59 protein-coding genes and 1 tRNA gene (1 of these 60 cut by a window edge) are annotated in these 55003 nt (G+C 66.7%); 26 read left to right on the top strand and 34 right to left on the bottom strand.

The window, feature by feature from the left end; all coding sequences use genetic code 11:
• From lnt to tatA, 4 genes are all read right to left on the bottom strand, one after another.
• Nucleotides 1-1614: apolipoprotein N-acyltransferase (gene lnt / locus QM019_RS03960; RefSeq protein WP_282851957.1), on the bottom strand; the 1614-nt coding region annotated here is incomplete at its 3' end.
• Entirely contained in the window at nt 1611-4022 is a 2412-nt protein-coding gene (locus tag QM019_RS03965) for a DEAD/DEAH box helicase (protein WP_282851958.1), read from the bottom strand. The genes lnt and QM019_RS03965, both read right to left, overlap by 4 nt.
• Nucleotides 4019-4774, bottom strand: a complete 756-nt coding sequence (gene tatC, locus QM019_RS03970) for a twin-arginine translocase subunit TatC (protein WP_282851959.1) — start codon at nt 4772-4774, stop codon at nt 4019-4021. Before tatC ends, QM019_RS03965 begins: the two co-directional genes overlap by 4 nt.
• Before the next feature lie 72 nt (nt 4775-4846).
• Nucleotides 4847-5119 carry a Sec-independent protein translocase subunit TatA gene (tatA, locus tag QM019_RS03975; RefSeq protein WP_282851960.1) on the bottom strand — a complete coding sequence of 91 codons (273 nt, stop codon included), beginning with the start codon at nt 5117-5119 and terminating at the stop codon, nt 4847-4849.
• A 20-nt stretch (nt 5120-5139) separates the two neighbouring features.
• On the opposite strand from tatA, the gene QM019_RS03980 reads away from it, so the two are divergent.
• On the top strand, nt 5140-5463 hold the full coding sequence (locus QM019_RS03980) for a hypothetical protein (protein WP_282851961.1): 324 nt from the start codon (nt 5140-5142) through the stop codon (nt 5461-5463).
• A gap of 51 nt (nt 5464-5514) precedes the next feature.
• On the opposite strand, the gene QM019_RS03985 is transcribed toward QM019_RS03980, so the two are convergent.
• From QM019_RS03985 to QM019_RS04010, 6 genes are read right to left on the bottom strand one after another with little or no spacing between them, the layout of a single operon-like run.
• Nucleotides 5515-6489 (bottom strand): helix-turn-helix transcriptional regulator, encoded by a 975-nt coding sequence (locus QM019_RS03985; RefSeq protein WP_282851962.1) that lies wholly within the window; start codon nt 6487-6489, stop codon nt 5515-5517.
• Nucleotides 6486-7484, bottom strand: coding sequence for a helix-turn-helix transcriptional regulator (locus tag QM019_RS03990; protein ID WP_282824366.1), 999 nt, complete (start codon nt 7482-7484; stop codon nt 6486-6488). Before QM019_RS03990 ends, QM019_RS03985 begins: the two co-directional genes overlap by 4 nt.
• A 2-nt stretch (nt 7485-7486) precedes the next feature.
• On the bottom strand, nt 7487-8440 hold the full coding sequence (locus QM019_RS03995) for an FKBP-type peptidyl-prolyl cis-trans isomerase (protein WP_282824368.1): 954 nt from the start codon (nt 8438-8440) through the stop codon (nt 7487-7489).
• Nucleotides 8440-9360: an FKBP-type peptidyl-prolyl cis-trans isomerase gene (locus QM019_RS04000; protein WP_282851963.1), complete on the bottom strand. Its 921-nt coding sequence runs from the start codon at nt 9358-9360 to the stop codon at nt 8440-8442. Before QM019_RS04000 ends, QM019_RS03995 begins: the two co-directional genes overlap by 1 nt.
• A complete protein-coding gene (locus QM019_RS04005) occupies nt 9357-10403 on the bottom strand; it encodes a tRNA (adenine-N1)-methyltransferase (protein ID WP_282851964.1) in 1047 nt (348 codons plus the stop codon). Before QM019_RS04005 ends, QM019_RS04000 begins: the two co-directional genes overlap by 4 nt.
• Nucleotides 10400-11086: an HAD family hydrolase gene (locus tag QM019_RS04010; RefSeq protein ID WP_282851965.1), complete on the bottom strand. Its 687-nt coding sequence runs from the start codon at nt 11084-11086 to the stop codon at nt 10400-10402. The genes QM019_RS04005 and QM019_RS04010 overlap by 4 nt, the downstream gene beginning before the upstream one ends.
• A gap of 76 nt (nt 11087-11162) precedes the next feature.
• Here QM019_RS04010 and QM019_RS04015 point away from each other — a divergent pair, with 76 nt between their 5' ends.
• A complete protein-coding gene (locus QM019_RS04015) occupies nt 11163-12164 on the top strand; it encodes a proteasome assembly chaperone family protein (protein WP_282851966.1) in 1002 nt (333 codons plus the stop codon).
• Between the two features lie 34 nt (nt 12165-12198).
• On the opposite strand, the gene mshC is transcribed toward QM019_RS04015, so the two are convergent.
• The 3 genes from mshC to QM019_RS04030 all read right to left on the bottom strand — a co-directional run bounded on the left by mshC (nt 12199) and on the right by QM019_RS04030 (nt 15729).
• Nucleotides 12199-13443 carry a cysteine--1-D-myo-inosityl 2-amino-2-deoxy-alpha-D-glucopyranoside ligase gene (gene mshC / locus QM019_RS04020; RefSeq protein WP_193127848.1) on the bottom strand — a complete coding sequence of 415 codons (1245 nt, stop codon included), beginning with the start codon at nt 13441-13443 and terminating at the stop codon, nt 12199-12201.
• Nucleotides 13444-13479: 36 nt separating this feature from the next.
• Nucleotides 13480-14328 carry an undecaprenyl-diphosphate phosphatase gene (locus tag QM019_RS04025; RefSeq protein WP_125105946.1) on the bottom strand — a complete coding sequence of 283 codons (849 nt, stop codon included), beginning with the start codon at nt 14326-14328 and terminating at the stop codon, nt 13480-13482.
• An 84-nt stretch (nt 14329-14412) separates the two neighbouring features.
• Nucleotides 14413-15729, bottom strand: coding sequence for a M20/M25/M40 family metallo-hydrolase (locus QM019_RS04030; protein ID WP_282851967.1), 1317 nt, complete (start codon nt 15727-15729; stop codon nt 14413-14415).
• Between the two features lie 126 nt (nt 15730-15855).
• Here QM019_RS04030 and QM019_RS04035 point away from each other — a divergent pair, with 126 nt between their 5' ends.
• The 4 genes from QM019_RS04035 to QM019_RS04050 all read left to right on the top strand — a co-directional run bounded on the left by QM019_RS04035 (nt 15856) and on the right by QM019_RS04050 (nt 19238).
• Entirely contained in the window at nt 15856-16788 is a 933-nt protein-coding gene (locus QM019_RS04035) for an alcohol dehydrogenase catalytic domain-containing protein (RefSeq protein WP_125105944.1), read from the top strand.
• Between the two features lie 243 nt (nt 16789-17031).
• Complete coding sequence (locus QM019_RS04040; RefSeq protein WP_282824377.1) at nt 17032-18504, top strand: HNH endonuclease signature motif containing protein; 1473 nt, start codon at nt 17032-17034, stop codon at nt 18502-18504.
• A gap of 120 nt (nt 18505-18624) precedes the next feature.
• Nucleotides 18625-18710: transfer RNA gene (locus tag QM019_RS04045), tRNA-Leu, on the top strand.
• 117 nt (nt 18711-18827) lie between these two features.
• On the top strand, nt 18828-19238 hold the full coding sequence (locus QM019_RS04050; protein ID WP_125105932.1) for a group III truncated hemoglobin: 411 nt from the start codon (nt 18828-18830) through the stop codon (nt 19236-19238).
• Here the strand turns inward: QM019_RS04050 and QM019_RS04055 are convergent.
• A complete protein-coding gene (locus QM019_RS04055; protein WP_282824378.1) occupies nt 19235-19582 on the bottom strand; it encodes a cupin domain-containing protein in 348 nt (115 codons plus the stop codon). The genes QM019_RS04050 and QM019_RS04055 overlap by 4 nt on opposite strands.
• 12 nt (nt 19583-19594) lie before the next feature.
• Complete coding sequence (locus tag QM019_RS04060) at nt 19595-20146, bottom strand: ankyrin repeat domain-containing protein (protein ID WP_282851968.1); 552 nt, start codon at nt 20144-20146, stop codon at nt 19595-19597.
• A 105-nt stretch (nt 20147-20251) separates the two neighbouring features.
• On the opposite strand from QM019_RS04060, the gene QM019_RS04065 reads away from it, so the two are divergent.
• The 3 genes from QM019_RS04065 to QM019_RS04075 all read left to right on the top strand — a co-directional run bounded on the left by QM019_RS04065 (nt 20252) and on the right by QM019_RS04075 (nt 21941).
• Nucleotides 20252-20653, top strand: a complete 402-nt coding sequence (locus tag QM019_RS04065; protein ID WP_282851970.1) for a hypothetical protein — start codon at nt 20252-20254, stop codon at nt 20651-20653.
• Nucleotides 20654-20757: 104 nt separating this feature from the next.
• Nucleotides 20758-21189 (top strand): VOC family protein, encoded by a 432-nt coding sequence (locus QM019_RS04070; protein ID WP_282824381.1) that lies wholly within the window; start codon nt 20758-20760, stop codon nt 21187-21189.
• Nucleotides 21190-21260: 71 nt separating this feature from the next.
• Entirely contained in the window at nt 21261-21941 is a 681-nt protein-coding gene (locus QM019_RS04075) for a DedA family protein (RefSeq protein WP_282851971.1), read from the top strand.
• On the opposite strand, the gene QM019_RS04080 is transcribed toward QM019_RS04075, so the two are convergent.
• Entirely contained in the window at nt 21913-23715 is a 1803-nt protein-coding gene (locus tag QM019_RS04080; protein WP_282851972.1) for a DEAD/DEAH box helicase, read from the bottom strand. The two genes, QM019_RS04075 and QM019_RS04080, sit on opposite strands and share 29 nt — an antisense overlap.
• Before the next feature lie 33 nt (nt 23716-23748).
• Entirely contained in the window at nt 23749-24555 is an 807-nt protein-coding gene (locus QM019_RS04085) for a TrmH family RNA methyltransferase (protein WP_282851973.1), read from the bottom strand.
• A gap of 57 nt (nt 24556-24612) precedes the next feature.
• Between QM019_RS04085 and QM019_RS04090 the strand changes: the two genes are divergently transcribed.
• Nucleotides 24613-25461 (top strand): Sir2 family NAD-dependent protein deacetylase, encoded by an 849-nt coding sequence (locus tag QM019_RS04090; RefSeq protein WP_282824385.1) that lies wholly within the window; start codon nt 24613-24615, stop codon nt 25459-25461.
• On the opposite strand, the gene QM019_RS04095 is transcribed toward QM019_RS04090, so the two are convergent.
• Both QM019_RS04095 and QM019_RS04100 read right to left on the bottom strand, forming a co-directional pair.
• Nucleotides 25445-26149: an SDR family oxidoreductase gene (locus QM019_RS04095; protein WP_282824386.1), complete on the bottom strand. Its 705-nt coding sequence runs from the start codon at nt 26147-26149 to the stop codon at nt 25445-25447. The genes QM019_RS04090 and QM019_RS04095 overlap by 17 nt on opposite strands.
• Nucleotides 26142-27041 (bottom strand): alpha/beta fold hydrolase, encoded by a 900-nt coding sequence (locus tag QM019_RS04100; protein ID WP_282824387.1) that lies wholly within the window; start codon nt 27039-27041, stop codon nt 26142-26144. The genes QM019_RS04095 and QM019_RS04100 overlap by 8 nt, the downstream gene beginning before the upstream one ends.
• Nucleotides 27042-27092: 51 nt before the next feature.
• On the opposite strand from QM019_RS04100, the gene QM019_RS04105 reads away from it, so the two are divergent.
• Nucleotides 27093-27779 (top strand): exonuclease domain-containing protein, encoded by a 687-nt coding sequence (locus QM019_RS04105; protein ID WP_282824388.1) that lies wholly within the window; start codon nt 27093-27095, stop codon nt 27777-27779.
• 72 nt (nt 27780-27851) lie between these two features.
• Here the strand turns inward: QM019_RS04105 and QM019_RS04110 are convergent, their stop codons facing one another.
• The 3 genes from QM019_RS04110 to glgA all read right to left on the bottom strand — a co-directional run bounded on the left by QM019_RS04110 (nt 27852) and on the right by glgA (nt 30198).
• Nucleotides 27852-28109, bottom strand: a complete 258-nt coding sequence (locus QM019_RS04110; protein ID WP_125105923.1) for a type B 50S ribosomal protein L31 — start codon at nt 28107-28109, stop codon at nt 27852-27854.
• Nucleotides 28110-28206: 97 nt separating this feature from the next.
• Nucleotides 28207-28992, bottom strand: a complete 786-nt coding sequence (locus tag QM019_RS04115) for an ABC transporter ATP-binding protein (protein WP_125105922.1) — start codon at nt 28990-28992, stop codon at nt 28207-28209.
• An 18-nt stretch (nt 28993-29010) separates the two neighbouring features.
• Nucleotides 29011-30198 carry a glycogen synthase gene (gene glgA, locus QM019_RS04120; protein ID WP_282824389.1) on the bottom strand — a complete coding sequence of 396 codons (1188 nt, stop codon included), beginning with the start codon at nt 30196-30198 and terminating at the stop codon, nt 29011-29013.
• A gap of 61 nt (nt 30199-30259) precedes the next feature.
• On the opposite strand from glgA, the gene glgC reads away from it, so the two are divergent.
• A complete protein-coding gene (gene glgC, locus QM019_RS04125; RefSeq protein ID WP_282824390.1) occupies nt 30260-31507 on the top strand; it encodes a glucose-1-phosphate adenylyltransferase in 1248 nt (415 codons plus the stop codon).
• Nucleotides 31504-32202: a phosphoserine phosphatase SerB gene (gene serB / locus QM019_RS04130; RefSeq protein WP_282824391.1), complete on the top strand. Its 699-nt coding sequence runs from the start codon at nt 31504-31506 to the stop codon at nt 32200-32202. Before glgC ends, serB begins: the two co-directional genes overlap by 4 nt.
• A 13-nt stretch (nt 32203-32215) precedes the next feature.
• Here serB and QM019_RS04135 read toward each other — a convergent pair whose 3' ends face one another.
• On the bottom strand, nt 32216-32929 hold the full coding sequence (locus QM019_RS04135; protein ID WP_125105918.1) for a beta-ketoacyl-ACP reductase: 714 nt from the start codon (nt 32927-32929) through the stop codon (nt 32216-32218).
• 117 nt (nt 32930-33046) lie between these two features.
• On the opposite strand from QM019_RS04135, the gene QM019_RS04140 reads away from it, so the two are divergent.
• From QM019_RS04140 to QM019_RS04150, 3 genes are read left to right on the top strand one after another with little or no spacing between them, the layout of a single operon-like run.
• Nucleotides 33047-33331 carry a DUF3099 domain-containing protein gene (locus QM019_RS04140; protein ID WP_282824392.1) on the top strand — a complete coding sequence of 95 codons (285 nt, stop codon included), beginning with the start codon at nt 33047-33049 and terminating at the stop codon, nt 33329-33331.
• Nucleotides 33328-33600 (top strand): hypothetical protein, encoded by a 273-nt coding sequence (locus QM019_RS04145; protein ID WP_282824393.1) that lies wholly within the window; start codon nt 33328-33330, stop codon nt 33598-33600. Before QM019_RS04140 ends, QM019_RS04145 begins: the two co-directional genes overlap by 4 nt.
• Entirely contained in the window at nt 33597-34475 is an 879-nt protein-coding gene (locus QM019_RS04150; protein WP_282824395.1) for an SURF1 family cytochrome oxidase biogenesis protein, read from the top strand. Before QM019_RS04145 ends, QM019_RS04150 begins: the two co-directional genes overlap by 4 nt.
• 7 nt (nt 34476-34482) lie before the next feature.
• Here the strand turns inward: QM019_RS04150 and QM019_RS04155 are convergent, their stop codons facing one another.
• Genes QM019_RS04155 through QM019_RS04165 form a run of 3 tightly spaced genes read right to left on the bottom strand, consistent with a single transcriptional unit; the run spans nt 34483 to nt 37610 of the window.
• Nucleotides 34483-36084, bottom strand: a complete 1602-nt coding sequence (locus tag QM019_RS04155) for an ABC-F family ATP-binding cassette domain-containing protein (RefSeq protein ID WP_282851974.1) — start codon at nt 36082-36084, stop codon at nt 34483-34485.
• A complete protein-coding gene (locus QM019_RS04160; protein WP_282851975.1) occupies nt 36084-37034 on the bottom strand; it encodes an EamA family transporter in 951 nt (316 codons plus the stop codon). Before QM019_RS04160 ends, QM019_RS04155 begins: the two co-directional genes overlap by 1 nt.
• A 3-nt stretch (nt 37035-37037) precedes the next feature.
• On the bottom strand, nt 37038-37610 hold the full coding sequence (locus QM019_RS04165) for a TetR/AcrR family transcriptional regulator (protein ID WP_125105913.1): 573 nt from the start codon (nt 37608-37610) through the stop codon (nt 37038-37040).
• A 54-nt stretch (nt 37611-37664) separates the two neighbouring features.
• Here QM019_RS04165 and QM019_RS04170 point away from each other — a divergent pair, with 54 nt between their 5' ends.
• The 3 genes from QM019_RS04170 to QM019_RS04180 are packed head-to-tail and all read left to right on the top strand — an operon-like array spanning nt 37665 to nt 39534.
• Entirely contained in the window at nt 37665-38255 is a 591-nt protein-coding gene (locus tag QM019_RS04170) for a biotin transporter BioY (RefSeq protein ID WP_125105912.1), read from the top strand.
• Nucleotides 38252-38944, top strand: a complete 693-nt coding sequence (locus QM019_RS04175; RefSeq protein ID WP_282851976.1) for an energy-coupling factor ABC transporter ATP-binding protein — start codon at nt 38252-38254, stop codon at nt 38942-38944. Before QM019_RS04170 ends, QM019_RS04175 begins: the two co-directional genes overlap by 4 nt.
• Complete coding sequence (locus QM019_RS04180; protein WP_282851977.1) at nt 38941-39534, top strand: energy-coupling factor transporter transmembrane component T family protein; 594 nt, start codon at nt 38941-38943, stop codon at nt 39532-39534. Before QM019_RS04175 ends, QM019_RS04180 begins: the two co-directional genes overlap by 4 nt.
• A 51-nt stretch (nt 39535-39585) precedes the next feature.
• Here QM019_RS04180 and QM019_RS04185 read toward each other — a convergent pair whose 3' ends face one another.
• Genes QM019_RS04185 through sufB form a run of 5 tightly spaced genes read right to left on the bottom strand, consistent with a single transcriptional unit; the run spans nt 39586 to nt 43643 of the window.
• The gene (locus QM019_RS04185) at nt 39586-39918 is read right to left on the bottom strand and encodes a metal-sulfur cluster assembly factor (RefSeq protein WP_125105909.1); all 333 of its coding nucleotides are present in this window, start codon (nt 39916-39918) and stop codon (nt 39586-39588) included.
• A gap of 20 nt (nt 39919-39938) precedes the next feature.
• A complete protein-coding gene (sufC, locus tag QM019_RS04190; RefSeq protein WP_282851978.1) occupies nt 39939-40700 on the bottom strand; it encodes a Fe-S cluster assembly ATPase SufC in 762 nt (253 codons plus the stop codon).
• A 2-nt stretch (nt 40701-40702) separates the two neighbouring features.
• On the bottom strand, nt 40703-41035 hold the full coding sequence (locus tag QM019_RS04195) for a non-heme iron oxygenase ferredoxin subunit (RefSeq protein ID WP_282824410.1): 333 nt from the start codon (nt 41033-41035) through the stop codon (nt 40703-40705).
• Nucleotides 41032-42219, bottom strand: a complete 1188-nt coding sequence (sufD, locus tag QM019_RS04200) for a Fe-S cluster assembly protein SufD (RefSeq protein ID WP_282851979.1) — start codon at nt 42217-42219, stop codon at nt 41032-41034. Before sufD ends, QM019_RS04195 begins: the two co-directional genes overlap by 4 nt.
• A 5-nt stretch (nt 42220-42224) precedes the next feature.
• The gene (gene sufB / locus QM019_RS04205) at nt 42225-43643 is read right to left on the bottom strand and encodes a Fe-S cluster assembly protein SufB (RefSeq protein WP_282824414.1); all 1419 of its coding nucleotides are present in this window, start codon (nt 43641-43643) and stop codon (nt 42225-42227) included.
• A 201-nt stretch (nt 43644-43844) separates the two neighbouring features.
• Here sufB and QM019_RS04210 point away from each other — a divergent pair, with 201 nt between their 5' ends.
• Nucleotides 43845-44771: a COX15/CtaA family protein gene (locus tag QM019_RS04210; protein ID WP_282824416.1), complete on the top strand. Its 927-nt coding sequence runs from the start codon at nt 43845-43847 to the stop codon at nt 44769-44771.
• A gap of 138 nt (nt 44772-44909) precedes the next feature.
• Here QM019_RS04210 and QM019_RS04215 read toward each other — a convergent pair whose 3' ends face one another.
• A complete protein-coding gene (locus QM019_RS04215) occupies nt 44910-45857 on the bottom strand; it encodes a heme o synthase (protein ID WP_282824418.1) in 948 nt (315 codons plus the stop codon).
• A 182-nt stretch (nt 45858-46039) separates the two neighbouring features.
• Between QM019_RS04215 and tkt the strand changes: the two genes are divergently transcribed.
• Genes tkt through pgl form a run of 6 tightly spaced genes read left to right on the top strand, consistent with a single transcriptional unit; the run spans nt 46040 to nt 54142 of the window.
• Nucleotides 46040-48136, top strand: a complete 2097-nt coding sequence (gene tkt / locus QM019_RS04220) for a transketolase (protein WP_282851980.1) — start codon at nt 46040-46042, stop codon at nt 48134-48136.
• 26 nt (nt 48137-48162) lie between these two features.
• Nucleotides 48163-49272 (top strand): transaldolase, encoded by a 1110-nt coding sequence (gene tal, locus QM019_RS04225; RefSeq protein ID WP_282851981.1) that lies wholly within the window; start codon nt 48163-48165, stop codon nt 49270-49272.
• A 21-nt stretch (nt 49273-49293) separates the two neighbouring features.
• On the top strand, nt 49294-50895 hold the full coding sequence (locus QM019_RS04230; RefSeq protein WP_282851982.1) for a glucose-6-phosphate isomerase: 1602 nt from the start codon (nt 49294-49296) through the stop codon (nt 50893-50895).
• Nucleotides 50896-50898: 3 nt separating this feature from the next.
• Nucleotides 50899-52437, top strand: a complete 1539-nt coding sequence (gene zwf, locus QM019_RS04235; protein ID WP_282851983.1) for a glucose-6-phosphate dehydrogenase — start codon at nt 50899-50901, stop codon at nt 52435-52437.
• A complete protein-coding gene (locus QM019_RS04240) occupies nt 52434-53387 on the top strand; it encodes a glucose-6-phosphate dehydrogenase assembly protein OpcA (RefSeq protein ID WP_282824427.1) in 954 nt (317 codons plus the stop codon). Before zwf ends, QM019_RS04240 begins: the two co-directional genes overlap by 4 nt.
• Nucleotides 53384-54142 carry a 6-phosphogluconolactonase gene (gene pgl, locus QM019_RS04245; RefSeq protein ID WP_125105897.1) on the top strand — a complete coding sequence of 253 codons (759 nt, stop codon included), beginning with the start codon at nt 53384-53386 and terminating at the stop codon, nt 54140-54142. Before QM019_RS04240 ends, pgl begins: the two co-directional genes overlap by 4 nt.
• On the opposite strand, the gene secG is transcribed toward pgl, so the two are convergent.
• Together secG and tpiA are read right to left on the bottom strand one after the other, a co-directional pair.
• Nucleotides 54126-54380 (bottom strand): preprotein translocase subunit SecG, encoded by a 255-nt coding sequence (secG, locus tag QM019_RS04250; RefSeq protein WP_125105896.1) that lies wholly within the window; start codon nt 54378-54380, stop codon nt 54126-54128. The two genes, pgl and secG, sit on opposite strands and share 17 nt — an antisense overlap.
• Before the next feature lie 76 nt (nt 54381-54456).
• On the bottom strand, nt 54457-55003 hold the 3' portion of the coding sequence (gene tpiA / locus QM019_RS04255) for a triose-phosphate isomerase (protein WP_125105895.1). Its footprint extends 245 nt past the window's final position; the window shows 547 of its 792 coding nt (coding positions 246-792); the start codon falls outside the window, past its right edge — the gene reads right to left on this strand; the stop codon is at nt 54457-54459.

Below are 55003 nucleotides of genomic sequence, written 5' to 3' on the forward strand. Positions count from 1 at the left end.
CCCCTGGGGGCGGGGGGGGGGGTTTTTTTTTAAACCACCCCGGCCCTCGGCGCGCGGGCGCGGCGCCGCGACCACGATCGCAAGGCCGACTCCACCTGCCAGCAGATCGATCGCGTCACCGAAGACGGTCGCGGGGGTCTCCCCCACACCCGTCGTCACCTCGGCAACAAATGCGCCGGGCTCGTACCAATCGAGCCCGGCGATTTGCGTTCCATCCGCCGCGAATGCGGCGCTCCAGCCCACCGTCGACGCCTGCACGAGCGGTCGACCCGACTCGACCGCACGCAGGCGCGCCGTCGCGAGCTGCTGCGCGGACTCCTCGCTGTAGCCAAAGTCGGCGTTGTTCGTGGGCGCGAGCAGCACCCCGGCGTCGCCGGCGACGGCCTCACGCACGAGATTATCGTCGACGATGTCGTAGCAGATGAACACGCCGTACCGCGTGCCATCGATGTCAAGCACGTTCGACCGGATGCCGGGCGTGTACTCACGCTGAATCATGCCGATGAGGTCGGGCGCGAGCGCCTCGAAGACCTCGCGGTCGGGCACATACTCGCCGAACGGAATCGGGTGCGCCTTGTCGTACTGCTCCCCCGCCTCGCCGTCGTGCCACACGATCTGCGAGTTGAAGTACTGCGTGTCGGGGTCGTCCCAGTCGCCCGTCATCGTCACGGTGTTCATGAGCACGGGGGCACCCGCGCGCTGCTCGACATAGCTGATCAAGTCTGCCGAATACGAGTTCAGCAGCGGGCTCACGTCGACCGAACCCTCGGGCCAGAGCACGAGGTCGACCTGCCCCGCCTTCTCGAGGGCATCGAGGGTCACCTGGGCGTGCGACTCGAGAATTTCGCCCGGGTCTGACGGGATGAAGTAGCTCGCCCCGGGGGTATCCCCTTGCACCGCGAGGATGCGCACGGTCTCGCCCTGCTGCGTGGGCCAGAGCGGCCACACGAGCAGCGCGGCACCCGCCGCGGCCACGCCGGTGAACTGGGCCGCGCGGCGAAGTATGAACCCGGCCCGCGGGCGCGGCGAGACCTGCGCATCCCGAGGGTGCAGCACGACCTCGATCGTAAACGCGACGAACCAGACAACGAGGAACGCGACGCCGGCGAATCCCACCCACGACACGAGCTCGAGCAGCGGCGAGTTCGACTGCGACTGCGCAATGCGCCCCCAGGCAAAGCCGCCGTACGGCACGTTCGAGGCGAGCGTCTCGCGCAGCGTCCAGAGACTCGCAACCGCCACGGGCAGCGCGCCGAGGGATCGCGTGCGCCCGGGGCGCGTCGGCAGCCGCCGATACGCGATGGCGATGCCGATCGACCCGAGCATCCACCACAGCGCCATGAGCGCCGACAGTGCGGTCCACGGCACCGCGCCGAGGAACAGCGACGTCCAGGCGACGTGCATGAGATAGAACGCGAGCCCGCCGAGAAAGCCGAGGTAGGCCGCAATGCCTGGCCGCTGCCCGCGAATTGCGAGCAGGTTGAGCGCGACGCCAATTGGGGCAGCCCACCACCAGCCGCGTTCCGGAAACGACAGCGTCAGCGCAAACGCGCCCGCCAATATCGCGGCGAGCGCGGCAACAAACGGGAGCGGCTGGGGCGCAGCGGGCCTCACGACTCGTTGCCCGAGTACGCGACGATTCCACGATGGATGAGCTGGCGCGCCTGGTCGGCGTTCGTCGCGATCCTGCCGCCGGCCGCCTTGCCGATCTGGTCGAGCACGTCAAGTACCTGCCGCACCTGTCGCACAAAGTCGCCCGCCGCCAGATCGGTGCGCTCGAGCACTCGATCGAGCGGCACCCCACTCGCCCAGCGATACATTGCCGGCGCGAGCCCCGTCGCGAGTTCCGAAGTGCGCGGCACGCGGTGCAGCTGCTCGAGTTCGTCGAGCTCGACCCAGAGCTCCTGCATCCGCTCGAGCGCGGGGCGAAACTCGCCCTTCGGCATGTGCCCCATCTGCGGGTTCTCTTCTTCTCGTCGCGGCTCGTAGGTCAAGCAGCTCGCAATCGCGGCGAGCTGGGCCGGGTCGAGGCCGAGCCAAACCTCGCGGCGCAGGCACTCGGCGGTGAGCAGGTCGCGCTCGCCGTAGATGCGCTGCAGCATACGCCCGGTGCCGGTCACCTCGAGCTGGTCGCCCTCGCCCGCGCGGAGATAGCCGCGCTGCAGCAGCAGCTCGGTCAGGCGATCAAAGGTCCGGGCAACAGCGCCGGTGCGGTGCTCGATATCGCGCACGAGGCGGTCGGTCTCGCGCTCGAGTCGCCAGTAGCGTTCGGCCCAACGCGCGTGATCCTCGCGCTCGCGGCAGTCGTGGCAGGGGTGGTGCTGGAGTTCCTTGCGCAGCGCATCCAGACGCTTGCGTCGCTCCTCTCGCGCGCCATGGCTGCCGGGGTCGTGTGCGTGAATCTTCTGCTTCTCGACGTCGCTGAGCTGCCGGCGCAGCGCGGAGTACTCGAGGAAATCGCCCTTGTCGCAGCGCATCGCCTCGAGGTAGCCCTCGAGTGCTTCGCGCTGCTGCCGCACGGTGCGCGCGATATCGACCACCGAGCGGTCGGCCTGGAACTGCGCAAACGAGGTCTCGAGCAGCTGCCGCGTGCGGTCACGCCCGAAGCGGTCGAGCAAGTTGACAGTCATGTTGTACGTCGGGCGGAAAGACGAGTTGAGCGGATACGAACGGCGGGATGCGAGGGCCGCGATCGCCTCGGGCTGCACGCCATCGCGCCAGAGCACAACGGCGTGGCCCTCGTGGTCGATGCCGCGGCGACCGGCCCGGCCGGTGAGCTGCGTGTACTCGCCCGGCGTGATCGGCACCCGCGAGACTCCGTTGAACTTTTCGAGCCGTTCGAGCACGACGGTGCGCGCGGGCATGTTGATGCCGAGAGCGAGCGTCTCGGTCGCGAAGACCACCTTCAGCAGGCGGCGCTGGAACAGCTCCTCGACGATTTCCTTCCACGCCGGGAGCAGCCCGGCGTGGTGGGCGGCCACGCCGCGTTCGAGCCCGTCGCGCCACTTCCAGAAACCGAGCACGGCGAGATCCTCGTCGAGCATGTTCCGCGTGCGCTCCTCGACAATCTCGCGAATCTCCTCGCGCTCGGCGCGCGTGTTGAGGTTGATACCCCAACCCGTGACTTGGTTGACCGCGTCATCGCAGCCGGCCCTCGAGAAAATGAAGAAGATCGCCGGCAGCAGCGCGGCATCGTCGAGCATGTTGACGACGGCGCCTCGATCGACGCGCATGTTGCGCGGCCCACGGCCACCCTTGCCTCGCCCGCCGCGCCCCTGCCGTTCCCCCTTCGTCACGCGCACGAGCTCAGGATTGACCTGGTCAGTGATGCGGTCGTTCTTCGTGCGGAAAAGGTCGAACATCCGCGAGCCCACGAGTACGTGTTGGTAGAGCGGCGTGGGCCGCACCTCCGACACGATCACCTCGGTGTCGCCGCGCACGGCCTGCAGCCAGTCGCCGAACTCCTCGGCGTTCGAGACGGTGGCCGAGAGCGAGATCATGCGCACCTCGCTGGGCAGGTGAATGATCACCTCTTCCCACACCGCGCCGCGGAAGCGGTCGGCGAGGTAGTGCACCTCATCCATCACGACAAACGCCAGGTCATCGAGCAGCTCGCTGCCCGCGTAGATCATGTTGCGCAGCACCTCGGTGGTCATCACCACGATGCGGGCGCGCGAGTTGATGTTGACGTCGCCCGTCAGCAGCCCCACTTCGCTCGCGCCGTAGTCGGCCACGAGCTCCTGGAACTTTTGGTTCGACAGCGCCTTGATCGGCGTCGTGTAGAAGATCTTTGCGTTCGGGTCGCGCATTGCGAGAAACACCGCGAACTCGGCGACGACGGTCTTTCCCGCGCCCGTCGGGGCAGCCACGAGCACCGAGCTGCCCCGGTCGAGGGCCTCGCACGCCGAGAGCTGGAAGGCGTCGAGGTCGAACCGCTGCAGGTCACGAAAAAGCTCGAGATTCGGATGCGCGGTTCGCGCAGTTGCGCGGGCGTACCGCTCGGCAGGGCTCGAATCGGTCATGCGTCCAGCGTAGCCGCCGCTTCCGCAGCATCGCGCTTACGACGCCGACGATCGTTCAGGAGCGAAATTCCGACCGCGAGGAAGTAGAGCACCACCATCGGCACCATGAGCAACAGCATCGAGAGCACGTCGGCCGCCGGTGTCGCGATGGCCCCGAACAGGGCACAGATGAGGACGGCAACGCGCCACGCTTTGAGGATGGCGCGACCCTCCAGCACCCCGGCGAAGTTGAGCATGACGAGCAACACCGGCACGACGAACGCGATGCCGACGGCGAGGCACAGCGTGAGCACGAAGGAGTAGTAGGTCTTCGCGTCGTACCAGATCGTGTCCTCGGTCGGCGCGAACGTCGCCATGACCTCGATGATGCGCGGCATGATGATGATGCCGAGCACGACGCCGCCGAGGAACAGCGGGATCGCGGCGCCGAGGAAGCCGAGCACATACTTCCGCTCGCCCTTGCGCAGGCCGGGCATGAGGAACATCCAGGCCTGATAGAGCCACACCGGCGAGGCGATCACGACACCGAGCGTCAACGCCATCTGCAGGCGCAGGTCGAACGCGGTCGTAACGTTGCCGAAGTTGATCGACACTCCGCCGCCGCGCGACTCATTCAGAGCGTCGATCGGCTGGCGCAGCACCTCGAAGGCGGCGTCGGTGAGCAGGAAACCGCCCACCATCGCCACGATGATGGCGACGGCACAGATGAGGAAGCGATTTCGAAACTCAATCAGGTGGTCCGCAAGGCGCATACGGCCCTGCGGATTCACCTTCCGCGAGTACTTCTCCCGCTTCCGCTTTTGTTGTTGCGGAGCGGTCATGGGCTATCTCGGCGAAGCGCCCGTGGTGTCGGTGTCGTCGGTGCGCGGCGCCTGGCTCGTGTTGTCGACCGTGCCGGGCTGTGGGTCAACAGCCGGCGTGTCGGCGCTCTTCGTCTTCGAGTCTTTGACTTCGTCGTTCATCGTGCGTACTTCACCACGGAAGATTCGCATCGACTCGCCCAGGCTGCGGGCGAGTTTCGGCAGGCGGGGCGCGCCGAAGAGCAGCAGGATGATGACGAGGATGATGACCAGGTGCGCTCCGGAGAGGTTCGGCATAGGGGCTATCCCTTCTTGGGGTGGTGAATCAGGTGGGCGTACTGCAGGGGGTCGGCATGGGTCAGTGCGCGGCCGCGTGCAACGCGCGCCTCCCGCCGCTCGAGCGCACGCGCTCGGCGCAGTTCCCGTTGCTGTTCGTGGTGGTCGCGAACTTCGTCGCTGTGCCGGCCGAATGCGATCGGTTGTCGTGCGGCGACCGCCTCTCGTTCGCGCAGTTCGACGGCTTCGTCCGCAAGGCGGGCCGCCTCCTGCTGCACGAGCTCGAGGCGCTCGAGCTCGTGCAAGGCGGCACGCGCCTTCCGGAAGAGCCAAATCGCGCCGACGACAAGCACGGCAATAAGTAGGGCGACGAGCCCTACCCAAATCACTACCCACGACCACCACGGCATAGTCAGCTAGCTTACGTTGTCACCCTGATCGCCCGCGGCAATCAGCGCACCACGAAGCCACTCAGCGACAAGTTCACGAACCTCCGGCGGCCCCGTGACCACGAATCCGCCGGCATGCTCGGCTGCGAGCCGCGCGGCGACTTCGGGGCTACGGAACCGAAGATCCGCGCGAATCCAACCATCGGAGCCGATCTCGGGCACCTTGGCGGTGCCGAAGTAGGGCCTGATCGCGGCGACAGCGCCGGCACGAATCGCGACGCTGACGGTCAGCAACGATTTACCCGTGACCTCCAGCGCACGGTTGCGTTGAGCCGGAGTGTGAGGCGCAGCCGCGGTGTCGAGCACCTCAAGGTCGAAGATGCGGTCGCTGCGGAACCAGCGCAGTGCCTGCCGAAGATGGCAATACGCGTTGAGGTAGATGAGACCGCTGCGCGACTCAAGCCGAAGGGGATCTACCGTGCGTTCCTCGGGTGCCGACGAGGCCTCCCCGCTGTACCGCAACCGCAGCTGCCGACCCGAATCGATTGCCTGGCGGATGAGCTCGAGCTGCGGATCTCGGTTGGCCGGGGCCTCAGTCGTCGTGGCGCCGCGGAGCTTCGCCTGGAGTTCGTCGATGCGGCTTGCCTCGCTGCTCGTCGCGGACTCCCGCAGCACGTCGAGGCCGGTGAGCACGAGGGCGAGTTCGTCCGCGTCGAAGCTCTTCGGGGCACCCTCGACTGGCACATTCGTGAGTTTGACCCAAGGTTCATCCGCCTCGAGTCCGTCCGCATCGAAGTCAAACATGCGGGACGGATCGACCTGGCCGTCGCTGTCGTACAGTTCGAGTGACCAGACGTAGTCGATCACGGCGCGCATGCCCGCTGGTGTCTGCGAGAACGTTGCGGCGAGTTCACCGAGGTCGACACCGTACGGGTGCTTTCGGAGCCAGTCGACGAGCGACGAGATCAGGAGCACGTCGGTGGCTTTCGCGGCCGCGGTCATACTGGTGTCCCCTCATGCAGCTCGAGGGCGCGCTGGAGGCGATCCCGCACGCCCGCTCGAGTCGGCTCCGGTGATTCGACGACGAGCAAGTGGGCGAGCCCGGCAAACTCATCGGTCAGCACGCCGAGGTCCCAGTCGAAGACCTCGAACGAGACCCAGTCGTCTGTGCGGCCGAGCTCGGTGCCGCGCCCGCGCATCCGCGCTTCGGCCTCGGTACCGGCCCGCGCACGGACCCGCACGGGACGCTCGGCGGCGAGCGCGTCGAGCTTCGCCTCGAGCCCGGGCTCGGCGGTGTGGCCGGGGTCGGCCTCGCCCTCGACGCGAATCTCCGAGACGATTCGATTCACGAGATAGGTGCGGTGCGCGTCGCGCTCGACGTCCCAGGCATGCAGCAGCCATCGACCCGACTTCACGATGAGCCGCAGCGGATCCACCGTGCGCGGCCAGGGATCGCGGCTGTCCTGGTTGACGTAGTCGAAGCCGATGCGCTTGCCGCCGGTGATCGCCGAACGAAGCTGCGCGAACACGGGGTGCGTCGACACCTTCGCCGTGGGCTGCGAGGCGGTCGACTCAGCGCCGCTCTCGCCACTCGGCAAGAGCTTGAGGTATCCGCGCCGGGCCCCCTCGTCGAGACTTCGGTCGAGCCAGACCTTCGTCGCCGAGTCGATGAGGAGGGTCTCCTGGGCGTCGAGGCCCACGATGCCGACCGAGGCAGTGCTGCTCTCGAGTTGGAAGCGCCACTCAGCCCGGTTGCCAGGTGACTCCGGCTCGGGCACCGACTCGATCTGAAACCCACTCGCGCGGAGATCGGCGCGATCCCGCTCGAACTTCTTCTCAAGCGCGTCGGTGCGATCACCGCCGTTGCGCTCGAGTTGCGTCCGGTAGTCGGGCACCAGCCCGAACAACTCGTCGCTCGACAGCGGCCGCGTGCTGCTCATCAGGGCAAGGAGCAGGTGAATCTGTCGGGCGTGGTGGGGTTTGAGCGCAGCTGCCATATCTACACCAGGGCAATGATGTCGGCGACGAACACAAGCGTGCTGCCACCGGGAATCGGACCGTATGCTTCGTCACCGTAGCCGAGGTCGGACGGGAACACCGTGACGACGCGCGAGCCCACCTGCTGGCCGACCAGCGCATCCCGGAAACCCGCCACGACCATCGAGGTCGGGAACGCCGGCGGCAGGCCGGTCTCCCAGCTCGTGTCGAACATCGAGCCGTCGCTGAGCAGGTAGCCCGAATACTGCACGATCACCGTGTCGCCGTCAGCGACGGTCTCGCCATCGCCCTGGAGGATAACAGCCGTCTGCTGCTCGCTCGGGTCTTCGGCATCGGTGTTGATGGTGACGTCGGGTTCGCCCTCGCCGTCGGAGACCTCGGCGTAGTCGAACGTCTCGCCGGTCGGCGTGCCGGTGGCGGATGCGCCGGGCGTCACCTTGACCACGTCGGCCACCATGAGGACGGGGTCGCCCGCGTTGCCCTCGCCCGCAACGAGGCCGATGGGCACGGATGCGACGACGCGCGAGCCCGCCTTGACGCCGACGAAGAGCGGTTCGACGAAGGCCGGCAGCTCGGTGTTCGACAGTTGCGTCGCGGGGCCAAGCGAGCCATATGCGCTGAGGGCGTCGCCGTCCTCGGCGTAGTAGCTCCCGACGACGACCACGACGGTGTCGTCGGCCGTGAGCGGCTCGCCGTCGCCCTCGGTCACCACCGTGCGCTGGATGTCGGTCTCGTCGCCGGTGAGCTCGGCCGGTGCGGTGATCGTGACGACTGGCTCCTGACCGGTCTCCCCCGATACCTCGACGCCGTCGAGGCGGTCGCCGCCGTCAACGACCGTCACCTGGGCCGCGGCCGAGCTGCTCGTGGCCGACTCGTTCGGCGTCGATTCGGAGCAGCCGGTGAGGCCGAGCGCGACGACGACCGCGAGCGAGAGAATGCGGGTTGGCCTGCGCATTACTGCGCTGCCGGGGTCGAGCCGAGCACGTCCATGACCACGACGATCGCGTCGCCGCTGCCGACCGGCAGCTGCCCATCGGCGGTGTAGGCCGCGACGGTCGATGCCGGCAGCACGACGACCCGCTGCGAGCCAACCTCGATGCCCTGCAGCTCGGCGGTGGCGCCGAACATGCCGTCGTCGGTGTCGCCGACCGTGGTCTGGAACGGACCCTGGGCGCCCCAGGTCGTGCTGATGGTCGAGCCCGACGTCCACTCGAACGCCGAGAAGTTCATGGTGACCGTGTCACCCGCGGCGAGCTTCGGCCCGTTGCCCTGGATCGTCGTCGCGCTGCGCAGCTCGGTCGGCGCGGCCTCGCTCGGCATGGTCACGCCGGGCGTGCCGTCGGGCGCGGTGACGACGGCAGGGATGCCATTGTGCTGCGGCGCGATGCTGCCGGTGGCCGCCGAGTGGTAGACGCGGCTCACGTGCAGCGTGACCGTCGCCTCCTGCTGCATCTGCGCCTCGGTGAGCTGGGACTGCTCGGGCGAGAAGATCTGCTGCATCTGCATCGTCGCGGTGATCGTTTCGCCGCCCTGCGCACACTGGAGGGCATCCTTGATGCCGACCATGCCGTAGTCGTCGAGGATGCCGACGTTGATGGGCGCGGGATTGCCCTGCGCATCCTGCTGCAGCGAGGTTTCTGGGTAGATCTCGGTGCCGTCGGTCGTCGTGATCGCGAAGGTGAACTCGGCGACGCCGTCACCGTTGATGACGGGGCCGCTTCCGCCGCCCTCGCGCTGCGTCTGCACGGTGTCGGCGGGCTCGCACGCGCTCACGTTCTCGCTGGCCGGAACCTGGGCACAGCCAGCGAGCACGGTGCCGGCAAAGATGGTGACGCCCGCGAGCAGAGAGCGGGTGGGGCGGCGGCGAGCAATCACAGGGAGTCCTGTCCTTCCGTGGCGGTTGTGTCAATTATCTCTTGCGAATCGCGGGCTGCGTGCGCGGCGCCACGCTGGGCGTCGCGGCCGCGCTTGCGAAGCACCTTGTCGCTCACGGTGCGCTCGCCGACGGTCGCCTCGGTCCAGGCCTCGGGGTCGCTCGGTGTCCATGCCTCGCGGTCGGCGTCGGTGCCCGCCACCTTCGAGGTCTTACGCTTCTCGGGCAGCGTCGTGCCCGGGGCAAGCCGGCGTGCGGTGAGGAGGAAGCCGGTGTGCGCCACCATGCGGTGGTCGGGTCGCACGGCCAATCCCTCGACATGCCAGCCGCGCACCATCGTCTCGTCGGCCTCGGGCTCGGTGAAGCCGCCGTGTTCGCGGATCGCCTCCGCGACGCGCGACAACTGCGTCGCGGTCGCGACATAACAGACGAGCACACCGCCCGGGATCATCGCCTCCGCGACCGCGGGCAGGCACTCCCACGGCGCAAGCATGTCGAGGATCACGCGGTCGACGGTGCCGGGCTCGAACTCGCGCGGCAGCGCATCCTGCAGATCGCCGATCGCGATGCGCCAGTTGTCGGGCTCGCCGCCGTAGACGCTGGCGACGTTGCCGCGGGCGACCTCCGCGAACTCCTCGCGACGCTCGAAGCTCACGAGCTCGCCCTGTCCCGCGAGCATCCGGAGCAGCCAGAGCGAGAGCGCACCCGAGCCGACGCCGGCCTCGACGACCTGCGCGCCCGGCCGAATGTCGGCCTTCGCGAGGATCATCGCGGAATCCTTCGGATAGATGATCGCGGCGCCGCGCGGCATCGACATGATCACGTCGGTGAGCAGCGGGCGCAGCGCGAGGTATTCCATGCCGCCGGTCGAGGTGACCACCGAGCCATCGGGAATTCCGATGATCGCGGCGTGGTCGATCGTGCCGTACTGCGAGTGGACCTGTCCGCCCTCGGTGAGCCAGGTGGTCGTCAGGCGACCCTTTGGGTCGGTGAGCTGCACGCGTTCGCCGGCGCGGAAGGGGCCGGACGGGGGCGACTGGATCATTCGGTGGGGACTCCTCGTGTTCGGAAGGTGGTGTAGAGCGCTCGAAGCTGTGGCCAGTTGAGCCCAACGAGGCTCTCGCGCAGGATGTACTCGGGGCTCGGCGGAATGTCGATGCCGTGCGGCACCGCGATGGTGACGCAGTCGGCGGCGAGCGCGCCACGGATGCCGTTCATCGAGTCCTCGATGACAACGCAGTCGGTTACCGCGACGCCAAGTCGTTCGGCCGCGTAATAGAAGGGGTCGGGTTCCGGCTTGCCGGGCCGCACATCCGAGCTCGTGACCGTCAGCGTGAACTCGCAGCCGGGCAGGTGCTTGAGCACCGCATCCGCCAGCGCGCGATTCGAGTTGGTGACGAGCGCGGTCGGCACCCCGTGGCGGTTGAGATCTGCGAGCAGCTCGACGGCGCCCGGTCGCCACTGGATGTTGTCGGTGACGCTGTCGCAGACGTCGGCGAACACCTCGTCGACGATCTCTTCGAAGTCGTCGATGACGCCGAGCGATTGGAAGAGTGTGACGACCTGCTCCGAGGAGGCGCCAACGAGGTCAATTTCTTGTTGGGGGGTCAGTTCCGGTAGACCTCGACGGGTCAACAGCGCCGACTGCGCCCGAATCCAATGCGGTTCGGTGTCGGCAAGCGTGCCATCCATGTCCCAGAGGACGGCTTCGGGTGCGCGCTCGCTCATAGGAGAACATCCTACCGGCGACCGACATCGCAACGTCGTAGGCTAGGTAGAACCCCATTTCCTACGGAGAAACCGCGTGACCTCACAGCTTCCCCTGCCGAACTTCGACTCGAACACCCCCTTTGCAGAGGGCAACACCCTAGTGATTGCGCTGCAGGGCTGGAACGACGCCGGTGAGGCGGCGAGCTCGGCGGCGACGGAACTCCAAGAGCAGCTCAACATCGACCTGCTCGTTGAGCGCTTCGAGTCGGAGGACTTCTTCGACTACAGCGTCGCGCGCCCTCGGGTCGAGTTCGCGGGCGACGGCCGCAAGGTGATCCGCTGGCCGGGCGCGACCCTCGCCGGACCGGTGCGCGGTGGGCGTATCTACACGCTTACTGGCGTCGAACCGAACTTCCGCTGGCGCCGCTACGCGAGCGAGGTCGTAGCTGCGAGCGAGCGCATCGACATTTCGAGCATCGTGCTCGTTGGCGCACTGCTCGCCGACGCACCACACACCCGCGACATCCAGGTGTCGCTGAGCAGCGACGACGAGGGCCCGCAGCACGAGCTCGGCATCGAGGCGTCGTCTTACGAGGGGCCCACGGGAGTCCTTTCGGCCATCGCCGAGGAGGCGCATGGCGCGGGCATCCAAATCGTGTCGATGTGGGCCTCGGTGCCTCACTACGCGCAGACGCCCGAGCTGCCGAACCCGAAGGCGACGCTCTCGCTCGTGAACGAGCTTGCAAAGCTGCTCAAGGTCGACATCAAGTCGGATCACCTGCGCGAGGAAGCCACCACGTGGGAGGAGCGCGTCTCTGAGGCGGTCGAGGCCGATGACGAGCTGCGTGGTTACGTTGAGTATCTCGAGCAGACCCGCGACGTGGTCGACTCGGAGGAGGCGACCGGCGACGCCATCGCCGCCGAGTTTGAGCGCTTTTTGGCCGATGGTCGCAACAATCCCAATCGTGCCGGTGGCCATGCGACGCGCGGCGACACGGGCTCACTGCCCCGCGTTGAGCCCGGCGACTCGAAGAACGGCGGAACCGACGAATCCGGTGCCGAGGGCTCGGACGACGAGGACGACGGCTCGAAGTAGGCCGCGGCGGTTGGCGCAGCGCGCCTGGAACTACCTAGCTTGCGAGTAGGTCGATGCCCAGCAGCGCATCGACCGCAGCGACGACCTCCATGCCAGGTGTCGCCTCCGCGGCCCAGGCGTCAACCGCGGCGATCGCGCCGGCGGTGTCGAGGTCATCGGCGATACGCGCACGCATTTCCGATACGGTTTCGGCACCACCCGAGGTCGCGCGGCCGGCGGCCTCACGCCAGCGCTCGAGGCGCGCCTCGTTCTCGCAGAGCTCGCCCTCGAACCACTCCCAGTCGCTGCGGTAGTGGTGCCCGAGCACGGTGAGCCGCACCGCGGCCGCGTCGCGACCGGCCTGCGTGAGCTTCGAGACGAGCACGAGGTTGCCGAGCGACTTCGACATCTTGGTGCCCTCATACCCGACGAGGCCGGCGTGGGCGAAGTGGCGGGCGAACGGCTCGCCCGTCAGCGCCGTGGCGTGGGCGCAGGTCATTTCGTGGTGCGGGAAACGTAGGTCGCGGCCGCCCGCCTGCACTGTCACCTGGGGACCGAGCTCGCTGGTGGCGATCACGGCGCACTCGACGTGCCAACCCGGGCGACCGGCGCCGACACCAGCATCCCAGCTCGGCTCGCCCTCGCGGTGGGCGCGCCAAAGCAGCGGGTCGAACGGCGAACGCTTGCCGGGGCGATCGGGGTCGCCGCCGAACTCAACGAATGCGCTCGCGAGTTTGTCGGGTGAGAAGTGGCTCATCTCGCCGAGGCCGTACCGACCGGTGGCCTGCACTGCGGCGACGTCGAAGTAGATGTCGTCACCGTCGGCGTCGTTGGTGGGCACGGCGTACCCGAAGCCGTCTGCGACGAGGCGGTCGACCGCCTCCGCAATCTCGTCGACGATGTCCTTGACTCGCACGTACGCGTTCGGCGGAATCACGCGCAGCGCAGCCATGTCGCCCCGGAAGAGGTCGGTTTGCGACTCGGCCAGGTCTTCCCAATCAACGCCGGTCTTCGCCGCCCGCTCGAGCAGCGGATCGTCGACATCGGTGACGTTCTGCGCGTACTCGACCTCGACGCCGGCCTGCGAGAGCGCCCGGATGAGCGTGTCGAACGCGAGATACGTCGCCGCGTGGCCGAGGTGCGTCGCGTCGTAGGGCGTGATGCCGCAGACGTAGAGGCGCACTCGGCCATCCGCATCCGCCTCGAGCGGGAGCACGGCGTCAGCGGCCGTGTCGAACAGCCGAACCGGGGCCGCTTCGCCTTCCAGCTGTGGAACTGCAGGACGCGGCCAAGACTCGATTCGCTTCACCCCGACAGTCTACCGGGGCGCGGCGCGTTAAGCGCTCCCGGCGAGCGGGTCGACGACGCCCGTAATGAGCAGGATGATCAGCAGCGTGCCGAGCGCGATGCGGTAGATCACGAACGGCATGAAGCTGCGGGTCTCGACCCACTTCATCAGGAACTTGATGACTACCCAGCCGACGAGGAACGAGATGACGGTGGCGAGCAGCGTGGCACCCCAGTTGAGCGGTGTGCCGGTGGTTTGGTCTTCAGTGAGCGCGCCAAGTAGCTCATACCCACCCGAGCCGAGCACGGCCGGGATCGCGAGCAGGAATGCGTAGCGTGCGGCCGAGGGACGGTCGTAGCCCATGAGGCGACCCGCAGTAATGGTGCCGCCCGAGCGCGAGACGCCGGGAATCAGCGCGAGCGCCTGGGCGAGACCGTAGAGCAGGCCGTCTTTCCAGTTGAGGTGCTCAAGAGTCTTCGCACGCCGCGAGAGCACGTCGGCGAGACCGAGAATGATGCCGAAGACGATGAGCGAGATCGCGATGATCCAGAGCGAACGGAACTGCGTGCGGATGAGGTCCTGCAGCAGCACACCGAGCAGCACGATGGGCACCGAGCCGATGATGATCAACCAGCCCATGCGCGCGTCGGGGTCGTTGCGCGGCACCTTGCCGGTGAGCGATTGCACCCACTTCGTGATGATGCGCACGATGTCGCGCCAGAAGTAGACGACGACCGCGAGCTCGGTGCCGATCTGGATGATGGCGGTGAAGGTCGCCCCCGGGTCGTCCATGCCCATCGCGAGCCCCGCAACGCGGATGTGCGCGCTCGAGGAGATCGGCAGAAACTCAGTGAGCCCCTGCACGATGGCGAGAACGATCGCCTCCAACCAGCCCATGTGCGTTGATCCTTTCGGTCGCCTAATGCCAGCCGTTGATCTTACGCCCAGGCTCCCCGAGAAGCTGTGGGAGACGCGCGGCGGCTAGTAGGTGCGCAAGAAGTGTTCGAGCACCTGGCGGCCGAACACGAGCGACTCGAGCGGCACGCGCTCGTCGACGCCGTGGAACATGGCCGGGAAGTTGAGTTCAGCCGGAAGCTGCAGCGGGGCGAAGCCGTAGCCGTCGATGCCGAGTCGGGCGAGCGACTTGTTGTCGGTGCCGGCGGGCAGCAGGTACGGGATGATCTTCGCCCCGGGGTCGTACTCGCGCAGGGATGCGAGGCTCGCGTCCACGAGCGGGCCAGTCGATGGCGCCTGGGCGCCGATCGCCTGCCAGTCGATCTCGACGTCGATGCCGTTGCCGACGATCTCACGGATCTGCTCGAGCACTGCATCCTCTTCGCCCGGCAGCGGGCGCACGTCGATTGCAACCGAAGCGGTCTCGGGAATCACGTTGTGCTTGTAGCCGCCGTCGAGCATGGTCGGGTTCGCGGTGGTGCGCAGGGATGCGCGCAGCCAGGCCGCTGCGAAGCCGCCGCGGAGTGCGAGTTCATCTGGTGAAACCTGTTCTGCATCCGCGCCGGTGAGCTCGCACAGCGCGTCAATCATCTCGGTCGAAGTCTCGTTGAGCTGCACCGGCCACTCGTGCTCGGTGAGGCGGACGATGGCGCGGGCGAGCTCGGAGATCGAGTTGTCGCTCGTCGGCACGACCTTCGAGCCATGGCCGGAGGGGCGGCGCGCACGCAGGCGCAGCCAGATCATGGCCTTTTCGCCGGTCTGCAGGAGGTAGGCGCGCTGGCCGTCGATGTTGATTGAGTAGCCGCCGACCTCGCTGATCGCCTCGGTCGCCCCCGCGAAGAGCTCGGGCTTGTTGTCGACCGCCCAGTGAGCGCCGAGCTTGCCGCCGTCTTCCTCGTCGGCAAAGAACGCGACGATCAGTTCGCGCTCCGGTAGCTCGCCCGAGGCGATGATGTTGTCGAGGGCCGTGACGATCATGGCGTCCATGTTCTTCATGTCGACGGCGCCGCGGCCCCAGATGCAGCCGTCGCGCACCTCGGCGGCGAACGGGTCGACGCTCCAGTTGGAGGCGTCGGCTGGCACGACGTCGGTGTGGCCGTGCACGACGAGTGCGGGCTTGTCGGGGTTACGGCCTGGGATGCGCGCCACGACGCTCGTGCGATTCGGCTCGGACTCGAACAGCACCGGCTCGGTGTTCAGCGCGCGGAGGCGCTCGGCGAGGAAACCCGCGGCCTCCCGCTCCCCCGAGCTCTTGCCATTGCCCCAGTTCTGCGTGTCGATGCGGATGAGCTCGCGCGTGAGGCTGACGGTCGGATCGGAAGTAAGCGGGTGTTCCTCAGTCATGAAATCAAGCCTAGGCCGGTGGATGCGCGGGCGGGGCGCGCTTGACGCTGTTTGACGGTGCGGACGGCGCGTCAGTGGTTCGTGCACCAGCGGAATAGGCACGCGCGAAACATCGTTGGGCAAGTCATGGGTTCTGCGCTTGTTCTGGATCAGTTCGGTGACACCAATCACCTGAGACTCGCGCGCATCGAGACGCGACCGCTACTGGCAACGGAGGTGCGCATCGGTGTCACCGTCGCGGGCCTCAACCCCGTGGACTGGCAGATCGTCGAATCTCGCGCCCTCGCCACCGTGTTCGGGCTCGAGCTTCCGATGGGATTCGGCAACGACTTCGCCGGGATCGTGGTCGAGACCGGCCCCTACGTGCGCCGCTGGAGCGTCGGCGACCGTGTCTTCGGCGGTGCCCGCGGCCGTGCCGTCGCGACCTCGATCGTCCTCGATGAAAATCATCCGAGTCTGCGCCGCACGCCACCGACGGTCTCCGACCTCGAGGCTGGAGTGCTGGACATCGCGGGACGGACGGCGTCTGCCGTCGCTGACGCTCTGTCTGTGCAGCCCGGCGAGACCGTCCTCGTCGGCGCGGCGGGCGGAGGCGTTGGTTCGATCCTCACGCAGCTACTCGTTCGGCACGGCGCCAACGTCATTGGAACCGGGTCACTCGCTTCGACCGACTACATTCGGTCGCTCGGCGCGCGGCCCATGAGATACGGCGACGAGCTGGCCGCCGACATTGCCGCGAGCAACATACCTATCGCTGCGACTGCGGACCTGCATGGAACGGACACCGCTCAGGCTGCGATCCGCTCGGGCGTCCCGCCACACCGCGTGGTCACCATCGAGGCGGACCAACCGCCCGCCGGTGTTGTTCGGGTCAATGGTTCCGACGCGTCCCCCGATGCGCTCGACCGGCTCTTGGAGCTGATCTCCACCAAGTCCTTGCGCATCCCCATCGCGGCGACCTACACCCTCGACCAGTTCCATCTCGCGATCTCACACCAGCGCAGCCGCCACGTCCACGGCAAGATCGCAATCAGTACTTCCTTGAGCAATGCGAGCTAGATCTACGCCGACGAAGTAGCCCGGGCACCAACCGTCACTAACCGAGTCACTCATGCGGCCAGTTGATGTCGGTGGCTCGTGCGAGAGTGAACTTGTCTCAGAAACCCGACCGCGGATGCTCGAAACCTCGAACATCCAAGCCAGCAAGTTTAGAACAGATGTTCCCTTCACATTTTGCCTTGATGCGTATATACTTGCTACAACGGTTCCCCCATTGACGCGCCTTCGAGGAGGTGACGCCCGATGACCGCAACGACTCCCCCACCCGGCTCTGATGCTGATGAGCCGATTCGTCGCGCCCCGAAGCACCGGCCAGACGGCACCACCCCTCCACCTGAGACTGACGGGCTCAATGACGCGCTCGCGGCGATTGAGGGCATGGTCCTCAACGGGGCGAAACTTGAGCAAGTCGGCGCGTACATGAAGATGATGGGGCTCGCGCAGGCGTACGCAGTCGCCGAGCACCGCACGTACGCGCAACTGCAGGAACGTTCCTCGGTCGCGAGTCCCGACGACCTGCTGCGGTTGAACCTGCGGTCGATCGTGGCGGAGTTCGGGATTCACACCAACGAGTCCGACACCGCCCTCCTGAACCGCGCATACGACGCGCACCGGTTGGGTACTGACTTTGTTGTGTGGCTCGACCCACTGCGCGAGGCTGCGGTGACGATGCGGCATGCTCGCGCGTTGCTGCGGCATGCGGGCATCGTGCCTGACGCGCGCCGCGATGAATACGCGAACAAGGTGCTCGAGCTCGCGAAGGGCGAGACCGTCGCCGCAACCGACGCATTCGCACGCAAGCTCGCCGCCCAACTGGGTGCTGAGGAGTTCAAGGCGGCGTTCGAGCACGAATACCAGGCCCGCCACGTCACGATCGAAGACCGCGACTTTGGCATGTCGCGCATCACTGCCGACGTTCCGACCCTGCAAGCCCACGCGATGTATGACCTCATGTACCAGCAAGCGAAAGCTTTGCGTGAGGAGCACGTGAACGAGGCTGACGAGCACCGTCGCCGCGTCCGCGACGCACAGGCACGTGGGGAAGCACTCTCCGCTGCAGACGCCGAGTTCATCGAGGATCCCCGCACCGTGCGCCAGCTCATGGCTGACCTGTTCGTGGAGACGTTCCTGACCTCGACGCCGCAAAGCGTGCGCGAATACGACGCCAAGGGCCGGCCGCGCGTTAACGCGACGGTGAGCATCGTCATCCCGATCATGAATCTCCTGAACCCGGACGCACCGCGCGATGTCGCGACGATCAACGGGATGACGCCGGTCAGCATGACCGAGGCCCACGAAATGGCATCGAAGGCGAAGTGCTTCCAACGCATCCTCACTGACCCGATCACCGGGCACGTATTGACCGTTGATTCGCGTACTCCGACGCCATCGATGCGACAGTTCTTGCAGGCGAGGGATCAAGTGTGTTTGTTCCCGGGCTGCCGCAGACCCGCGCATCAAAGCGAACTTGATCACACGAAACCGTGGGCCGCGGGCGGCAAAACCGACGTCGACAACCTGGGACACCTCTGTCCAAAACACCACACGCTGAAACATCAACGTCCGTGGGAGTGCGAACAACTCGGCGGCGGCAAGGTCGGGTGGAGAACACCGCGCGGCGAGTGGGTCACGGTCGAACCCGCACCAGTCGGGCCGATCTTCAAACCCGTCGAGGAACAGGGCTACGACGCCGTCAACGATCCGGCACCGTTCTAGGTCGGATAACCCGTCTGCACGCGACAAAACTGGGCAGATCGGTTGGGCAACTGGGCCGATTTGCGCTGCACCGAATGAAGCATTAAAGTAGTCATTCGTGCCCACGAGCACAAAACACCCGCGCGGGTGGCGGAATTGGTAGACGCGCTAGCTTGAGGTGCTAGTGACCGTATTAGGTCGTGGGGGTTCAAGTCCCCCCTCGCGCACAGTAACGACAAGGCCCCTGACCTGGAATTCAATCCGGTCAGGGGCCTTTCGCGTTGGTGCACAGCCTATAATTGAACGACAATCAATTCTTCCGATTTCGGTGAGGAGGCTGCCGCATGCACGATCTCTCAGACCGCGCTGACGTCGAACGGCTGGTATCTACCTTCTACTTGTCCGCTTTCGAGGATCCTTTGATCGGCCCGATCTTCACTGACGTGGCCAAACTCGACCTCGACCACCACTTGCCGATCATGTGCGACTTCTGGGAGACGGTGCTGTGGAACGCCGGCAAGTACCGCCGCAACGCGCTCCAACTCCACTTCGCGCTACACACCAAGCACCCGCTCGGTGAGGAACACTTCGAACGGTGGCTCGACCTCTGGACGAATAACCTCGACGCCCAGTTCAGTGGACCGATCGCCGACCGCGCAAAGCTCCAGGCCACCCGGATCGCAGGCTCGATGCAGCGACGACTCGCCGGCCGCTCCGGCAGCGACTTCGAAACAATCCGCCGCAGAGAGCTCTAGGAGCGCGACCCCACGACAGTGAGCAGGACGGCGGCATCCTCCAGCGCCAACAGGCCGTGACGCTGCTGCGGGATCACGATGTGTTCGTTCGCGCTCAGATCACAGCGCTCATCGCCAGCCGTCAGCCGCACCCGCCCACGCAGGACGTGGAGCAGTGCTTCGCCCGGATTCTCGTGCTCAGAAAGTTCGCGGCCGTCGCGCAGCACGAGCAGCACCTGCGAGAGCTGGCCGCCCGGCACGGCCCGAAACACGCGGGTCGCCCTGCCGCTGCCCGTCGCGCCCGAGGCCGCCAACAGCTCATTGATCAACTCGTTCAGGTCGACGCTGCTCATCGCTTCGGACATGATGTGGCCTCCTCAGTAGCTAGTCCTGGCCCGGTAGTCGAGCAACTGGTCATACAGCGATTGACGAAAACGGGTCTTCTTCTCGATGTTCTCGAGCATCGAGCGGCCGCCCTTGTCGACCGTAGCAAGGTCGAGCTTGCTCGAGTCGATCAGCGCCGAATAGAACGGCTGGAACGTCTCGTCTGGATACTTAAACGTCGCCGCAAGCAGGGCCAAGGGCGAGCCGAACCGAGGCGAGACGAGGTTCACGTCCGCGCCATGCTCGATCAGGCGCGCAGTCAGAACCGCCTCCGGCTCGTAGTCGTGCGGCCAATGGCTGAAGAGCAGGTGCAGTGCCCCGACGTTGTCCTCTTGCAACACAAAGCCCGCGTCCGCGCCGCGGTCGAGCAGTGCGTTCGCGATTTCGAGCCGATCTGCCGTCGATCGATTCGTCAGCGCGCACGCAAGCGCCGTGCGGTCATGGCTTCGCCACGACTTCGCGTCGTCCGGACCAAGCCAGGCGAGGACCTCAGGCAGGGTGCCTTCCCTCAGCGTCTTGAGTTGCTCTTGAACTTCGCTCGCCATGTGCTCCGCTCCCCGGTCTCGGCATCGGCATCGGCATCGGCAGGACAAAACACCAACAGCCTACGGTTGAACCAAGCAATCACACTCACAACGCGATGGAGCGAAATGAGCACCACAGCCGACCACGCCGCCCTCCAAAAGAAACTGCAACTCAAGCCCGGCACTCGCCTCTGGGTCTGGCCCGAGACGCAGACGCACCCGCCGGAGCTCACCGCCGACACGATCGAGGCCACCGACCTCGCCGACGCCGACGTGGCGGTGCTCTTCACCAACTCCCTCGCTGACGTCGACGCTGCGCTCGACCAGCACATCCTGGCACTCGCGCCGCTGCGCGCCGTGTGGTTCGTCTATCCCAAGGGCAACGCAACCGACTTCAACCGCGATACGCTCTGGAATCGGCTGCTGCGCGATGACTGGCGCGCGAATTCAAACGTGGCGTATAACGAAGCGCTGTCGGCCATCCGTGCGCGCCCGCTCAAGCCCGGCGAGACGGTGCGGAAAACGTAGCCAACCACACCACCGGTCCAGTCACAGGCCGAGTTCAGCGCCACTTTTTAAGCTCGGCCGCGTGCCCGCGGACCAGCGCGGGCCGAATCACCAAGGAGCGAATCATGGCTACTGGTCTTCACCCTTACCTCAACTTCCCCGGCAACACCCGCGAGGTGATGGAGTTCTACGGACAGGTCTTCGGTGTCGAGCCTCGCCTTTCGACCTTCGGCGAGTTCAACGCAGTGCCCGCCGACAGCGAGCACGCCGACAAGGTGATGCACTCGAGCCTCGAGGTGACCGACCTCATCCAGCTCTTCGCCGCCGACCACCTCGAGGGCATGGCCCCGTACGACTACCAGCCCGGCAACAACATCGACCTCTCGCTCATGGGCGACGACGAGGACCGAATCCGCGGCTACTTCGACGGCCTGGCCGCGGGCGGTAACGTGATCATGCCGCTCGAACGACAGGTCTGGGGCGACCTCTACGGCGCGCTGATCGACAAGTTCGGCATCTCCTGGATGTTCAATATCGGCCCGGGCGAGAGCGACTAGCGCCAGGCTCTTCGGGTTGCACGTCCCGCCTCACGTAGGCTGGACGGGTGCGACCCGATCTATTTTTCCCTTTGCAACAGGCCGCTACAGACTCCGGCAGCGCCTTCGGCGTCATCGGTGACTGGGCCGTCGCCGTCATGAACTTCCTCGGTGCCTTCGGCGTCGGGCTGCTCGTGCTGGCCGAGAATCTCTTCCCGCCCATCCCCTCTGAGGTGATTCTGCCGCTCGCCGGCTTCAGTGCAGCCTCTGCCGACGGCACCTTCACTTGGGTCGAGGCCCTCATCTGGGCCACGATCGGCTCGGTCGCCGGCGCCTACTGCCTCTACGGGCTCGGCGCGTGGCTCGGCCACGACCGCACCGTCAGGCTGCTCTCGTGCCTCCCGCTAGTCGACCGCGACGAGATCGACGCGACCATCAAGTGGTTCAACAAGTACGGTTACTGGACCGTCTTCTTCGGGCGGATGATCCCCATCTTCCGATCGCTCATCTCGCTGCCGGCCGGCGTCGAGCGCATGTCATGGTGGCGCTTCGGCATCTTCACGCTGCTCGGCTCGGGCATTTGGAACACGATCTTCGTCTACGGCGGCTACCTGCTCGGCAGCAACTGGCACGTGCTCGAGGAGGCGGCCGGCTGGTTCCAGTACGCCGTCATCGCCATCGTGCTCATCCTCATCGCACTCTATGTGTTCTACAAGCTGCGCAAGCAGGCACGCCAGCGCCGCGCTAGTGCAGACGGCGACGAAGCTCGTTGATGCGCTGCTGAATCTGGTGCGAGGTGGCCTGGCCCACGGCCGGGCCACCGCAGATGCGCCGCAGCTCGCCGTGCACCTTGCCGTGCGGCATGTGTGATTGCCGGGCGTAGAGCCCGACGAGCGAATTGAGCAGCGTGCGCTGCTCCTTGAGGCTGCGATGCAGCGGCTGCACCGTCTGGTGGCCGTCGTGCACCTCATTGCGGGCCCGCGCATCCTGAATGCGCGTCTGCTTCTGTGCCCGCGACTCGAGCACCTGGGCAACCTCGTCGTGGTTGAGGATGCCCGGCAGCCCAAGGTACTCGAGTTCCTCGAGCGACCCGACCTCGGCGCTGTAGCCATAGTCGCCCCCGTCGTAGACAACCCGCTCGAACTGCGCCTCCGACGAGATCGCCGTGAACTTGAACTTCGTGAGTTCCTCGCTCGCACGATCTTCGGCCTCGGCCGCAGCGAGCTCGCGCTCCTCCTCGGTCATGCCGTCGACCTCGGCGTCGCCGTTGCCCTCGCGTCGGTCGAGCGCGTGGTCACGCTCGAGTTCGAGCGCCTCGGCGAGCGACGCGAGCTTTGGGACCGAGGGGATGAACACGCTCGCGGTTTCGCCCCGGCGACGGGCGCGCACGAAGCGCCCGATGGCCTGAGCGAAGAACAGCGGCGTGGACGAGCTCGTGGCGTACACGCCGACCGACAGTCGGGGAACGTCGACGCCCTCCGACACCATGCGCACGGCGACCATCCACCGCTCGTCTGAGTCAGAGAACGACTCGATCCGGGCAGATGCGCCGGGGTCATCGCTGAGGATCACGGCGGGCTTCTGGCCGGTGATGTGCTCGAGCAGGGCCGCGTAGCCGCGGGCGGACTGGTGGTCGGTCGCGATCACTAGCCCGCCGGCATCGGGCACCTCGAGCCGCACCTCACTCAGCCGCTGGTCGGCGGCCTTGAGCACTTGCTGCATCCAGTCGCCCTCGGGGTCGAGCGCCGTGCGCCAGGCCTGCGAGACGATGTCCTTCGTGTTGTCGTCGGCGAGACCAGCCGACATTTCCTCGCCCGAGGTGTCGCGCCAGCGCATGCTGCCCGCGTACGTCATGAAGAGCACGGGGCGCACGACGCCGTCGCGGAGCGCTCGCCCGTAGCCGTAGGTGTAATCGGCCTTCGACACGCGGATGCCGTCGTCGTCGGGCACGTAGCGCACGAACGGGATGGGCGCGGTGTCGGAACGGAACGGCGTACCCGTCAGCGAGAGCCGCCGCTCGGCGTGCTCGAAGGCGTCACGCAGGCCATCACCCCACGAGAGGTTGTCGCCACCGTGGTGCACCTCGTCGAGAATCACGAGCGTGCGCGCCGACGAACAGAGGTACTCGTGCACGTACGGCTTCATCGACACCTGCGCGTAGGTGACCGCGATGCCGTGATACTCGCGCGAATAGGTGCGCTGGCTGTTCGAGAACTTCGGGTCGAGTCGGATGCCCGCCCGCGCCGCCGACGCCGCCCACTGGGTCTTCAGGTGGTCGGTCGGAGCGACGACGATGATGCGGTTGACGGTGCCCGCGTGCAGCAGCTCTGCCGCGAGGCGAAGCGCGAAGGTCGTCTTACCGGCGCCCGGGGTGGCCGATGCGAGGAAGTCCTTCGGCTCCTTCTCGAAGTAGGTCTGCAGCGCTTCCTGCTGCCAGGCACGCAAGTTACCCGCCGTACCCCAGGGCGCGCGCTGCGGATACGACGGCGACAGGTGCTCAGCCGCATACAGGCCCACCTGTGCTCCAGCACGCTGTGATTCAGACATCTGATCCACCATACGACTCACCTCCGACATGGCTTAGTCGTTCAGTAACGCGTAGAGCGCAACGGCACTGGTCGCGGCGACGTTGAGCGAGTCGACGCCGTGCAGCATCGGGATGATGACGGTGCGGTCGGCCGCCTCCAGCGCGCGTCGGGTGAGTCCGTCGCCCTCGGTGCCGAGCAGCAACGCGACCCGCTCGGGCCGCTCACGCGCGTAATCCTGCAGCGGCGCGGCGTACTCATCGAGGGCGAGCCCGGCGATCTCGAAGCCGTGCTCGTGGAACAGCTCCCGACTCTCCTGCCAGCTCGGCAGCCGGGTCCACGGCACCTGCAGCACGGTGCCCATCGACACGCGCACACTGCGCCGGTAGAGCGGGTCGGCGCAGCGCTCGGTCACGAGGACGGCGTCGGCGCCGAGGCCCGCCGCATTGCGAAACGCCGCACCGACGTTTGTGTGGTCGACGATGTCCTCGAGCACGAGCACCGTCTTCGCGTTCTCGAGCACCGACGCGGCCGACGGCAGCTCGGGCCGGTGCATGGCCGCCAGCACGCCCCGGTGCATCCGATATCCCGTCAGCTGCTCGAGCAGCTCTTCGCTGCCGACGAACACTGGAGTGTCGGGGTGGTCGACGAGCAGCCGCTCGGCCTGCGGCAGAAACTTCTCTTGCAGCAGCATCGACCGCGGCACGTGCCCCGCAGCGACCGCGCGCGCCACGACCTTTTCTGACTCGGCCATGTAGAGCCCACCGGCCGGCTCGAGCTTGCGGCGCAGGGCAACATCAGTGAGACGCGAATAGTCTTGCAGGTCCGGATGTTCGAGAGAAGTGATGGGGAGAATGCGCACCGAGCAAGTTTGCCACTTTCCGCGGCCAGAGGCGTCGACCGACCGCGGAGGTATCCGGTGATCGCTCCCTACGAGGCCGCGGGGGCCGAAGAGATCGCGGAGATCCTCGCGACACAGCCCGCCGCCGTGCTGACGGGTGCCGGTATCTCAACCGACTCGGGCATCCCCGACTATCGCTCCCCCGGCGCGCCGAAGCGCAACCCGATGACGTGGCAGCAATTCCTCGAGTCGGAGGCGGCGCAGCGGCGCTACTGGTCGGGCGCGGCCAAGGGCTGGCGGCGGATGGGCCGCTTCGAGCCGAATGCCGGTCACCTCGCGCTCGCCGCGCTCGAGGCCGGCGGCTACGTTGTCGGCATCGCAACCCAGAACGTCGATAGCCTGCACCGTCGAGCCGGTTCGAAGCACGTGATCGAGCTGCACGGGCACCTGCGCACGGTGCACTGCCTGCCCCACCGCCATGTCGAAACCGCCGACTCGCTGCTCGCGCGCATCCGCGCCGACAACCCGTGGCTCGCCGACGAGCGCGTCACAGAGGGGCCAGACGGCGACGCCGCGATCGCCGAAGAACTCGTCGACACCTTCGTACTGCCCCGCTGCCTTGAGTGCGGCGGTGCGATGGCGCCCGACGTCGTCATGTTTGGCAACTTCGTTAGCGCCGAGAACAACCGCGCGGCGACACAGCTCATGAACCGGGCCGACGCGCTGCTCGTGGTCGGCACCTCGCTCGTGGTCAACACGGGCGTGAAGATGGTGCACCGCGCGCGCCGCCAGGGCAAACCCGTGATGCTCGTGAATCGCGGCGCAACCCCGGTGGATGCGCTGGCCCAGTTCCGCGTCGACGGCAGCACCTCGGCGGTGCTCGAGCGCGTCGCGGAGCTGCTCGGCATCGCTACGCCTGCGGCGTAGCCGCCGCGACGGCCGCGTCGATCGCGTCAGCGAGCGGGGCGTCGCCCTCGACGAGACAGATGTCCTTCCACACCGTGCGGCTATCGGCGAGGGCGAGTCGGATCAACGCCGCAACGTCGGCCCGCCGAGTCTTCCCACCGCGATCGATCGGCCCGAACGAGACGAGCCCGCGCCCCGTCGCCGGTTCGTCCGTGAGGCCGCCGGGCTTCACGATGGTCCAGTCGAGCGCGACCCGGCGAAGTGCCTGGTCGGCCTCCCGCTTCGCGTCCCAGTACGCGGCGAACACTTCATCGTCGCTCTGGCTCGGCTGCTCAGCGCCCATGAAGCTGATCTGCACGAAGCGCATGGCACCCGAGAGAATCGCCGCCTCGGCCGACTTGATCGAGCCGTCGCGGTCAACCGTCCTCTTGCGCTCGGCGCCCGAACCGGGGCCAGCACCCGCGGCAAACACCACCGCATCCGAGTGGTCGAACGCGTCGGCGAGCTCGTTCGCCGACGCCGACTCGATGTCGCAGACGACGGGAATCGCGCCGAGCGCCTCGAGTTCGGCCGCGTGGTCGGCATTGCGCACGAGCGATCGCACCTCGACGCCGTCGGCGACGAGCAGCTTGGTGAGGGCGAGCGCGATCTTGCCATGACCGCCGACGATGGCGACGCGTTCGGGCAACGACCGGGTGGACTCAGTCATGCTGGGCACCTTTCTCGGCAAGAAAGCCGGCGAGTATCCGCGCGAGCGCGGTCGGGGTTTCGTAGTGAACCAGGTGGCCGACGCCTTCGATAACGTGCAGTGTCGAACCCGCCATCGCCTCGTGGAGCCGCTCGCTACCAGAGGGCGGCGCGATGCGGTCACGCTCGCCGGCGACGAGGTGCACGCCCTCGGGGAACTCGGCCGCGTGGCTGATGACATCGTCGCTGACCGAGGCGCGGAAGGCCTCGAGCAGGGCACGCCGGCTCGTGAAGTCAGAGAAGTGCCGCTCGTGCTCGTCATGAATCCACGCGCGCAGGGCTCGCGACCGCGTCACGGCCATCACCTCGCTCATCACCCGCGTGATGAGCGGCGACTTGAGCAGCACGCTGCCCGCGGCCTCAGGCAGGGCCGCGCCGAGCCGGTAATAGCCCACGGCAACGGCGGTGGGGATGCGCTCGGGGCCCGAGAGCGCGTTCTCGGAGATGGGATTGACGAGCACGATGCGGCGGTCGCCGAGCGCCGCCACGTTGCGGGCGACAACCAGCGAGCCGAACGAGTGACCGAGCACCACGGCGCGCGCCTCGGCGTCGACGACCTCGAGCAGTTCCGCGAGCCACGCCGCGTACGCGTCGAGCGTGTGCTCGCCCGCGAACTCCCCCGACTCACCGAAACCCGGCAGGTCGGGCGCAATGAAGCGTACGTCAGGCAGAAGCGCGACGAGGTTGAGTAGCCCGTGGTGGGTGCCACGAAAGCCGTGCACGAGCACGACGGTATCGTCGGCGTCGGGCGGGCCGTACAACCACACCGCAGTGCGCGTGCCCGCGACGTCGACATCGATCCGGCGAGTCCGGATCTGCTCGAGCTTGTGTTCCAGGGGGTTATTCGGCCGCATCGTGGAAGAGTGTAGGCGACCCACATCCCTCCGATCTGAAGCCGAGGCACCATGAGCTGGACGAATCGCGTCGCCGTGTTCGACACCGAGACCACCGGAACGAACCCACTCGAGGCGCGGATCGTGACCGCCTTCATCGGCATGCTCAACGCCGAAGGCGAGCTCGAGCGGGGTACCGACTGGCTCGCGAACCCCGGCGTCGAGATTCCGGAGCCCGCGGTGGCCGTGCACGGCATCACCACCGAGATGGCGCAGGCCGAGGGCGAGCCCGCGCCGCAGGTGCTGCAGAAAATCATCGCGTCGCTCGAGTGGATCGTGCGCAACAACATCCCGCTCGTCGTCTACAACGCGCCCTACGACCTCTCGCTGCTCGCGGCCGAGTGCGCCCGCCACCAGCTCGCGATGCCCGAGCTCGGCAAGGTCGTGGTCGACCCGCTCATCATCGACAAGCAGGTCGATCGCTACCGCAAGGGTGGCCGCAAGCTCGGCACCACGGCTGAGGCATACGGCGTCGAGCTCTTCGACGCGCACGACGCCTCGGCGGATGCGGTGGCGGCCGGCCTCGTCGCCATCGCGATCGCCCGCAAGTTCCCGAACGAGGTGGATGTGCCCCTCGCCGAGCTCTTCGACGCGCAGGTGCGCTGGCACGACGAGCAGGCCGCCGACTTCGAGTCGTACATGCGCCGCCAGCGCGACCCGAACTTCACCGCCGACCGCGGCTGGCCCGTTCGCGTCTAACGCACTCGGAAACGCGAACGAGGCGGATGCTCCGGAAGGAGCATCCGCCTCGTTGCCAGTTGGCGTCGGGCCTTAGGCCTTCTTGCCGAACTTCGCGTAGCGGTTCTTGAACTTCTCGACGCGACCGGCCGAGTCCATGATGCGCTGCTTACCGGTGTAGAACGGGTGCGAGGCGCTCGAGATTTCGACGTCAACGACCGGGTAGGTGTTGCCGTCTTCCCACTCGATGGTCTTTTCGCTGGTCACCGTCGAACGGGTGATGAACTTCTCACCCGAAGCGAGGTCGTTGAACACCACGTAGTGGTAGTCCGGGTGGATGTCTGTCTTCATCGCGGTTCCTTCTTCGACAAGTGGATATGCAAGATTAAGTGCCCGCAACCGACAGGGCGGGCAAGCCAAGCAGCAAGCCTAGCATGTGGTTCGCCGGTTACGCGATAGCACGCGCGTTGAATCGACCGTGTTGCTGAACCAGTTCGAGCGGAAGGCCGAAGGTAGCCTCGAGGCTCGCCGACGTGAGCGTCTCACCGATGGGACCAGCGGCCACGATCTGACCGTCGCGCAGCAGCAGCGCGTGCGTCACCCCGGTCGGGATCTCCTCGACGTGGTGCGTGACCATGATGATTGCCGGCGCGAACTCGCTCTGGGCATACTCCGACAGCGATGCAAGCAGGCGCTCGCGTGCCCCGAGATCGAGGGCGGCACTCGGCTCGTCGAGCAACAGCAGCTCAGGGTCACTCATGACGGCCCGCGCGATGAGCGTGCGCTTGCGCTCCCCGTCCGACAGCGTGCCGAACTCGCGGTCGGCGAGCCCCTCGAGCTGCCACTGCGCGAGCACGTCGTTCGCCTGCGCGTCGTCGATCTCGTCGTACTGCTCATTCCAGCGGCCGGTGACGGCGTAGATGGCGGTCATGACCGCATTGCGCACCGTCTCGTTGTCGGGAATGCGCTTGGCCATCTCCGAGCCGGCGATGCCGATGCGCGGGCGCAGCTCAAAGACGTCGGTGCGACCGAGCCGCTCCCCCAGCACCTCAACGGTGCCGGTGGTCGGGTGCAGGTTCGACGAGGCGAGGCCGAGCAGCGTCGACTTGCCGGCGCCGTTCGGGCCGAGCACCACCCACCGGTCGGTTTCACCGACGCGCCATTCGGCGATATCTAGAATGTTGCGGCCACCGCGGCGCACGCGGACGTTCTCGAATTTCACGACGTCGGTCATGACATTCAGGGTATCGGCTCAGTCGGCCAGGATGCTGCGGTACAGCTCGAGTGTCTGCGCACCAATCTGTGTCCACGTGAATTCCCGCTCCACTCGCTCGCGGCCCGCCTGACCGTACTCCTTCGCGAGTTCGGGGTTGCGGAGGAGCTCGGTCAAGGCCGCGGCGAGGTCGGCGACGTACTTGTCGGCGTCCTTCGGCGTGCCGGTGCCGTCTTGCTCCTGGTCGATCGGCACGATCGTGCCGGTCACGCCGTCCTGCACGACCTCGGGGATGCCACCGGTGCCCGAACCGACGACCGCGGTGCCGCACGCCATCGCCTCGAGGTTGACGATACCGAGCGGCTCATAGATCGAGGGGCACACGAATACATCGGCCGAGGTCAGCAGCGCCTGCAGCTTCGGCCTGGGCAGGTGCTCTTCGATCCAATGCACCCCCGTGCGCTCCTGCTGCAGCTCGCCGACGAGCTCGCGCACCTCGCGCTCGATCTCCGGCGTGTCGGGCGCGCCGGCGCAGAGCACAACCTGCACCTCCGCCGGCAGTTCGCGGATCGCGCGCAGCAGGTAGGGCAGGCCCTTCTGTCGTGTGATTCGGCCAACAAAAATCAGCGTCGGCGCGTCGGGGTCGATGCCAAGCTCGCGCACGACGGCCTCGTCGTGCACCGGCCGCCACTGCTCGGTGTCGATGCCGTTGTAAATGGTGACCACCTTGTCGGGGTCAAGCTGCGGGTAACTGCGCAGAATGTCCGCGCGCATCCCGTTCGAGACGGCGATGATGCGGTCGGCATTCGCGTACGCGTCACGCTCCATCCAGCTCGAGAGGCGGTAGCCGCCGCCGAGCTGCTCGGCCTTCCACGGACGCAGGGGCTCGAGCGAGTGTGCCGAGATGACGTGCGGGATGCCGTGGAGCAGCTTCGCAATGTTGCCTGCCTGATTCGCGTACCAGGTGTGCGAATGCACGACGTCGGCACCCTCGGTGTCGTTCGCGATGCGCAGGTCGCCGGCGAGAAAGCCGAGCGCGGCGTTCGCCTTCGCCAGGTCGTCGGGCACCTCGTACCCGGTCGTGCCGGGCTCCTCGACCGGCTGGCCGAAGCAACGGACGCGAACGTCGGCGTCCGCTCGCATGGCTCGAACGAGCTCGGTGACGTGCACCCCCGCTCCTCCGTAGACGTGCGGTGGGTATTCACGGGTGATGACATCGACGCGCATGGTTACACATTAGAAGGGAAAGATACAACTTCATTAATCTGTTCGCCCTAGAGTGTGAAACATGGCAAAGGGGCAGAAGAAAATATTCGGAATTGTGCTCGCTGGTGGCGAGGGCAAGCGGTTGATGCCGCTCACGGCCGACCGCGCCAAGCCGGCGGTGCCGTTCGCCGGGCAGTATCGACTCATCGACTTCGCTATCTCCAACCTGGTGAATTCCGGACTCCAGCAGATCGTGGTGCTGACGCAGTACAAGTCGCACTCGCTTGACCGCCACATGTCGCAGACCTGGCGCCTGCCAGCGATCTTGGGCTCGTATGTCTCGAGTGTTCCGGCGCAGCAGCGCCGCGGAAAGCACTGGTTCTCGGGGTCTGCCGACGCCATCTACCAGTCGCTCAACCTCATTCAGGATGAGAAGCCCGATATCGTCGTCGTCGTCGGTGCCGACCACGTGTATCGCATGGACTTCTCGCAGATGATCGACCAGCACATCGAGTCGGGCCTCGGCGCCACGGTCGCCGCCATCCGCCAGCCCATCGAGATGTCCACCGCCTTTGGCGTCATCGATGTCGACCCCGACAACCCCGCCCACATTCGCGAATTCCTCGAGAAACCAGAATCAACGAACGGTCTGCCCGACAGCCCGGGCGAGATTCTCGCGTCGATGGGCAACTACGTCTTCGACGCCGACAAACTCGTCGACGCGGTCATGTCCGACGCAAACCTCGACGCCTCGAAGCACGACATGGGAGGCGACATCATCCCCGCCTTCGTCACCCAGAACGACTGCGGCGTCTACGACTTCATTCAGAACGACGTGCCGGGCTCGACCCCGCGCGACCGCGACTACTGGCGCGACGTCGGTACGATCGACTCCTTCTACGACGCGCACATGGACCTCATCCAGACGCTGCCGGTCTTCAACCTCTATAACGAGGAGTGGCCGATCATCTCGCAGACGCTCAACTCGCCGCCGGCGAAGTTCGTGCGGGATGCGCGGGGTTCGACAGGCACGATGATCGACTCGATCATCTCGCTCGGCTCGGTCATTTCGGGCGCGCACGTTGAGCGTTCGGTACTCGGCGCCTGGACCAAGGTGCAGTCAGGCGCGCTCGTCGTCGACTCGATCACCTTCGACCGCGTCACCATTGAGCCGGGCGCGCAGGTGCGCTCCGCCATCCTCGACAAGAACGTCGTCGTGCGTGCCGGCGCCACGATCGGCATCGACCGCGAGCACGACCGCGCCCGCGGTTTCACGGTCACCGAGTCGGGTCTGACCGTCGTGCCGAAGAACGGTATCGTCGAACGATGAGCATCTCTGACCTCACCCTCTCCCCCGTTCACGGCTCGGGCCGCGTCACCGCGGGCGCCCGCTTCCTCGTCGTCTTCGACGTGGATTCGACGCTGATTGAGGATGAGGTCATCGAGCTCATCGCCGACTACGCGGAGGTGCGCGACCAGGTGGCTGAGGTCACCGAGCGCGCCATGCGCGGCGAGCTCGACTTTGACGGCAGCCTGCGCGAGCGGGTTGCCCTGTTGCGAGGCATCTCGCTCGACCAAATTTCACGAGTGCGGGAGCGCATCCGCGTCACCCGCGGGGTGCCCGAGACCATTTCCGCCATCCACGCGGCTGGTGGTCGCGTCGGCGCCGTCTCGGGCGGCTTCCACGAGGTACTCGACCCACTCGCGGAGGAGCTCGGCCTTGACCTTTGGCGGGCAAACCGCTTCGAGGTCACCGAGGACGGCGACCTCACCGGCGAGGTGTCGGGCGCGATCATCGGCCGCCAGGCCAAGCAGCACACCGTGCGCAGCTGGTCACAGTCGCTCGACGTGCCCATGGAACGCGTGATCACCGTCGGCGATGGTGCGAACGACCTCGGGATGATGGAAATCGCTGGGCTCTCGGTCGCCTTCGACGCGAAGCCCATCGTGCGCCAGGAGGCAGCGGTGTCGTTGCCCGGCCGCGACATGACCCAGTTACTCGCGCTGCTGGGTCTGCGCGGCTGAGCGCCGCGCGGGCCTAGTGGCCCATGCCGAGGCCACCGTCGACCGGGATCACGGCCCCCGAAATATAGCCGGCATCGTCACCCGCGAGCCATCGCACGGTCTTTGCGATTTCGCTGACCTCACCGAAGCGCCCCGCAGGAATCGTCGAGAGGTACTGCTTCTGCGTGGCCTCCGGCAGTACTGCGGTCATCTCAGTCTCGATGAAGCCGGGCGCGACGACGTTCGCGGTGATGCCGCGGCTGCCGAGCTCACGAGTGAGCGAGCGCGCAATGCCGACGAGGCCCGCCTTCGAAGCGGCGTAGTTGATCTGGCCAGGCGAGCCGTAGAGGCCGACGACCGACGAGATCAGCACGACGCGGCCCCACTTCGCCCGCAGAAGGCCCTTCGTCGCGCGCTTGATGACGCGGAACGCACCGGTGAGGTTCGTGTCGATGACGTCCGCGAAGTCGTCCTCGCTCATGCGCAGCAGCAGGGTGTCCTTGGTGATGCCCGCGTTCGCGACGAGCACCTCGACAGGCCCGTACTCGGCCTCAATCTGGGTGAAGGCGGCGTCGATCGACGCGCCGTCGGTCACGTCGGCAGCAACGGTGAGTGCACCCTCGGGCCCGCCCTCGCCGGAGCGCGACGTCACGGCCACCCGGTGTCCCGCGGCGAGAAACTCCTCGGCGATCGCTCGGCCGATGCCGCGGTTTCCGCCGGTCACGAGAACGGTGCGCTGGGTCGTCATGTTGCTCCTCAGGAAGGGATCGGAATATCGGCGTCGCAGACACGCCCCGTTCCCCTATCCTACGGTCGCCCCGGGGGTACGCTTGAAGCAGCCACCGCGAGACGAATCTTGGGAACCATGAACGCCAAAGTCACCAACGTCACCTCGATGACGATGAGTGAAGAAGAAGAGCGCAAGGCGCGCCTGCGCCAGTACATGCTCACTATGGCGATTCGCACGGCCTGCTTCCTGCTCATGATCGTGGTGCGAGGCCCACTACTCTGGGTGCTCGCTCTCGGCGCGATCTTCCTGCCCATGATCGCCGTCGCGCTCGCGAACCACGTTCGCGCCCGGCGACAGCGAGGGGTAGAATCTCCTGATGCGGGGGCGATTATCCTCCGCTCGGCAAAGGAGACGGAATGAGCAGCGGTGAGTTTGACCTGCGCAGCCGCCTCCGTGGCTTCCTCGGGTCGAAGGACGAACGGCCCCAGTGCTCCCGCGCCCAGTGCGACGCACCGGCCGTGCACCGCATCGAGTGGCGCAACCCGCGCATCCACGACGCCGACCGCGTGAAGATCTGGGTCGCCTGCGACGAGCACCTCGATTTCCTCCTCGGCTTCCTCGAGTCGCGCCGCTTCCCGGTACGCCTTGCCCGCATTGATGACCCCGTCAACGAGGAGCCCATCGAGTGACCCAAACTGGCACTCGACCCTCGAAATCCAACACGCGACAGGGATGGAAGTTCTTGCTGAGCCGACGCTGGCTCAGCTATTTCATTCTGCTCATCGTGTTTGCAATCGCCTGCGGATTCCTCTCACAATGGCAATTCGAACGCCGCGACGAGAAGATCGCCGAGAACGACCTCGTCACCGCACACTTCGACGCCGACCCCCAGCCCCTCGACGAGGTGCTGTTGACGCTCGACGCCTACGACCCGAATCAGGAGTGGACGGTCGTTGAAATGACCGGGCACTACCTGACCGATGACGAGTTGCTCGCCCGCGCCCGCCCGTTCGACGGCCAGCCTGGCTTCGAGATCCTCACCCCGTTCGAGACGACCTCGGGCGAGGTGTTCATCGTCGACCGCGGCTGGGTCCCCACCGGAAACGAACAGGACTCCCCCGACTCCGTACCCGAGGCGCCAACCGGCGAACTCACTGTGACAGCGAGGTTGAAGCCCGGCGAGCGGCAGATCCCGGGTCGCACCGCGCCCGAGGGCCAAATCGCGACGATCTACCTACCAACCTTCGCCGAGTCACTCGGTACCGACCGCACCTACACGGGCGCCTACGGCCTCCTGCGCAGCGAGTCGGTCGCCGCGCAGACCGGCAAACTCACGCCAAAGCCCGAACTCACCGAGGGCAACCACCTCAGCTACGCCTTACAGTGGATCATCTTCGCGGTGATCGCGGCCGTGGGCCTCGTCTATGGCCTACGCGAGGAGTTCAAGGAGCGCAACGAGGATGACCCGCGCGTGCTCGCCGCCAGCGCCCGCGCCGAGGAACGGCGCCGCAGCCGCGGCCGCAAGACCGACGCCGAAATCGAAGACGAACTGCTCGACGAGTAGGCGGGGCCTAGTCCATCTCGATGAGCTCGAAGTACTCCGGGTTCCAGTGGTCTTCGATCGCCTCGGGCATGATCAGCACACGCTCGGGGTTGAGGGCCTCGACGGCACCCTCGTCGTGCGACACAAGCACGACTGAGCCCTCGTAGTGGGCGAGCGCGTCGAGAATCTCCTCGCGCGAGGCGGGGTCGAGGTTGTTCGTCGGCTCATCGAGCAGCAGCACGTTCGCGCTCGAAACGACGAGCATGGCGAGCGCGAGGCGAGTCTTCTCGCCTCCCGAGAGCACGCCCGCGGGCTTGTGCACGTCGTCGCCCGAGAACAGGAACGAGCCGAGCACCTTGCGCGCCTCGGTCTCGGTGAGGTGCTGCGACACCGACACCATGTTCTGCAGTACGGAGCGCGCGACGTCAAGGGTCTCGTGCTCCTGCGCGTAGTAGCCGACACGCAAGCCGTGGCCTGCGATGATCTCGCCGGTGTCGGGCGCATCGACGCCGGCGAGGATGCGCAGGAGCGTCGTCTTGCCGGCGCCGTTGAGGCCGAGCACGACGACGCGTGAGCCGCGATCGATCGCAAGGTCGACGCTCGTGAAGATCTCGAGCGAGCCGTACGACTTCGACAGGCCTTCGGCCTTGATCGGCGTCTTGCCGACAGGGGCCGGCGTCGGGAACCGCAGCTTCGCCACGCGGTCGGCTTGGCGCACCTCTTCGAGCGAGCCGAGCATCCGTTCGGCGCGGCGCTGCATCTGGTGCGCCGCCGCTGCCTTCGTGGCCTTGGCGCCGAAGCGGGCGGCCTGCTGCTGCAACACGGACGCCTTCTTTTCGATGTTCGCGCGCTCCTTCTTGCGGCGTTCCTCGTCGGCCTCGCGCTGGCGCAGGTACTGCTTCCAGCCCATGTTGTAAACGTCGATCATCTGCCGATTCGCGTCGAGGTAGAACACGCGGTTCACCGTCTCGCCCACGAGCTCCACGTCGTGCGAAATCACGATGAGCCCGCCGCGGTAGGTCTTGAGAAACTCGCGCAGCCACACGACCGAGTCGAGGTCGAGGTGGTTCGTTGGCTCGTCGAGAATCATCGTCTCGGCATCCGAGAACAGGATGCGCGCGAGCTCGATGCGCCGTCGCTGGCCACCCGAGAGCGTCTCGAGTTCTTGGTCGAGGATGCGGTCGGGCAGGTTCAGGTTCGACGCGATCGCCGCGGCCTCGCTCTCCGCCGCATAACCGCCGAGCGTCACAAACTCGTCGTCAAGCCGCGAGTAGCGGCGCATCGCCTTGTCCTGCTCCGCGTCGGTCATCGCCTCGGCCATCGCGGTGGCCGCCTCGGCGAGTCGCTGCCGCACTGAGCCGAGCCCGCGCGCATCCAGGATGCGGTTGCGGGCGGTCTGCGTCGGGTCGCCGGTGCGGGGATCCTGCGGCAGGTAGCCGAGCTCACCCGAGCGGTCGACCTTGCCGTCGCTCGGTAGCGACCAGCCGGCGAGCACCTTGGTCAGGGTGGTCTTGCCCGCACCGTTGCGCCCGACGAGGCCGATCTTGTCGCCCGGCTGCACGCGGAAATTCACGTCGCTCATGAGCGTCCGCGCCCCGACGGTGATCTCGAGATCCTGAACGGCAAGCACTACTCGGCATCCTCATTTCGCTTCGGCAAGTGTTGTTCGTCGACCTGGGACGGGGCGATGGGAAGCTCGATCGTTCCCGTGTGAAGATCGCGTGCCGGCAGGTCAACCTCCACGATCTTACGCGCCCCCATCGTGATTCCCACGCTCGCGATCACCACGAGCGCAATTGCGCCGAGTCGCCAGGCGCTCGCGGTCTGGTCGAGGATGAGCCACCCGGTGAACGTGGCGATGGCAGGTTCGACGCTCATGAGCACGCCGAATACTCGTTTCGGCACCCGTTTCAGCGCGAGGAACTCGAAGGTGTAGGGAATGATCGCCGCGAGGACGCCCACCAATAACGCGAGCCCGAGCAGGTGCACGTCGCTGATTACGGTGGCCACGCTCCCGAACCCAAACGGCAGCGCGAGCAACGCCGTCACGGCAAAGGCCACGGCCAGGCCGCCCTGGCCCTCGGTCACCTCACCCACTCGAGCGGCCGCAAGAATGTAGAGGGCCCAAAAGACGCCCGCCGTCGCGGCGAGCACGATGCCCCAGAGGTCGAGGTGGTCGGCGGCCAACGCCGATTCGATGCCCATGATCGCGATGCCGCAGAGGGCCACGCCGATCCACACGAAGTCCCACACACGGCGCGAGAGCAAGGCAGACAGCAGAAGTGGGCCAAGGAACTCGATCGACACCGCGACGCCGATCGGCAACCGCTCGATCGACAGATAGAACGTCGAGGTCATCCCGAACAGCACGACACCGAGCAGCAGTGCCGGACGAAGCTGCGACCAAGTCCACTTCCACGGCTTCGGTCGCACAATGAGCCCCATGGCGACAGCCGCGATGAGCGCCCGGAACAGGTTCGCGGTCGCCGGATCAGACGAGTCGACGAGCAGGCTGGCGAATGCCGAGCCGAACTGCACCGAGAACGTCGAGATGAGCAGCATGAGCAGCCCTGTCCGCACGGCCTACGCCTCCATTTCGGGGTCAAGGCGCGCAAGGCCGGCCGCGAAGCTCGCGTCGCCCGCAGCAAGCGGATGCGGTCGCACCGCCACGCCAGCGGCCGCGGCCTGCGCGCGCTGCTGTTCGTGCGACACGTAGCCGAGTACGAAGTGAAGCGCGGTGCTCGCGAGTTCCTCGGCCGCCGCCCGCGAGAGACCGCAATCCTCCCCGGCGAGTTGCAGGCGCACGAGCGCCACGTCGTCGGCGAGGCCGAGCGAGATCGACGAAAGCAGGATTTCCGCGCCGTCCATGTGCGCAAGCAGCGCACTGCGCAGGGCCGCGGCCGCTTCCGTCAGCGTCTCCCCCGCCTGTCGTTCCGGCATCGAGGCAACGATTTCGTCGGCGATCGCCGCAAGCAACGACTGTTTGTCCGCGAAGTGCCAGTACAGCGCGCTCGGCTGCACCTCGAGCTCGCGCGCCAGCGCCCGCATGCTGAATGCGGGCAAGCCGCCTCTCGCGAGCATCCGCATCGCCGTCGATACGACATCGTCGCGCGTGTTGCGAGTGCGCGACGATTCAGAAGTTGCGTTCGGGCTCATCCGCACTATCGTATAGCCTGAACACCGTTCAGGAAGCGATCGACAAGGACAAACATGACCGACGTTGCAGTGCGGCAGCCCGCCACCACCACCACCGACCTCGCCAGGATTGCCGTGATGGCGGCCCTCATCGCGGTGCTTGGCTTGCCGGGCACGATCATGCTCGGCGGCGCGGTACCGATTACGGCACAGACCCTTGGCGTCATGCTCGCCGGCGCAGTGCTCGGCTCGTGGCGAGGTGCCGCGAGCGTGCTCACCGTGCTCGCGCTCGTCGCGCTCGGCCTGCCGCTGCTCGCGGGAGGACGTGGCGGACTCGGCGTCTTCGTGGCTCCCTCGGTCGGCTACCTACTCGGTTGGCTCGTCGGCGCGTTCCTCGTGGGCGTCATCGTTCGCGCCGGTGCCTCGAAGCCGCAATGGTGGCGCGTCGCGCTCGGCTGCCTCGTCGGCGGCATGCTCGCCGTCTACGCCGTCGGCATTCCGCTGCAGTCGCTCATCACCGGCCTCGGCCTGTGGGAGACCCTGCTCTCGAGCCTCGTCTTTGTGCCCGGCGACCTCATCAAGGTCGCGATTGCCACCGTCATCACACTGGCTCTGTGGCGCGCCTACCCCCGCGCGTTCGCGTGGCCCCAGCGAGACGCCGCGTGACCGATCGTGAGCTTCGCTTCGACCGCGTGCGCGTCGTGCGCGAGGGCCGCGTTGCCCTCGACGACGTCACGTTGACGCTCGATGAGCATCGCATCGCCGTCGTCGGCGAGAACGGCTCAGGCAAGTCCACCCTCGCGCGCCTGCTCAACGGCCTCGTCACGGCGACGAGCGGCGAGGTGCACGTGCACGGCCGGAATCCGGCGCGTGAGGGCGCCAAGGTGCGCGCGCAGACCGGGTTCGTCTTCCCCAACCCGGCGGCCCAGGTGATTATGCCGACGGTGCGGGAGGACCTCGCGTTCTCGTTTCGCGGTCGCAAGCTCTCGCGCGCCGAGATCGCCGCGAAGGTCGACGCGACGCTCGACTCGGTCGGGCTGAGCGAGCTCGCGGATGCACCCGCCCACTCGCTCTCGAGCGGCCAGCAGCAGTTGCTCGCCGTGGCCGCGGTGCTCGCCACCGAGCCAGGCCTCGTGATTGCCGACGAGCCGACAGCGCTGCTCGACCTGCGCAATCGATCGCGCATCGCCGAGCTGTTGCTCGACCCCGCTCTCCCCCATCAGCTCGTGCTCGTCACCCACGACCTCGAACTCGCCGAGCGCTGCGATGTGCTCGTGTGGGTGCAGGATGCGCGAGTCGCGTCGATCGGCCGGCCCGCCGACATCATCGCGCGCTACCGGGCGAGCGTCGCGTGATCTCGCTCTTCGTGCCCGGCACGAGCCTGCTGCATCGCGCGCCGGCGTGGAGCAAGCTGCTCGGACTCATGCTCGCGACGCTCGTGCTGTCGGTGTGGGGCGGTGACTGGAAGGTCCTGACCTCAGCGGCACTCGTGACGATCACGGCCTTCTTGCTCAGCGTCGGTCCCGTCGCGCTAAGGCGCCAGCTGTGGGGCCTGCGCTGGCTCCTCGTCATCATGCTCGTGCCGCAGTTCATCTTCCTGCCGTGGCAACTCGCGATCACGAACACCGCAAGGGTCGTCATCGTGGTGTCGCTCGCCGGGCTCGTCACGAGCACGACGCGCATGACCGAGCTGCTCGACGCGCTCGAGACTGGGCTCCGTCCCCTGCGTCCTCTCGGCGTGCGACCGGATCGCATTGCGCTTCTGCTCTCGCTCACCATTTCGACGGTGCCACTCATTGCGACGCTCGCCGCGCAGCTGCGGGAGGCGCTCATCGCGCGCGGCCGCCGCGGCACGTCGCCGGGCATCCTGTTCCCGCTGCTCGTGTTGACGCTGCAGCACGCGGATGAGCTCACCGACGCGCTCCGGGCGCGCGGGCTCGACTAACGCGAGCGGGGCCCGGCACCGAAGTGCCGAGCCCCGCTCGATCGCGTTTCGCTAGATGTTGAACCCGAGGGCGCGCATCATTTCGCGACCGTCGTCGGTGATCTTCTCCGGACCCCAAGGCGGCATCCAGACCCAGTTGATCTTGAATCGCTCGGTGTGCCCGTCGAGCGCCTTCGCGGTCTCGTCTTCGATCACGTCGGTCAGCGGGCAGCCGGCCGAGGTGAGCGTCATCGAGATCACGAGGGCGTCGAGCTCGTCTTCCCAGTCAAGACCGTAGATCAGGCCGAGGTCGACGATGTTGACGCCGAGTTCGGGGTCAACGACCTCTTTGAGCGCCTCTTCGATTTCGTCGTAGCGCGCGGGTTCGAGTGAAACGAGTGCCATGTTGGCCCTCCTCCAGTTAGTTAGGCCTGCGCGGCCTGCAGGTAGCTGTCGTAGCCCTCGTTCTCGAGCTTCTCAGCGAGCTCGGCACCACCCTCGTCGGCCACACGGCCGTCGACGAACACGTGCACGAAGTCGGGCTTGATGTAACGAAGGATACGCGTGTAGTGGGTGATGAGTAGAACACCCATGCCGGTGTCGCCCTTGACGCGGTTGACGCCCTCCGAGACGATGCGCAGCGCGTCCACGTCGAGGCCCGAGTCGGTCTCGTCGAGCACAGCGAACTTCGGCTTGAGCAGCTCAAGCTGAAGGATCTCGGCGCGCTTCTTCTCGCCACCCGAGAAGCCCTCGTTGACGTTGCGCTCGAGGAACTCATTGCCCATGCGAAGGTTGTCCATCGAGCCTCGGACCTCCTTCAGCCAGCCGCGGATCGCGGGCGCTTCGCCGTCGATCGCGGTCTTTGCGGTGCGGAGGAAGTTCGAGAGCGTGACGCCCGGGATCTCGACCGGGTACTGCATCGCGAGGAACAGACCGGCCTTCGCGCGCTCGTCGACCGACATCTCGAGCACCTCTTCGCCGTCGAGCTTGACCGAGCCCTCGGTCACCTCGTAGGCCGGGTGGCCGGCGATCGACGACGCAAGCGTCGACTTGCCCGAGCCGTTCGGGCCCATGATGGCGTGGATCTCGTCGGAGTTCAGGGTGAGGTCAACACCCTTGAGAATCTCCTTGGGGCCCTGGTCGGTCTCGACCTGCACGTGAAGGTTGCTGATTTCAAGAACGGACATTGCTAGTTGTTCTCCTTAAAGATCGGAGTCGGGTCAATGAAGATTGCGTCGTCTTCGACCTTGACGGCGAAGACTGGAACTGGTTCAAACGCGGGCAGCGACTTGGGCCACCCGGTGCAGAGCGAGAATTGCGAGCCGTGTGCCCAACACTCGAGGGTGCCGTCTTCGACGAAGCCCTCCGAGAGCGAGATGTCGCCGTGGGTGCAGCGGTCGCCGATTGCGAAGACGTCGCCAGCCGAGTCGCGCACGAGCGCGATCACCTGGTCGGCGAGTTCGACGCGCATCGGCGAGTCAACCTGGACGTCGTCGACGCCGCAGACTCGTTCGAAGCTCATACGGCGCTCGCCGCCATCATCGCTTCGGTGCTCGCCTCCAGTTCACGCTCGAGGGTTTCGCGCATGCGCTCCTGCACCTCGGGCACGCTGATCGACTGCACGATCTCGTTCAGGAAGCCGTGCACGACGAGCCGACGGGCGGTGAGCTCGTCGATGCCGCGGGCCATGAGGTAGAACAGCTGCTCCTGCTCGAACCGGCCCGTCGCCGAAGCGTGGCCGGCACCTGCGATGTCGCCGGTCTCGATCTCAAGGTTCGGGATCGAGTCGGCGCGCGCGCCGTTCGACAGCACCAGGTTGCGGTTCTGCTCGTAGCTCTGGGTGCCAACCGCGGTCGGGCGGATCAGCACGTCGCCGATCCAGACGGCGCGAGCACCGTCGCCCTGCAGGGCGCCCTTGTAGTTCACGTCACTCGTGGTGCGCTCGCCGGCGTGGTCGATGTAGACCTGGTGCTCGAAGTGCTGGCCCGCATCCGAGAAGTAGAGGCCCTTCGCGATGCCCTCGGCGCCAGCACCGTTGAGGTGCAGCGACGGATTGACCCGCACGACGTCGCCGCCGAACGTGACGAGCGTGTGCTTGAGCGTCGCATCCTTGCCGATGGCCGCCTGGTGTGCGCCGGTGTGCACCGCGTCGTCGTCCCACTCGTGGATCGCAATGACGTCGAGGTTCGCACCGTCTTCGACGAGGATCTCAACGTTCTCGCTCACGAGCGCCGAGCCCGAGTGCTCCACCACGATCGTGGCGGTCGAGTTCGACTCGGCCTGGAGCACGAGGTGGACGAGATCGCGGGTTTGCGCGCCCGCGCCCGTCACGCGCACGTACACGGGCGCGTCGAGGGATGCGTCGGCCGGGATCACGATGTGCGTCGCGGTCGCGTACTTCGAGGCGATGGCCTCGGCGCGGCCCTCGGGGGTGAACCCGGTGCCGCGGGGCGCCTCGCCGGGGGCGAGGGTGCCGGTGCGCACCTCGCTCGGCCCGGCGACCTCGACCGTGACGCTGCCGTCGCCGGCGGCGTCCTCGAAGAGCGGCGCGAGCTTCTTGATCGGCGCGTACTTCCAGTCAACCTCGCGACCGGTGGGCTGAGGGAAATCCTCGGGCGCAAACGAAGCTGGCCGCTCCGAACGCGTCTGGACAGGGACGAACTTTCCGGCGCTCTCGGGCAGGCGCGGAGTCTCAGTGATCGTCATATTGCTTAGCCGACCGATCCTTCCATGTTCATTTCGATGAGCTTGTTCAGCTCGAGCGCGTACTCCATCGGCAGCTCGCGCGCGATCGGCTCAATGAAGCCGCGCACGATCATGGCCATGGCTTCGGTCTCTTCGAGGCCTCGGCTCATGAGGTAGAAGAGCTGCTCCGCCGACACCTTCGTGACCGTGGCCTCGTGCCCGAGCTGCACGTCGTCAACACGGATGTCGATTGCGGGATAGGTGTCGGAGCGCGAGATGTTGTCGACCAGCAGCGCGTCACACACGACCGAGTTGGCCGAGTTGTGTGCGTTCTCAGCGATGCGAACCTCGCCGCGGTAACCGGCACGGCCACCGCCGCGGGCGATCGACTTCGAGACGATCGACGACTGCGTGTGCGGTGCCATGTGGATCATCTTGGCGCCAGCATCCTGGTGCTGGCCAGGGCCCGCGAACGCGACCGAGAGCGTCTCGCCCTTGGCGTGCTCACCGGTGAGGTAGATCGACGGGTACTTCATGGTCACCTTCGAGCCGATGTTGCCATCGACCCATTCCATGGTCGCGCCCTCTTCTGCGATGGCGCGCTTGGTCACGAGGTTGTACACGTTGTTCGACCAGTTCTGGATCGTCGTGTAGCGAACGCGCGCGTTCTTCTTCGCGATGATCTCGACGACGGCCGAGTGCAGCGAGTCGCTCTTGTAGATCGGGGCGGTGCAGCCCTCGATGTAGTGCACGTAGCTGCCCTCGTCGGCGATGATCAGCGTGCGCTCGAACTGGCCCATGTTCTCAGTGTTGATGCGGAAGTAGGCCTGGAGCGGAATCTCGACATGGACGCCCTTGGGCACGTACACAAACGAGCCACCCGACCACACCGCGGTATTGAGCGCACCGAACTTGTTGTCGCCGGCAGGGATCACGGTGCCGAAGTACTCCTCGAAGAACTCCGGGTGCTCGCGCAGCGCGGTGTCGGTGTCCATGAAGATGACACCCTGGCGCTCGAGCTCCTCGTTGATCTGGTGGTACACGACCTCGGACTCGTACTGGGCCGCGACGCCCGCGACAAGGCGCTGCCGCTCGGCCTCGGGGATGCCGAGACGCTCGTACGTGTTGCGAATGTCGTCGGGGAGGTCTTCCCACGTCTGGGCCTGAGCCTCCGACGCACGCACGAAGTACTTGATGTTGTCGAAGTCGATACCGCTGAGGTCGGCGCCCCACGTCGGCATCGGCTTGCGGCCGAACATTTGCAGTCCCTTGAGACGACGCTCGAGCATCCATTCGGGCTCATTCTTGATGCGCGAGATGTCACGCACCACGTCTTCGCTGAGCCCGCGTTTCGCTGAGGCCCCGGCTACGTCAGGGTCGTGCCAGCCAAACTCATACTGACCAAGGTCATTAAGCTCGGGGCGGTCGATGAGCAGATCAGACATCCCTACCTCTTTCTTGTCGTCATCGGTTCAGGTTCGCGCCAGGATCGTGGGGACCCGCATAGAATGAAACAAATTCCAGCGCCGATTCCTTCCCGTGGGTTCTCCGGGAGGCCAAGATCGCGCGAACTGAACACCATCCTCGAGTCTAAGCCACCACCCATGGTTCTCGGGCGTGTTCGCCACAAACTGAGAGGTGCCCCTGTGCCACGGTCCAAATTCATGCTGCCGGAATCGGTTCAATCGTTCCTGCTGCCGAACTCGGTTACCGCTTGGACTCGGGGGCTGGCTTGGGCCAACCTCGTCGTGAACATCCTCATCGTCGGCACCGGCGGCCTCGTGCGACTCACTGGCTCGGGCCTCGGGTGTCCGACGTGGCCGCTTTGCACGACCGAGTCGCTCGTGCCGACGCAGGAGATGGGCATCCACGGCCTGATCGAGTTCGGCAACCGCACGCTGACCGGCCTGCTCGTGATTGTCGCCCTGCTGACCTACCTCGCCGTGCGCAACGCCCCGAGGCAGCTCGGCCTGCGCATCCCGGCGTTCCTCATCGGTGTGCTCATCATCGTGCAGGCAATCATCGGCGGCATCACCGTGATCTTCCACCTCGACCCGCGCATCGTCGGCGTGCACTTCCTCTTTTCAGCGGCCATCGTCGCTATTGCTGCGCTGCTGCTCCAGCGCGTCCGCTACGCCGAGCCGCTGCCGGCGGCGGATGCGCCCCGTGCCCCGCGCGGCCTGTGGGTGAGCCTGATCGTCGTCACGGTGCTGACGTGGATCACCGAGGTCGTCGGCGTGCTCACCACCGGCGCCGGCCCCCATGCTGGCGACACGATTGCCGCGCGGAACGGGCTCGACCCGGTCGTGATGCAGCACGTGCACTCGTGGCCGGCCTACGCCCTGGCCGCGGCGCTCGTCGTGATGATGGTGTTCGTCCTGCGCAGCAAGCTCGCGCGCACGAAGGCGTCAAGTGTGACCCTGCTCATCCTGGTGGTCATACAGATCGCCTTCGGCGTCTACCAATCGCGAGCCGGCCTGCCGGTCTGGTCTGTCGGCACCCACATGATCCTCGCGGTCACCGTTATCGCGGTGCTCACGGTGAACCTGGTCAACGCCCGCCGCGCGAAGTAGCGGGCCGCGCGTCCGCCCAGCCCCGCCGCAGTTTTCTAGCATCGATGCGATTTTCCAACATCGATGCAGCCACAACCGCATCGTCCCGAGAAAACCGCGACGACCGGCAACCGGCCCGAGGGCCAGTCGGACGCGCGGCTATGGAACCAGCGGCAGGTAGACGAGCGCGTCGACGCCGACCGCGAGGAACACGACGGTCAGGTAGAGGATCGACAGGTGGAATACACGCATCGGCTGCGCGAGGCCGGTCTGGCGCACGACGTGGCTGTAAACGCGGTGCGCCTCAATGACGAACCAGGCCCCAGCGGCCAGGGCGGCGATCGTGTAGATCCAGCCCATCGGCGCGACCGGCACGAGCAGCAGGCTGCCGACGACCGTGGCCCACGCGTAGATGACCGACTGCAGGGCGACCGACCCCTCGCCCTCGGTGACCGAGAGCATCGGCACGTCGGCGCGGTCGTAGTCGGCTGCGTATTTGACCGAGAGGGGCCAGTAGTGCGCGGGAGTCCAGAGGAAGATGAGCAGGAACAGCAGCAGCGGCTCCCAGCTCAGCGAGTTGGTGACCGACGCCCAGCCGATGAGCACGGGCATGCAGCCGGCGACGCCACCCCAGACGATGTTCTGGTCGGTGCGGCGCTTGAGAATGAGCGTGTAGAGCACGACGTAAAGCAGGATGGCCCCGACGGAAAGCGCTGCGGTGAGCGGGTTGGCGACGAGCCACAGCACCGCGGTCGACACGACGCCGAGCACCCACGCGAACACGAGCGCCTCGCGGTCGGAGAGTTCGCCAGTGACGAGCGGCCGCTTCGCGGTGCGCTTCATGACACGGTCGATGTCACGGTCGAAGTAGCAGTTGAACGCGTTTGCGCTACCAGCGGACAACCCGCCCCCCACGAGTACGCCGAGCATGAGCCAGACCGACGGGATGCCCCGGGCCGCGAGCAGCATCGTCGGCAGCGTCGTGATGAGCAACAGCTCGATGATGCGGGGCTTCGTGAGCGCCACGTAGGCGGCGAGTTTGCGCTTCAACCCAATCGATGTCGCCTTCGACGCGCCGTCACCGGCTGCTGAAACTGCGCTTGACATGCCTGTCAATCGATCGGTTGTCACAGATACCTGCCCTTTACTTGCTCAATACCTGCAAGTCTACCCGTTTGGCGCCAGACTTCGAGGACACGACTAAGGTTTCGCGCGATCCCGCGGCGCTAGTGTGGACACATCGCCGATCGGCGTGCCTTGACCTCGTTATTGCTATCTGGAGGACACCTGTGCCCAACGTCATTTGGACCGACCTCGACCAGCGTGCTGCGGACACCGCCCGACTCTTGGCGGCTGACGCTGTCGAGAACGCTGGTGGCGGCCACCCCGGCACCCCGATGAGCCTGGCTCCGGTGGCAACCCTCCTCTATCAGCACATCATGCGGCACGACCCCGCAGACCAGGACTGGCTCGGCCGCGACCGCTTCATCCTGTCGAACGGCCACGCGGGCCTCACGCAGTACACGCAGCTCTTCCTCGGCGGCTTCGGCGTCGAGTTCGACGACTTCAAGCACCTGCGCCAGTGGGGATCGCCGCTTGCCGGCCACCCCGAGTACCGCCACCTCGCACACGTCGAGATGACCACGGGTCCGCTCGGCCAAGGCCTCGCCACCGCGGTCGGCTTCGCGTACGCCCAGCGCTACGAACGCGGCCTGTTCGACCCCGAGGCTGAAGAGGGTGCGAGCCCGTTCGACCACTACACCTATGTGATCGCCGGCGACGGTGACCTGCAGGAGGGCATCACCTCAGAAGCCTCGTCGCTCGCGGGCCACCAGCAGCTCGGCCGCCTCATCGTCATCTACGACGCGAACCAGATCTCGATCGAAGATGACACCAACATCGCCTTCACCGAAGACGTCGCCGAGCGCTACGAGGCGTATGGCTGGCAGGTACTTGAGGTGAACTGGCTCGGCGAAGACGGCAAGGTCACCGAAGACATCGACGACCTCGCCGAGGCGATCGAGACGGCGCAGGGCGAGCTTGCCCGCCCGACCCTGATCATCCTCAAGAACCACATTGCCTTCCCCGCCCCGCACGCACAGAACACCGGCGCAGCCCACGGCTCGGCGCTCGGCTCCGACGAGATCCGCGCGATCAAAGAACTCCTCGATTTTGACCCGGAGGCCACATTCCAGGTCGAGGACGAGGTGCTCGCTCACACGCGTCAGCTCGGCGAGCGGATGCGCGAGGTTCGCGCCGCGTGGGAGGCCGACTTCGCTGCGTGGGCCGAGCGTGAGCCCGAGCGCAAGGAGCTGCTAGACCGGCTCGAGGCCGGTGAGCTGCCCGAGGGCATCGAGGATGCGCTGCCCGACTTCGCCGGCACCGCCAAGGTCTCGACCCGCAAGGCCTCGGGTAAGACCATTAACGCCCTCGCGCCGCTGCTTCCGGAACTCTGGGGTGGCTCGGCCGACCTCGCCGGCTCGAACAACACGACCATCGACGGCGCCAAGTCCTTCGCCCCCGTCGAGCACTCGACGTCGACCTGGACCGCCGAGCCGTACGGCCGGGTGCTCCACTTCGGCATCCGCGAGCACGCAATGGCGGCGATCCTCAACGGCATCGTGTTGCACGGGAAGACGCGCGCCTTCGGCGGCACGTTCCTCATGTTCAGCGACTACATGCGCCCGGCAGTGCGCCTCGCCGCGCTCATGAACATCCCCGCGATCTATGTCTGGACGCACGACTCGATCGCCCTCGGTGGCGACGGCCCGACCCACCAGCCGGTCGAGTCGCTCACCGCGCTGCGAGCCATCCCGAACCTCACGATCATCCGCCCGAGCGACGGTGCGGAGACCGCGCAGGCGTGGCTCGCCACGCTGCAGCAGCATGAGGGCCCGATTGGTCTCGTGCTCTCGCGCCAGGACCTCCCCGTGCTCGAGCGCGGCGAGGGCGACGCGAGCGGCGACACGCTCGCCGCGGCGAGCAACCTTGCGAAGGGCGGCTACATCCTCGCCGAGGCCCGCAGCGGCGCCCCCGAGGTCATCCTCATCGCCACCGGCTCGGAGGTCTCGCTCGCACTCGACGCTCGTGCCGTGCTCGAGGACGAAGGCACTCCCACCCGCGTGGTCGCGATGCCGTCGCAGGAGTGGTTCCTCGCCCAGCCTGAGGAGTACCGCAGCGCGGTGCTGCCGGCGAGCGTCACCGCCCGCGTCAGCGTCGAGGCCGGCCTCGCGTTGACCTGGGCGCCGTTCCTCGGCACGCGCGGCCGCTCGGTCTCGGTCGAGACCTTCGGTGCCTCGGCCGACGGCGGCGAAATGCTCCGCCGTTACGGCATTACCACCGAGGCCGTCATCGAAGCCGCCCACGACTCGCTCGCGGCCAACTAAGCACCGCGTTTTCTGAAAGGGACCTCATGCAGAACCCCAACACCCAGCAGCTTTCCGACCAGGGCGTCAGCATCTGGCTCGATGACCTCTCGCGTGACCGCCTCGAATCGGGCTCACTCCAGACCCTGATCGACGAGCGCAACATTGTCGGCGTCACCACGAACCCGTCGATCTTTGCCGCAGCGCTGAAGAACGGTGAGTCCTACGCCCCGCAGGTGAAGGAGCTCGCCGAGCGCGATGCCACCACCGACGAGGCGATCACCGTGATTACGACGACCGACGTCCGCAACGCCTGCGACCTGTTCGCGCCGCTGGCCGAAGCAACGGATGGGCAGGACGGCCGCGTCTCCATCGAGGTTTCGCCGCTGCTCGCGAACGACACGGATGCCACCATCGCCGAGGCGAAGCAGCTCTGGGAGCTCGTCGACCGCAAGAACGTGATGATCAAGATTCCCGCCACGAAGGAGGGCCTCCCGGCGATCACCGAGGCGATCGCGAACGGTATCTCGGTGAACGTCACGCTCATCTTCTCGCTGCCCCGCTACCGCGAGGTCATCAACGCCTACCTCACCGGCCTCGAGCAGGCGCGCGCGAACGGCATCGACCTCTCGACCATCCGCTCGGTCGCCTCGTTCTTCGTCAGCCGCGTTGACGTCGAGATCGACAAGCGGCTCGACGCCCTTGGCACCGACGAGGCAAGCGCCCTCAAGGGCAAGGCCGGCATCGCGAACGCACGCCTCGCCTACCAGGTCTTTGAGGAGTCGTTCACCTCCGAGCGCGCCAAGCTGCTGCTCGACGAGGGCGCACACGCGCAGCGTCCCCTGTGGGCATCGACCGGTGTCAAGGACCCGTCCCTCCCCGACACGCTCTACGTGACCGAGCTCGTCGCCGACCAAACCGTCAACACCATGCCCGAGGCCACCCTCGACGCGGTCGCCGACCACGGCGAGATCCGCGGCGACTCGGTCACCGGTACCTACCACGACGCGAACATCCTGCTCGATGCGATCGATGACCTCGGAATCTCGTATACCGAGGTCGTTGACTTGCTCGAGGTCGAGGGCGTCGACAAGTTCAAGGTCTCCTGGTCACAGCTCCAGGACACCGTCACCGAGCAGCTCGAACAGAGCAAGTAGCCCGCCGCGAAGGAGCACCCCATGAGCATCAAGGTATCTACGTCCGGCGCCGCAACCGAAGCGGTGCAGCGCCACCTCGAGTCGCTCATCGACTCGAGGTTCGCGAGTCGTCTGTTCGCCAAGGATCACACCCTGTGGGGTGCCGCGGCAGAAGACGAGTCGTCGAAGCGCCTCGGCTGGGTCGACGCGGCCGAGGTCTCGGCACCGCTCGTGCCCGAGATCGTGCAGCTCCGCGACGAGCTCAACGGCAAGGGCGTCGACCGAATCGTGCTCTGCGGCATGGGCGGCTCCTCCCTCGCGCCGGAAGTCATGACTCGCACCGCGGGCATTCCGCTCGTCGTGCTCGACTCGACCGACCCTGAGCAGCTGGCCGCGTCGGTCAACACCGACCTCGAGCGCACCGCCGTCGTTGTCTCGTCGAAGTCCGGCTCGACGCTCGAGACCGACTCGCAGCGCCGGGCGTTCGTGGCAGCGTTCACCGCCGCGGGCATCGACCCGACCGAGCGCATCTTCATCGTCACCGACCCGGGCTCGCCGCTCGAGGCGGCGTCGAAGGAGGCCGGCTACCGCGTCTTTCTCGCCGACCCCACCGTCGGTGGCCGCTTCTCGGCCATGACCGCGTTCGGGCTCGTGCCCGCAGGCCTGGCGGGGCTTGACTTGGACGCCTTCCTCGCCCCGGTGGCGGCCGTGAAGGACGACCTTGAGGCCGACTCGCCCCAGAACCCGGGCCTCGTGCTCGGCGCGGCGCTTGCTGGCGGCGAGCCGGTGAGGACCTACATCGGCATCGTTGAGCAAGGCACCGACATCGTCGGCTTCGGCGACTGGGCCGAGCAGCTCATCGCGGAGTCGACCGGCAAGGAGGGCAAGGGCCTGCTGCCCGTCGTCCTCCACCAGGATGCTCCCGAGGTCGGCCTGCCAATCCCCGACCTGCAGGTGGTTCGCCTCGTCGCGGATGCTGCTGCCGAGCCCGCGCTCGGCGACGAGATCAACGTCTCGGGCTCGCTCGCCGAACAGATGCTGCTTTGGGAGGTCGCGGTCGCGGTCGCCGGTAAGCTCCTCGGAATCAACCCGTTCGACCAACCCGACGTCGAGTCGGCGAAGGCTGCGGCCCGAGCACTGCTCGACGCCACGCCGGCCCCCGTCGATCCCGCATTCTCGGAGGGCGACATCGAGGTGCGCGGCTCCGCCGAGCTCACCGACGGCCAGAGCACCGTGCTCGGCGCGATCGAGGCACTGCTCGCGCAGCTGCCCGAGGGCGGTTACGTCGCAATCCAGGCCTACGCCGACCGGCTCGGCCTCGCCGATCTCGCGCAGATCCGCGATGCCGTGGCGCACCGGGCCCGTCGTCCTGTGACCTTCGGCTGGGGCCCGCGATTCCTCCACTCGACCGGCCAGTTCCACAAGGGCGGCCCACGCGTCGGCGTGTTCCTGCAGATCACGACCGACTCGGCGACGCAGTTCGCGATCCCCGACCGCCCGTTCAGCTTCGGCGAACTCATTCACGCGCAGGCCGCGGGCGACGCGTCGGTGCTCGAGGACCACGGTATGCCGGTGCTGCGCCTCAACCTGACCGACGCTCGAGGCGGCGTGCAGCAGCTCCTCGGACTCCTCGGAGACATCTAGATCGTGCCAACCTCCTTTTCCACTCCAGCGAATCCGCTGCGACCGGTCGGCGAACGGCGGCTCGACCGCATCTCCGGCCCGAGCAACCTCGTGTTCTTCGGCGTCACGGGTGACCTGAGCCGCAAGAAGCTGCTGCCCGCGGTGTACGACCTCGCGAACCGCGGCCTGCTCTCGCCCTCGTTCGGCATCGTCGGTTTCGGCCGCCGCGAATGGAGCGACGACCAGTTCCGCGAGTTCGTGCGACAGAGCGTCGTTGACCACGCGCGCACCGAGTGGAACGAGGATGTCTGGCTGCAACTCGCAAAGGGTCTGCGGTTTGTCAGCGGTGAGTTCAATGACGCGGAGGCGTTCACGGGCCTCCGCGACACGCTCGCCCGCCTCGACCTCGAGCGGGGCACCCGCGGCAACTACGCGTTCTATCTCTCGATTCCGCCGCGCTCCTTCGCCGAGGTGACCGGGCAGCTGCGCGCATCCGAGCTGACCGAGGCGCCGTACGGTTCGTGGCGCCGGGTCATCATCGAGAAGCCGTTCGGCCACGACCTCGAATCGGCGCGTGAGCTCAACGGCATTGTCGAGGGCGTGTTCCCGAGCGACTCGATCTTCCGCATCGACCACTATCTCGGCAAAGAGACAGTGCAGAACATCCTCGCGCTGCGCTTCGCGAACACGATGTTCGAGCCGCTGTGGAATTCGAACTGGGTCGACCACGTGCAGATCACGATGGCCGAGGACATCGGCGTGTCCGGCCGCGCCGGGTACTACGACGGCGTTGGTGCAGCGCGCGACGTAATTCAGAACCATCTGCTGCAGTTGCTCGCGCTCACCGCTATGGAGGAGCCGCTGAGTTTCGCGGCGAACCACCTGCGCAACGAGAAAGAGAAGGTGCTGTCGGCCGTGCATCTCGGCCACGACCTCTCCAAGAGCACCGCACGGGGCCAGTACTCGGCCGGCTGGCAGGGCGGCCTCTACGTGCCGGCGTTCCGCGACGAGGACGGCATGAACGCCGAGTCGACCACGGAAACGTTCGCAGCCCTGCGCCTCGAGATCGACACTCGCCGCTGGCTCGGCGTGCCGTTCTACCTGCGCACCGGCAAGCGCCTCGGCCGCCGCGTGACCGAGATCGCCGTGACCTTCAAGGATGCTCCCGGCTATTTGTTCTCCCCCACCGACCGCGTGTCGCTCGGCCCGAACGCGCTCGTGATCCGCGTGCAGCCCGATGAGGGCGTCACGATGCGCTTCGGCTCGAAGGTGCCCGGTTCGGGACTGCGCGTGCGCGACGTGACAATGGACATGGGCTACGGCCACGCGTTCACCGAGTCGAGCCCCGAGGCCTACGAGCGCCTCATCCTCGACGTGCTGCTCGGCGACCCGCCCCTCTTCCCCCGTCACGAGGAGGTCGAGCTCTCCTGGCAGATTCTCGACCCGGTCGAGGAGTACTGGTCGTCGCTCGGTGCGCCAGAACTCTACGCGCCCGGCTCGTGGGGCCCCGCATCCGCCACCGAACTACTCGCGCGCGACAACCGAACCTGGAGGCGCCCATGATTGTCACGCTCGACGACACGAATTCTTCGGCGATCGCTCGCGAACTCATCCGCATGCGCGAAGAGGGCGGCGCGATCGCCCTCGGTCGCGTGCTCACGCTCATCGTCGTCGCCACCTCGGACGTCAACGAAGATGCGATTGAGGCGGCGAACGAGGCCTCTGGCGAGCATCCGATGCGCGTCATCGTGGTGCACACCTACCCCGACGGCGACGGCGCGAAGCTCGATGCGGAGATCCGCGTGGGCTCCGACGCCGGCGCGAGCGAGGTCGTAGTGCTCCACGCCTCCGGCCCCGCCTCGGAAGACCCGGCGTCGCTCATCCAGCCGTTGCTGCTGCCGGACACGCCGGTTGTGACGTGGTGGCCCGACTGCTCCGAGACACACCCGGCCCAGAACCCGCTCGGCGAGCTCGCGCAGTTGCGCATCGTCGACAGCTTCAAAGTCGCCGAACCGTTCGCCACCCTCGCGCAGCTCGCCGAGGGCTACGAAAGCGGCGACACCAACCTCGCGTGGGCCCGCATCACCCGCTGGCGTGCCCAGCTCGCCTCGGTGCTCGATCAGCCACCCTACGACCCGATCACGGGCGCCGAGGTCATCTACCGCAAGCTCACCACGAGCACGCTGCTCATGGCGGGCTGGCTGGCGCACTACCTCAAGGTGCCGGTCACCCTGCAGTTCTCCGACGACGACCTCGCGGGCAACCTTCGCGCCGTCAAGCTATTCCGCCACGACGGCGTGATCGAACTCCGCCGCACGGCGAAGGACACCGCGATCCTGAGCCAGCCCGACCAGCCCGACCAGATCGTGCCGCTGGCGATCCGTAATCGGTTCTCGGTGCTCAGCGAGGAGCTGCGTTCCTTCGCCGCCGACCCGATCTACGCGGCAGTTCTGCTCGAGGGTGTGCCCGAGATCGCCGCGTCGAATCGTGAGCTCACGGAGCAGGAACGATGACCTCGACGTTCGCCGATGCTGACCTCATCGTTGGGTCCGACGCCGCTGAGTTGGCGAAGATCCTCGCCAGCGACGTCGTCGACGTGCTGGCGAGGGCGATCACCGAACACGGAGCCGCGAACCTCGCAGTGTCGGGTGGTTCCCTCGCCACCGTCGTCGTGCCGGCGATGGTCGAGCTCGGCAATGCCCGCGACCTCGACTGGTCGCGCGTGCATGTCTGGTTTGTTGACGAGCGGTTCGTCAATCGCGGCACCGACGAACGCAACGCGACGCCGGTCGTCGCGGCCATGCGTCAGGCGACGGACTTTCCCGCCAGCCAACTCCACATCGCTGCCGCGCGGGACTTGGGTATGTCGCTCGCCGAGGCGGCCGCGGAGTACGAGCAGCGACTCATTCGGCACGTCCCCATCCGCGAGTCGAACGGCGTGCCAAGCCTCGATCTTGCGCTGCTCGGCATGGGGCCCGACGGGCACACCGCATCCCTCTTCCCCGGCCGTCTACCGGCCGAGACTTCTGCCCTCGCGGTTGCCGTCGATGACGCTCCCAAGCCGCCGCCCATGCGCGTGACGCTCACTTTCCGCATGCTCGATGCCGCCGCCCGCTGTTGGGTTTTCGCCACGGGTGCGGAAAAGCAATCGGCGCTCACACTTGCCCGAACGGGCAGTGCAAGCGCCGAGGAGTCACCGGTGTCGCGCGTCCGCGCACGCCTCGAGGTGCGCGTCTACGCCGACGCCGCCGCTACGCGACAGGCGTGACGAACTTCGTCAGAATGCCGATCACGACGATCGCGAGGGCCCAGATCACCATGGTCCAGACGGTGAGTCGGTTCAGGTTCTTCTCGGCCACGCCAGAGGACTGAGCGCTCGTGGTCACGCCTCCGCCAAACATATCGCTGAGTCCGCCACCCTTGCCTCGGTGCAGCAGGATAAACAGGATGAGCAGCACGCTCGTGATCGCGAGCACCACCTGCAAAATGACCAGCAGAATGTCCACGGTGTCCTCTCGACAACAATAAAAACTCGGACGGAGCCGATAAAGGCCCCGTCCGAGTATAGGCGACGACGTCTGATTAGATGCCGACGTGGCTGCGATAGCGCACGATCGACGCGAAGTCGTCGATCTTCAGGCTGGCGCCGCCGACAAGGGCGCCGTCGATGTCGGGCTCGCGCATGATGCTCGCGACGTTGTCAGGCTTCACCGAGCCGCCGTAGAGGATGCGCGTCGACGCCGCGCGCTCCTCACCAAGCTCCTCGATGAGGGCCGTACGCAGGGCGGCACAGACCTCCTGGGCCTGCTCCGCGCTCGCCACCTTCCCGGTGCCGATCGCCCAAACTGGCTCATAGGCCAGGACGATCTCGGCGTCAGCCGGCAGCTCGGCCAGGCCAGCTCGAAGCTGCGCAACGGGGACATCCCACGGAGTGTCGGTCGCCTCGCGCTGCTCAAGCGTCTCGCCGACGCAGAGCACTGGAATGAGGCCGTGCTTCAGCGCGGCCTGCACCTTCGCCTGGCATTCGGCGTCGTCCTCGCAGTGGATCGTGCGACGCTCCGAGTGACCGACGAGCGCATACTTCGCGCCGAGGGCCGCGAGGAACTCTCCCGAGATGTCGCCGGTGTAG

The sequence above is a fragment of the Gulosibacter sediminis genome, assembly GCF_030011715.1.
GTDB lineage: Bacteria > Actinomycetota > Actinomycetes > Actinomycetales > Microbacteriaceae > Gulosibacter > Gulosibacter sediminis.

What these genes read in the sequence shown, in the direction of transcription:
- QM019_RS04025 (WP_125105946.1), bottom strand. Translation starts at nt 14,328, where the DNA reads ATGGGCTGGTTGGAGGCGATCGTTCTCGCCATCGTGCAGGGGCTCACT.
- glgA (WP_282824389.1), bottom strand. Translation starts at nt 30,198, where the DNA reads ATGCGCGTCGATGTCATCACCCGTGAATACCCACCGCACGTCTACGGA.
- QM019_RS04055 (WP_282824378.1), bottom strand. Translation starts at nt 19,582, where the DNA reads ATGTCCGAAGCGATGAGCAGCGTCGACCTGAACGAGTTGATCAATGAG.
- QM019_RS03990 (WP_282824366.1), bottom strand. Translation starts at nt 7,484, where the DNA reads ATGGCAGCTGCGCTCAAACCCCACCACGCCCGACAGATTCACCTGCTC.
- QM019_RS04195 (WP_282824410.1), bottom strand. Translation starts at nt 41,035, where the DNA reads ATGAGCTTCGAACGAGTCTGCGGCGTCGACGACGTCCAGGTTGACTCG.
- QM019_RS04065 (WP_282851970.1), top strand. Translation starts at nt 20,252, where the DNA reads ATGAGCACCACAGCCGACCACGCCGCCCTCCAAAAGAAACTGCAACTC.
- sufC (WP_282851978.1), bottom strand. Translation starts at nt 40,700, where the DNA reads ATGTCCGTTCTTGAAATCAGCAACCTTCACGTGCAGGTCGAGACCGAC.
- QM019_RS03985 (WP_282851962.1), bottom strand. Translation starts at nt 6,489, where the DNA reads ATGACCGCGGCCGCGAAAGCCACCGACGTGCTCCTGATCTCGTCGCTC.
- QM019_RS03995 (WP_282824368.1), bottom strand. Translation starts at nt 8,440, where the DNA reads ATGCGCAGGCCAACCCGCATTCTCTCGCTCGCGGTCGTCGTCGCGCTC.
- QM019_RS04030 (WP_282851967.1), bottom strand. Translation starts at nt 15,729, where the DNA reads ATGACTGAGGAACACCCGCTTACTTCCGATCCGACCGTCAGCCTCACG.
- QM019_RS04165 (WP_125105913.1), bottom strand. Translation starts at nt 37,610, where the DNA reads ATGAGCCCGAACGCAACTTCTGAATCGTCGCGCACTCGCAACACGCGC.
- QM019_RS04040 (WP_282824377.1), top strand. Translation starts at nt 17,032, where the DNA reads ATGACCGCAACGACTCCCCCACCCGGCTCTGATGCTGATGAGCCGATT.
- QM019_RS04240 (WP_282824427.1), top strand. Translation starts at nt 52,434, where the DNA reads ATGATTGTCACGCTCGACGACACGAATTCTTCGGCGATCGCTCGCGAA.
- sufD (WP_282851979.1), bottom strand. Translation starts at nt 42,219, where the DNA reads ATGACGATCACTGAGACTCCGCGCCTGCCCGAGAGCGCCGGAAAGTTC.
- pgl (WP_125105897.1), top strand. Translation starts at nt 53,384, where the DNA reads ATGACCTCGACGTTCGCCGATGCTGACCTCATCGTTGGGTCCGACGCC.
- QM019_RS04110 (WP_125105923.1), bottom strand. Translation starts at nt 28,109, where the DNA reads ATGAAGACAGACATCCACCCGGACTACCACTACGTGGTGTTCAACGAC.
- QM019_RS04050 (WP_125105932.1), top strand. Translation starts at nt 18,828, where the DNA reads ATGCACGATCTCTCAGACCGCGCTGACGTCGAACGGCTGGTATCTACC.
- QM019_RS04215 (WP_282824418.1), bottom strand. Translation starts at nt 45,857, where the DNA reads ATGTCAAGCGCAGTTTCAGCAGCCGGTGACGGCGCGTCGAAGGCGACA.
- QM019_RS04035 (WP_125105944.1), top strand. Translation starts at nt 15,856, where the DNA reads ATGGGTTCTGCGCTTGTTCTGGATCAGTTCGGTGACACCAATCACCTG.
- QM019_RS04230 (WP_282851982.1), top strand. Translation starts at nt 49,294, where the DNA reads ATGAGCATCAAGGTATCTACGTCCGGCGCCGCAACCGAAGCGGTGCAG.
- tal (WP_282851981.1), top strand. Translation starts at nt 48,163, where the DNA reads ATGCAGAACCCCAACACCCAGCAGCTTTCCGACCAGGGCGTCAGCATC.
- sufB (WP_282824414.1), bottom strand. Translation starts at nt 43,643, where the DNA reads ATGTCTGATCTGCTCATCGACCGCCCCGAGCTTAATGACCTTGGTCAG.
- QM019_RS04080 (WP_282851972.1), bottom strand. Translation starts at nt 23,715, where the DNA reads ATGTCTGAATCACAGCGTGCTGGAGCACAGGTGGGCCTGTATGCGGCT.
- tatA (WP_282851960.1), bottom strand. Translation starts at nt 5,119, where the DNA reads ATGCCGAACCTCTCCGGAGCGCACCTGGTCATCATCCTCGTCATCATC.
- serB (WP_282824391.1), top strand. Translation starts at nt 31,504, where the DNA reads ATGAGCATCTCTGACCTCACCCTCTCCCCCGTTCACGGCTCGGGCCGC.
- QM019_RS04010 (WP_282851965.1), bottom strand. Translation starts at nt 11,086, where the DNA reads ATGAGCGAGCGCGCACCCGAAGCCGTCCTCTGGGACATGGATGGCACG.
- QM019_RS04070 (WP_282824381.1), top strand. Translation starts at nt 20,758, where the DNA reads ATGGCTACTGGTCTTCACCCTTACCTCAACTTCCCCGGCAACACCCGC.
- QM019_RS04135 (WP_125105918.1), bottom strand. Translation starts at nt 32,929, where the DNA reads ATGACGACCCAGCGCACCGTTCTCGTGACCGGCGGAAACCGCGGCATC.
- glgC (WP_282824390.1), top strand. Translation starts at nt 30,260, where the DNA reads ATGGCAAAGGGGCAGAAGAAAATATTCGGAATTGTGCTCGCTGGTGGC.
- QM019_RS04095 (WP_282824386.1), bottom strand. Translation starts at nt 26,149, where the DNA reads ATGACTGAGTCCACCCGGTCGTTGCCCGAACGCGTCGCCATCGTCGGC.
- QM019_RS04170 (WP_125105912.1), top strand. Translation starts at nt 37,665, where the DNA reads ATGACCGACGTTGCAGTGCGGCAGCCCGCCACCACCACCACCGACCTC.
- QM019_RS03965 (WP_282851958.1), bottom strand. Translation starts at nt 4,022, where the DNA reads ATGACCGATTCGAGCCCTGCCGAGCGGTACGCCCGCGCAACTGCGCGA.
- QM019_RS04145 (WP_282824393.1), top strand. Translation starts at nt 33,328, where the DNA reads ATGAGCAGCGGTGAGTTTGACCTGCGCAGCCGCCTCCGTGGCTTCCTC.
- tatC (WP_282851959.1), bottom strand. Translation starts at nt 4,774, where the DNA reads ATGCGCCTTGCGGACCACCTGATTGAGTTTCGAAATCGCTTCCTCATC.
- QM019_RS04100 (WP_282824387.1), bottom strand. Translation starts at nt 27,041, where the DNA reads ATGCGGCCGAATAACCCCCTGGAACACAAGCTCGAGCAGATCCGGACT.
- QM019_RS04060 (WP_282851968.1), bottom strand. Translation starts at nt 20,146, where the DNA reads ATGGCGAGCGAAGTTCAAGAGCAACTCAAGACGCTGAGGGAAGGCACC.
- QM019_RS04105 (WP_282824388.1), top strand. Translation starts at nt 27,093, where the DNA reads ATGAGCTGGACGAATCGCGTCGCCGTGTTCGACACCGAGACCACCGGA.
- QM019_RS04185 (WP_125105909.1), bottom strand. Translation starts at nt 39,918, where the DNA reads ATGGCACTCGTTTCACTCGAACCCGCGCGCTACGACGAAATCGAAGAG.
- QM019_RS04115 (WP_125105922.1), bottom strand. Translation starts at nt 28,992, where the DNA reads ATGACCGACGTCGTGAAATTCGAGAACGTCCGCGTGCGCCGCGGTGGC.
- QM019_RS04005 (WP_282851964.1), bottom strand. Translation starts at nt 10,403, where the DNA reads ATGATCCAGTCGCCCCCGTCCGGCCCCTTCCGCGCCGGCGAACGCGTG.
- QM019_RS04140 (WP_282824392.1), top strand. Translation starts at nt 33,047, where the DNA reads ATGAACGCCAAAGTCACCAACGTCACCTCGATGACGATGAGTGAAGAA.